Source organism: Pseudomonas donghuensis, assembly GCF_000259195.1.
GTDB lineage: Bacteria > Pseudomonadota > Gammaproteobacteria > Pseudomonadales > Pseudomonadaceae > Aquipseudomonas > Aquipseudomonas donghuensis.
In genome coordinates this window covers 71,090-116,939 of record NZ_JH650764.1, presented here as the reverse complement: position 1 = coordinate 116,939, position 45,850 = coordinate 71,090, and the positions used below count along the sequence as shown (strand labels likewise).

The window sequence follows — 45,850 nt, the reverse complement described above, 5'->3', positions numbered from 1 at the left end:
CCCGGCTCTCCCCGCCACTGGCCTTGATCAAGGCCATCCAGGCTCCAGTCGCCGATCCGTACGCGCACCAGGCGCAGGGTCGGCAAGCCGACGGCAGCGGTCATGCGCCGCACCTGACGGTTGCGCCCTTCCTTGATCACCAGCTCCAGCCAACTGGTCGGTATGCTCTTGCGAAAGCGTACTGGCGGGTTGCGTGGCCAAAGGTCGGGCTCGTCGAGCTGGCGGGCCTGGGCCGGCAAGGTCGGGCCGTCGTTGAGCTCAACACCCTCGCGCAGACGCTGCAACTGCTCCGCGCTCGGTTCCCCCTCCACTTGTACCCAATAGGTTTTCGCCAACTTGTGCTTGGGGTCGGCAATCCGCGCCTGTAATTGGCCATCGTTGGTCAGCAGCAGCAAGCCCTCGCTGTCACGGTCCAGGCGTCCGGCCGGGTAAATGCCGGGGATGGCGATGAAGTCCTTGAGGGTCGCGCGCCCTTCGCCGTCGCTGAACTGGGTCAGCACGTCAAAGGGCTTGTTGAACAGGATCAACCGCGGCTCGGCCGGCGGCGCCTTGGGCAGGCGACGCGGACCGGCGGGCTTGGCCGCGGGACGCCGCGGCTTGGTGCGTGGGGGTAACGGCATGGGGCCTCAGCGGAACGGCGGCTCGTCAAAACTGCGCAGTTTACGCGAGTGCAACGAGTTGAGCTCGGTACGCAGCAGGTCGAGGGCGGCGATACCGATGTTCAGGTGCTGGCTGACCGCCCGGTTGTAGAAGGCGTTGGCCGCCCCCGGCAGTTTGATCTCGCTGTGCAGCGGTTTGTCGGAAACGCACAGCAAGGTGCCGTACGGGACCCGCAAGCGATAGCCCTGGGCGGCGATGGTGCCGCTTTCCATGTCCACCGCCACTGCCCGCGACAGGTTGATCAACGGTCGTTCCTGGGCCCAGCGCAGCTCCCAGTTGCGGTCGTCGTAGGTCAGCACGGTGCCGGTACGCAGGCGCTTTTTCAGCTCGTCGCCGCGCTCGCCGGTAACCTGCGCCGCCGCCTCCTGCAACGCCAGTTGCACTTCGGCCAGGGCCGGAATCGGAATGTTCGGGGGGACCACCCGGTCGAGAATCCCATCGCGGCGCATATAGGCGTGGGCCAGCACGTAATCGCCAATGGTCTGCGATTGGCGCAGGCCACCGCAGTGGCCGATCATCAGCCAGCAGTGCGGGCGCAGCACCGCCAGGTGGTCGGTGATGTTCTTGGCGTTGGACGGGCCGACGCCGATGTTGACCAGGGTGATACCGTCGCCATCGGCGGCGATCAGGTGATAGGCCGGCATCTGGTAACGGTGCCAGACCACCCCGGCGACCAGGGCCTGGGCTTCGCCGTTGTCCATGGCCTTTTCGATGATCACATTGCCCGGCAAGACCATGCGCACGAAGCGCGGATCATTACGCAGTTGCTCAAGACCGTGGGTGATGAACTGGTCGACATAACGGTGATAGTTGGTCAGCAGGATCCACGGCTGCACATGGCGCCAGTCGCTGCCGGTGTAATGCACCAGGCGGCGCAGGGAGAAGTCCACCCGCGCGGCGTCGAACAGTGCCAGCGGCAGTGGGTCGACGTTGGCCCAGTCGTACAGGCCGTCGGCAATGCCGTCGGTGGCGGCGGACAGGTCGGTGCTGGGGAACACCCGCGCCAGCGCCGCGGCAGTGATGCCGGTACCGGCCAGCTCGTCGCCCTGCTCGACCACATAAGGGTAAGGAATGTTCTGCTGGCTGACGCCCACTTCGACCGTGACAGTGAAGTCACGCATCAGCGGCTTGAGCTGCTCGAGCAGGTAACCACGGAACGCCGCCGGCTGCGTCACGGTAACGCTGTAGGTGCCGGGTAGCTGAACCTTGGCGTAAGCGCGGGTAATCGCCGGCACTTCGCCATGGTATTGGTAGGTCAGGCGCAGTTCGGGGTAGCGGAACAGCGCCCGCTCCTCGGCATCCGGCTCGGTGCGGTCCTTGAGGTAGCGCTTGAGCGCCTGGCTCAAGGCCGCGGTGGCTTGTTCGTGCAGGGCCGCCAGGCGGTCGACGGCCTGCTCGGCGGTTTCTACGACAACGAAGGCTTCATCAGTACGGCTCACAATGTACTTCCTGTCTGACATGCATGCCCCCATCTTGCCTACATCCGTCGGCAAAGGCACGCACGTTAGAGCGGCCAATTCGGGGTCGAGCGTTGCACCAGCGCCGCGACATCAATGCCACGGGGCAGCACGCCGTATACCCGGCCGCTGCCACTCAGGCGGCTGGCGATAAAGGCATCGCTGACCACCGCGTTACCGGCTTCGAGCAGCAACTTGGCCTGCAGGCCGACGGCAATGTCTTCCGTGAGCTGGCGGGCGCGGTACTGGATGTCAGCGGTGTCGGCAAACGCCACCTTGAGGTTGCCGATATGTGCAGCCAGGCGCGGATCGCCATGGCCATCACCGAGCTCGGCAAACAGTGTGTCGAGTACGCCGGGCTCCTTGGACAAGGCGCGCAATACGTCCAGGCACTGGACGTTGCCCGAGCCTTCCCAGGTCGAGTTGACCGGTGCCTCGCGGTACAGCCGCGGCAGGATGCTGTCTTCGACATAACCGGCACCGCCCATGCATTCGGCCGCCTCATTGATCATCGCCGGTGCCCGTTTGCAGATCCAGTACTTGCCCACGGCGGTGATCAGCCGGGCAAAACGCGCCTGGTGCGGATCATCCGGCTGGTCGAGGGCATGGCCCATGCGCAGGCTCAAGGCCAGCGCCGCTTCGCTTTCCAGGGCCAGATCGGCCAGCACGTTCTGCATCAATGGCTGCTCGGCCAACAGCCGCCCACCGACCTGGCGATGGGCGCAGTGGTGAGCGGCCTGGGTCAGGGCCTGGCGCATCAGGGCACTGGAGCCGACCATGCAGTCGAAGCGGGTCATGGCGACCATTTCGATGATGGTCGGCACCCCACGGCCTTCCTCACCGATCATCCAGGCCAGGGCGCCACGGAACTCGACTTCGCTGGAAGCATTGGAGCAGTTGCCGAGCTTGTTCTTCAGGCGCTGGATATAGAACTGGTTGCGGCTGTCATCCGGGCGGTGACGCGGCAGCAGGAAACAGCTGAGGCCCTTGTCGGTCTGGGCCAGGGTCAGGAAGGCGTCGCACATCGGTGCCGAACAGAACCATTTATGCCCGACCAGCTCATAAGCCTGGCCCGGGCCGGGCGCACCGACCGGGTAAGCACGGGTTGTGTTGGCGCGTACATCGGTGCCGCCCTGCTTCTCGGTCATGGCCATGCCCAGAGTCACCCCGACCTTGTGGCGATCGCCAACGTTGCGCGGGTCGTATTCAGTGGCCAGCACTTTCGGCAGCCAGTACTCGGCCAGTTCCGGCTGCAGCTTGAGCGCCGGCACCGCGGCAAAGGTCATGGTCAGCGGGCAGCCACTGCCGGCTTCGGCCTGGCTGTGCAGGTAGGTCATCGATGCGCGGGCGACATGGGCGCCCTCCCGCGGGTCGGTCCAGGGCAAGGACGGCAGGCCATGCTCGATGGCCGTGCGCATCAGCTCGTGATAGGCCGGATGAAACTCCACCAGGTCGATGCGATGGCCGTAGCGATCATGGCTGCTGAATTGCGGCTTGTACTGGTTGGCCAGAAAGCCTGCGGCCATCAACGGCCCGCCGGCCAGGGCGCCGTACGCGTCGATGCGGTCCTGTGCCCAGCCTGCACCGTAGCGCCGCGACCATTCCTGCAGAGGCAGATCGATGCGGTACAGGTTGGCGCCATCCAGGGACGGCGGCTGGTTGGTGACCTCATGGGTTTCAGCGTACTGGTGCAGGTTCATCGAGGGGCCTCCTGGATCCTGGCGTGTCTGAAATTTCAGTGAATCACGCCCCGCCCCCCTGTCAAAGTGACAAAAACGCCTAACTAGCCGTGATTTAGCCCTGGCCGGGCCATGCCCAACTGCACCTGGGGCGGGCTCAAGGGCACGCTCAGGCTCAGCTCGAAACGGCTGCCCAGCCCCGGATTGGACTCGTGCTGCAGGCGCGCGCCGATCAGCTCGGCCAACTGCCGGCAAATCGCCAGGCCAATGCCCAGGCCGCCGTGAGCTCGAGTCATCGAGCCATCGACCTGGAAGAAGCGCTGATACAGCGTGGCTTCATCAAGGCAATCGAAACCGATGCCGCTGTCGCTGACACTGATGCTCAAGCGCAGTTGATCCGGGCCCAGGCGGGCACCGCGTACCTGCAACATGACCCCGCCCTGGTGAGTGAACTTGATGCCGTTATCCATCAAGTACCCCAGGCACATGGCCAGCTTGTGCCGGTCGCCGATCAGCACATCGGGCAGTTCCGCCGGGGTATCCAGGCTCAGGTACAAGCCCTTGGCCATGGCAGCAGCGGCATGTTCGGCGCGCACCTCCTGCAGCAGCGAGCGCAGGCTGAACGGGGCGTTCTGAGCACTCAGGCGGCCGGCCTGCAGCTCGGTGAGGATGAGGATGTCATCGACCATGCCCATCATGTCCTGGGCTGCGGAACTGGCGGTGTGCTGGTACTGGGCCAGCTCGCCGTCCAGCGGAATGGTCTGCATCAGCTCCAGCGAACCGATCACGCCATTCATCGGCGTGCGCAGCTCGTGGGTGACGGTGGCCAGGAACTGGTCTTTCAGGCGGTTACTGTTGGCCAACTGGATGTTGAGCTGCTCCAGGGTGCGGCCGGTTTCGCGCAGCGTCCGGGCCTGATCGTCACGCATGCTGTTGATGCGGTCGGCCAGCGCCAGGGACAACAGGCCGACCTCCAGCGCCGAACCGATCTGGCTGGCGTACATGGTCAGGAACACGTTCGGCAAATAGCCCAGCACCATCAGGGTATTGACCAGGCCGCCGAGCAAGAACGCCGACCAGGCAATGATGAAGTAGCGGGCCACGCGCAAACCGCGGTGCCAGGCGAAAATCCCGGCGGCGAAGATACACACGGTGAACAGCAGCGCCAACGCCGTGGCCAGGCGCAGGGCTACGCCGTAGCTACTGGTCAGCGACAGCAGCATCGCCAGCGCACCACAGCCCATCAGCACCTTGAGCACGGCGTCGAAGGCACGGCTGTGATTGCGTACCTGCAGGAAGCTGCGGGCAAACTGGCAACCGAACAGGCCCGCCGCACCAATGAACATCGGTGTGGCGGCGTTGGCCCACCAGGGGCTGTCCGGCCAGAAATAGGCCACGCCGGCGCCGTTGACGGAGACCTGGTACAGACCGAACGAGGCGATATAGAGGATGTAATACAGGTAACTGGTATCGCGCACGCTGAGGTAGATGAACAGGTTGTAGACCAGCATCCCCAGCAACACGCCGTAGATCAGGCCCAGCACATACAGGCGGGTCGGTTGCGCCTCCATGTAGGCCTGCGCCGACCACAGGGTCAACGGCGCCTGCACTGAGCCCTGGCTGTGCAAGCGTAGATAGGCCGTGGTCGTCTGGCCGGGGGCAAAGGGTAGTTCGAAGAGGTAGTTGTTCTGTTTGATTTGCCGACTGGCATAAGGCAGGGCGTCGCCGGTGCGTTGGGCCAGGCGAAAGGTACCGCTGGCGTCCGGCAGGTAGAGTTCAAGGTGATCGAGTGGCGGATAGGCCAGCTCCAGCAACCAGGCGCGGGGGGCTGCCGATGGCAAGGCGGTGTAGCGCAGCTGGATTTTCAGCCAGAACACCGAACTGGAATAGCCGGCGTTGAGGACTTCGGCCCGGTGCGGGCGAAAATGCTCGCTGAATGACGGCGCACTGACCTGCGCAATGCTGGCGTTGCCATCGCGGTCTTCGAACACTTGCATCACCTGCCCCAGCGGCAAGCTGCGGGTGGAGTCGTCGAAATCGACCGCCGTGGCCAGCAACGGCAGCCAGCCCAGCACAACAATCAGCAAATAGCGCATACAGCCCCAGCATGGTCTGTCCCGGTCGCGTCGCGTAGCCTCCTGTCCGTTTGAGGCGACGTGATCCGGCAGTAACCGTTATCGGTTTATTCGAGCACTCTAGCATAGCTTTCCGAGCCTGCCAGATGCCACTGAAAACTTTACGCCAAAGGCTCTAGAACGGCACTTTCAGCGATTCTTACAGGACCTTTCAAACGCCCGTTGAAAAATCCCCGGCGCCGGGGCGGACCCAGCAAAAGCGTTTGGTGATAAGCTCGCGCACCATGAATACCTACAGCTCCCGCCCCGTTGTCCTCTGTCTCTCCGGCCACGACCCCAGTGGCGGCGCCGGCTTGCAGGCAGATATCGAAGCCCTGATCGCGCAAGGCTGTCATGCCGCTCCGGCCGTGACCGCCCTGACCGTCCAGGATACCGTCAATGTCAGCGACTTCCGCGTCCTCGACCGCGAGTGGGTACTGGCCCAGGCCAATGCCGTGCTTGCCGATTCGACGGTAGCGGCCGTCAAGCTGGGCATGCTCGGCTCAATCGAAATGGTCGACACCGTGGTCGAACTGCTCAGTGCCCATTCGCATCTGCCGCTGGTCTGCGACCCGGTCCTGCGCGCTGGCGGCGGTGGCCGCCTGGGCAAGGATGAAGTCGGCTACGCCATGCGCGAGCGCCTGTTGCCACTGGCAACCATCGCTACCCCGAACCTTCCCGAAGCACGCATCCTGGCCGAACTGCCCGAAGGCAGCGCCGATGAATGCGCAGAAAAGCTCCTGCCGTTTGTCAGACACCTGCTGATCACCGGCGGTCACGGCGACGAACACGAAATCCACAACCGCCTGTACAGCCGCGACGGCCAGCGTCACACCTGGACCTGCCAGCGCCTGCCCGGCAGCTATCACGGCTCCGGCTGCACCCTGGCCAGTGCCCTGGCCGGCCGCCTGGCCCTGGGCGAGCAGCTGCAAAGCGCGGTGCGCTCGGCCCTGGATTACACCTGGCGCACCCTGCGCGATGCCGAGCAACTGGGCAAAGGCCAGTACGTGCCACGCCGCCTGCCACTGGATTTCTGTTCCTGATCTTCGCTTGAGGTCTACACCATGAAGTTACGCGGCCTGTATGCCATCACTGACAGCCAGTTGCTGGCCGGCAAGTTTCTACCCTATGTCGAAGCGGCCCTGGAAGGCGGCGTGACCTTGCTGCAATACCGCGACAAGAGCCAGGACGCGTCCCGCCGCCTACGCGAGGCCGAGAGCCTGGCCGAGCTGTGCGCACGCTACAAGACCCAGCTGATCATCAACGACGACGCCGAACTGGCTGCACGCCTGGGCGTCGGCGTCCACCTGGGCCAGACCGACGGGCCGTTGACCCCGGCCCGCACCCTGCTCGGGCGCAACGCCATCATCGGCTCAACGTGCCACGCCCAACTGGAGCTGGCCGAGCAGGCCGCCCGTGAAGGCGCCAGCTACGTCGCCTTCGGCCGCTTCTTCAATTCGGTCACCAAACCAGGCGCGCCCGCCGCCGATACCGCCCTGCTGGAACACGCGCGCAACCGTATCAAGCTGCCGATCTGCGCGATCGGCGGCATCACCCTCGACAACGCCGCCCCGCTGGTCGCCCACGGCGCCGACCTGCTGGCGGTGATTCACGGCCTGTTCGGCGCCGACAGCACGCAGGAAGTCACCCGCCGTGCCCGCGCCTTCAACGCCCTGTTCGCTTCTGCCTGATTGAGAGAGCCCATCATGTCTCGTTCCGAAACCCTGTTTGCCAACGCCCAGAAACACATCCCCGGTGGCGTCAACTCGCCGGTACGGGCGTTCAAGAGCGTTGGCGGCACGCCGCTGTTCTTCAAGCACGCCGCCGGTGCCTATGTCACTGACGAAGACGACAAGCGCTACGTGGACTACGTCGGTTCCTGGGGCCCGATGATCCTCGGCCACAGCCACCCGGATGTACTGGAGTCGGTGCGCAAGCAGCTGGAGCACGGCCTGTCCTATGGCGCGCCAACCGCCATGGAAACCGAAATGGCCGACCTGGTCTGCTCGATCGTGCCGTCGATGGAGATGGTGCGCATGGTCAGCTCCGGCACCGAAGCGACCATGAGCGCCATCCGCCTGGCCCGTGGCTACACCGGCCGCGACAGCATCATCAAATTCGAAGGCTGCTACCACGGCCACTCCGACAGCCTGCTGGTCAAAGCCGGCTCCGGCCTGCTGACGCAAGGCGTACCGAGCTCCGCCGGGGTGCCGGCAGCCTTTGCCAAACACACCCTGACCCTGCCGTTCAACGACATCGACGCGGTCGAGAAGATGCTCGCTGACGTCGGCCAGGACGTCGCCTGCATCATCGTCGAGCCGGTCGCCGGCAACATGAACTGCGTGCCGCCGGCGCCAGGCTTCCTCGAAGGCCTGCGCGCGTTGTGCGACAAGCATGGCGTGGTGTTGATCTTCGACGAAGTGATGACCGGTTTCCGCGTCGCCCTGGGCGGCGCCCAGGCTCATTACGGGGTGACCCCGGACCTCTCGACCTTCGGCAAGATCGTCGGTGGCGGCATGCCGGTGGGCTGCTTCGGTGGCAAGCGCAAGATCATGGAACAGATCGCGCCGCTGGGCCCGGTCTACCAGGCCGGCACCCTGTCGGGCAACCCGCTGGCCATGGCCGCTGGCCTGACCACCCTCAAACTGATCAGCCGCCCAGGCTTTCATGACGAACTGAGCGCCTTCACCAGCCGCCTGCTCGATGGCCTGCAACAGCGCGCCGATGCCGCCGGCATCCCGTTCGTCACCACCCAGGCCGGCGGCATGTTTGGCCTGTACTTCAGCGGTGCCGACGACATCGTCACCTTCGATGACGTCATGGCCAGCGATGCCGAGCGCTTCAAGCGCTTCTTCCACCTGATGCTCGAAGGCGGCGTGTACCTGGCGCCAAGCGCCTTCGAAGCGGGCTTTACCTCGATTGCCCACGGTGAAACCGAGCTGCAGATCACCCTGGATGCGGCTGAGCGAGCGTTCGCCAAGCTCTGATTTTTGCAGCCATCGCGGGGCAAGCCCGCTCCCACAGTGATCATTGTGGGAGCGGGCTTGCCCCGCGATGGTGCCTTGGAAGCAGAAAATCGAGTAAAGACTTTGTAAGGTAGGCGCTGCTTATCCCATAATGTGCCACCAGACACTTTGGCCGCAGCTTTGCAGAGGTAAGTCGATCCCCATGAACCGCACCGGCCGCGCCCTCGCCCTGGGCTGCCTGTTGCTTCTTCAGCCCCTGCTGGCCACAGCAGGCGGTAACTCGTTGCTGATTCCGGCGACGGGCCGCTGCACCCTCGATTCCCAGCCCGAAGACCTGCCGCAAGCGCTCGCTGCCTGCCAGGACGCGGCCAAGTCCGGGGATGCACAAGCCCAGTACGAGTTGGGTGAGTTCTACTACGAAGGCACCAACACCCCACGCGACCTCAACCAGGCCCTGAGCTACTTCGAGCAAGCCTCGCTGCAAGGCCACGCCGAGGCGCAATACCGTCTGGGCACCATGTTCTACAAGGGTGAAGGTGTGGCGGCCAACAATGTGCAGGCCTACATCCTGCTGAAGATGGCAGCGGTCAATGGTGCCGAGGATGCACTGGACATGGCTGACGAGGTGTCTGCCAAGATGCCGCGCGACGAGCTGGAAATCGCGACCCAGGTGCTGGGGCAGATCTTTCGCAAATACCTGCTGGAGCTACAGACCGTCGACGGTCGCACGCCCTTCTCGCCGCTGCCCTGAAACCCGTACTTACTTTTCCGGCATTGGCATCGGGAACGGCATTACATTGCCAGTACCGCGCGCCTCGCTGATCTTTGGCGTGCCCAGACGCTCGACCTCATCGATGCGCACGATCGAGTGCATCGGCACAAAGCTGCGCACCACGCCTTCGAACTGGGCCTTGAGCTTTTCTTCGCTCGGATCGACCACCACCTGGGTGCGCTCGCCAAAGACAAACTCTTCAACTTCAAGAAAGCCCCACAGATCGCTTTGATAGATCTGCTTGGCATACATCTCGTACACCTGGCCCTGGTTGAGAAAGATCACTTTGTAGATCGGAGCTTCGCGTTTGGTCATTTTGGGCGGGGACAATCACGGGTGGTAAAGAAGTCGCAAACTATAACATAGGCACCAGGCCGACAACGCTAGGATCCACGGCCCCGGGCCCTTATAATGTGCGGTTCTTCGAATTACCAGATGATCTCCCATGGCCAAGAAGCTTTACATCGAAACCCACGGTTGCCAGATGAACGAGTACGACAGCTCGCGCATGGTCGATCTGCTGGGTGAACATCAAGCCCTTGAAGTCACGGCCCGCGCCGAAGACGCCGACGTCATCCTGCTCAACACCTGCTCGATCCGCGAGCGCGCCCAGGACCGGGTGTATTCCCAGCTGGGCCGCTGGCGTGAACTCAAAGACCTGAACCCGGACATGGTCATCGCCGTCGGTGGCTGCGTGGCCAGCCAGGAAGGCGAGTCGATCCGCAAGCGCGCGCCTTACGTCGACGTGGTCTTCGGCCCGCAGACCCTGCACCGCCTGCCGGAAATGATCGACGCCGCGCGCACCACGCGCCTGCCCCAGGTCGACGTGTCGTTCCCGGAAATCGAAAAATTCGACCACCTGCCCGAGCCGCGCATCGATGGCCCCAGCGCCTATGTTTCGGTGATGGAAGGCTGCAGCAAGTACTGCACCTTCTGCGTGGTGCCCTACACCCGTGGCGAGGAAGTCAGCCGACCGTTCGACGATGTGCTGGCCGAAGTCATCCACCTGGCCGAGAACGGTGTACGTGAAATCACCCTGCTAGGTCAGAACGTCAACGGCTACCGTGGCCAGACCCACGACGGGCGCCTGGCGGACCTGGCCGAGCTGATCCGCGTGGTGGCGGCGGTGGATGGCATCGATCGCATTCGCTACACCACCTCGCACCCGCTGGAGTTTTCCGACAGCCTGATCCAGGCCCACGCCGAAGTGCCGGAGCTGGTCAAGCACCTGCACCTGCCGGTGCAATCGGGCTCCGACCGCGTGCTGGCGGCGATGAAGCGCAACCACACCATCCTCGAATACAAGTCCAAGCTGCGCAAACTCAAGGCCGCAGTGCCGGGCATCTGCATCAGTTCGGACTTCATCGTCGGCTTCCCCGGCGAAACCGAGAAAGACTTCGAGCAAACCATGAAGCTGGTGGCCGACGTCGGTTTCGACTTTTCCTACTCGTTCGTCTACAGCCAGCGCCCGGGCACCCCGGCCTCGGACCTGCCGGACGAAACCCCGGAAGAGCTGAAAAAGGAGCGCCTCAAGGCCCTGCAACATCGCCTCGACACCCAGGGCTTCGAGATCAGCCGACAAATGGTCGGTACCGTTCAGCGCATTCTCGTCACCGACTACTCGCGCCGCGACCCCGGCCAGTTGCAGGGGCGCACCGAGAATAACCGTATCGTCAACTTTCGCTGCGACAATCCGAAGCTGATCGGCCAGTTCGTCGACATCCATATCGACGATGCGCGCCCGCACTCGCTGTTCGGCTCGCTGGCCCATTGAGCTGACCTGCCGGGCCTTGTTACAGGCCCGGCGACCCTTGATCGTTTCAGCGCTTTCGCCCTGCAGCGGCTAGGGTTATCCTTGAGACCATATCCTTTGCCGTTGGGCGGCTGAAAAACGACCTTGAACGCACCTATCGAACCACATCGTTTCATCCTCGAGCCCTTCGAGGCCCACCGCTTCGCCAACCTGTGCGGGCAGTTCGACGAGCATCTGCGCCTGATCGAACAGCGCCTGGCCATCGAAATCCGCAACCGCGGCAATCAGTTCGAACTGATCGGCGAACCCAAACACACCTCCTCTGCCGAACAACTGCTGCGCCGCCTCTATCGCGAGGCCAAGGCCACCGAGCTGTCGCCGGAAATGGTCCACCTGTACCTGCAGGAATCGGCCGTCGAAGAGCTGGAAAACCCGGCTGTCAACGAAGTCAGTGTTTCCCTGCGCACGCGCAAGGGCATGATTCGTCCACGCGGGCTGAACCAGCAGCGCTATGTGAAGGAAATCCTCGGCAACGACATCAACTTCGGCATCGGCCCGGCCGGTACCGGCAAGACCTACCTGGCCGTGGCCTGCGCGGTTGACGCCCTGGAGCGTGAACAGGTGCGGCGCATCCTGCTGGTACGTCCGGCGGTCGAGGCGGGCGAAAAGCTCGGTTTCCTGCCCGGCGACCTGGCACAAAAGATCGACCCGTACCTGCGCCCGCTCTACGACGCCCTGTACGAGATGCTCGGCTTCGAGCACGTGGCCAAGCTGATCGAGCGCCAGGTGATCGAGATCGCCCCGCTGGCCTACATGCGTGGCCGCACCCTGAACAACAGCTTCATCATCCTCGATGAGAGCCAGAACACCACGGTCGAGCAGATGAAGATGTTCCTCACCCGTATCGGTTTTGGTTCCACCGCCGTGATCACCGGTGACATCACCCAGGTCGACCTGCCACGCGGCACCAAGTCGGGCCTGGCCCACGTTATCGAGGTGCTCAAGGGCGTGCCGGGCATCAGCTTCACGCACTTCCTGCCCAAGGACGTGGTCCGCCACCCGTTGGTGCAGCGCATTGTCGAGGCCTACGAGCGCTTCGACAGCCAGCAGCAGAACCCGACCGAAGGCAAACAACGCGATGCTTGAGCTCGATCTGCAACTGGCAAGCGATGCACCACACCCGACCGAGCAACAGTTCCGCCAATGGTGTGAGCTGGCTTTGCGCCAGCGCACGGCCGACTCGGAGCTGACCATTCGCCTGGTCGATGAAGCCGAAGGCCGCGAACTGAATCGCACCTGGCGGAGCAAAGACTACGCCACCAACGTGCTGTCCTTCCCGGCCGACGTGCCTGATGAACTGCTCGACATCCCGCTGTTGGGCGACCTGGTGATCTGCATCGCCGTGGTCGAGCGCGAAGCCGCCGAACAGGGCAAGGCGCTGGAGGCCCATTGGGCGCACCTGGTGATCCACGGCTGCCTGCACCTGCTGGGCTACGACCACATCGACGACGATGAGGCCGAGGAAATGGAAGCACTGGAACGAACGTTGCTTGCCGAACTGGGTCATCCGGACCCGTACGCCGACGACGAACACGACGACATTCAACACTGATATCTGCAAAGGATCACGAGTAACCGCCATGAGCGAAGATCGATCGAGCAACGGGCAAAAGTCCTGGCTGGGCAAACTGACCCAGGCTTTTGCCCACGAGCCGAAAAACCGTCAGGAGCTGCTTGAGCTGCTGCGCGAAGCCCATCAGAACAAGCTGCTCGACAGCGAGGCGCTGACCATTGTCGAGGGCGCCATCCAGGTCGCCGACCTGCAAGTGCGCGACATCATGGTGCCGCGCTCGCAGATGATGAGCATCAAGGCGACCCAGTCGCCGCGTGAGTTCCTGCCGGCGGTGATCGATGCCGCGCACTCGCGCTACCCGGTCGTTGGCGAAAGCCACGACGACGTGCTCGGCGTGCTGCTGGCCAAGGACCTGCTGCCGCTGATCCTCAAGGAGAACGGCGACAGTTTCAACATCAAGGACCTGCTGCGCCCGGCCACGTTCGTGCCCGAGTCCAAGCGCCTGAACGTGCTGCTGCGTGAATTTCGCGCCAACCACAACCACATGGCCATCGTCATTGACGAATACGGCGGCGTGGCGGGTCTGGTGACCATCGAAGACGTACTCGAGCAGATCGTCGGCGACATCGAAGACGAGCATGACGTCGAGGAAGACAGCTACATCAAGCCGCTGCCCAGTGGCGACTTCCTGATCAAGGCGCTGACGCCGATCGAGAACTTCAACGAGTTCTTCGACAGCCAGTTCTCCGACGACGAGTTCGACACTGTCGGCGGCCTGGTCATGAGTGCCTTCGGCCACCTGCCCAAGCGTAACGAGACCACCGAGATCGGCCCGTACCGTTTCCGCATCCTCAATGCCGACAGCCGCCGGATTCACCTGCTGCGTCTAACCCCTATCACCCGTTAAGGACACCCATGCGCTGGATCACCCGCCCCGGCTGGCCCGGTAACCTGCTGGCCGTGGCGGCCGGTGCAATCACCACCCTGGCCCTGGCGCCGTTCGACATCTGGCCGCTGGCCTTGCTCGCGGCCGGCCTGTTCTACCTCGGCCTGCGCGAGCTCAGCCCACGCCAGGCCCTGGGCCGCGGCTGGTGCTTCGGCTTTGGCCTGTACGCCGCCGGCACCAGCTGGATCTACGTCAGTATCAACACCTATGGCGGTGCCACGCCGTTGCTGGCTACCGGCTTGTTGCTGGCGTTCTTTGCCGCCATTGCCTGGTTCTTCGCCCTGCCCGCCTGGCTTTGGGCGCGCTGGTTGCGGCGCAACGAGGCGCCGCTGGCCGATGCCCTGTGCTTCGCAGCGTTGTGGGTCGGCCAGGAAGCCTTCCGCGGCTGGTTCCTCACCGGGTTTCCCTGGCTGTACTCCGGTTACAGCCAGCTTGACGGGCCGCTCTCGGGCCTGGCGCCGCTGGGTGGCATGTGGCTGATTTCGTTCTGCCTGGCCCTGTGCGCGGCACTGCTGTGCAACCTGCCGCGCTTGCGGGCACGCAAGTCGTTCCTGGCTGTGGCCGTCGTGCTGTTGCTGGCGCCCTGGGCGATCGGCCTGGCACTGAAGAACCACGCCTGGACCAGCCCTTCCGGCAAGCCGCTGAGCGTGGCCGCCCTGCAAGGCAACGTCGAGCAGGAGCTGAAATGGAACCCGGAACACGTCAACGCCCAGTTGGCCCTGTACCGCGACATGAGCTTCAGCTCCAAACCGGTCGACCTGCTGGTGTGGCCAGAAACCGCGGTACCGGTCCTCAAGGATCAGGCCCAGGGCTACCTGGACATGATGGGCAACTTCGCCGCCGAGCGTAATACGGCCTTGATCACCGGCGTGCCGGTGCGCGAAGTGGTGCACCAGCAACGCCGCTATTACAACGGCATCACCGTGACCGGCGAAGGTGATGGCACTTACCTGAAGCAGAAACTGGTGCCGTTTGGCGAGTACGTGCCATTGCAGGACATGCTCCGTGGCCTGATTGCCTTCTTCGACCTGCCGATGTCGGACTTTGCCCGCGGGCCGGCCGACCAGCCGCTGTTGCAGGCCAAGGGCTATCAGATCGCGCCGTACATCTGCTACGAAGTGGTCTATCCGGAATTTGCGGCGAGCCTGGCGGCGCGCAGCGACATTCTCCTGACCATCAGCAACGACACCTGGTTCGGTACCTCGATCGGCCCCCTGCAGCACCTGCAGATGGCGCAGATGCGCGCCCTGGAAGCCGGACGCTGGATGATCCGCGCCACCAACAACGGCGTCACCGGCCTGATCGACCCGTTCGGCCGCATCACTGCGCAGATCCCGCAGTTCGAACGCGGCATCCTCTACGGTGAGGTAGTGCCGATGCAGCAGCTCACCCCGTACCTGCAATGGCGCTCCTGGCCACTGCTGATCCTCTGCGCGCTGCTGCTGGGCTGGGCCCTGCTGGCCAGCCGGATGGCCAAGACCGTCTAGTAGAACACTTTGTAGCCGAGCAGGCCGACTGCCTCGTTGAGCAGTTGGCCGCTCTGCCACAGCGACTTGCCCTCCGGCAGCCAGCCACCGAATGGTCGGGCATGGTCACGACCAAGAAAGCCCACCGGCGCCGTCACTACGTCAAAACCCGCCTGCTCGAAGCTCCAGCGCGAGCGCTGCATGTGCCAGGCCTGGGTCACCACCACCACGCGCTTGATCCCCAGGGGCTGCAACAGCTCGGCGCTCATCTGCGCGTTTTCCCACGTGGTGCGGCTGCGCTCCTCTTTCCAGCGTACGCTCACGCCCAGGTCACGCTGGAGGGAATCGGCCATCAACTGCGCTTCGCTGGGCGGCGTACCGTAGTGCAGGCCGCCGCTGGTCAGTACCGGCAAGCCCGAAGCCTTGGCCAACTGCGCCGCGTAGCGCATGCGTTCCATGGCCACGCCCGTGGGTTGATCCTGCGAATCCCAGGCCGGATCACCGCGTTCGCGACCAGCGCCAAGAATGACAATGGCATCGGCATGCTCGGCCAGCCCTGCCCATTGGCTGGTGGCCAGCGCCGGCTCGGTTTCCAGTTGCCGGGCAGCCTGTTCCACCACGACCGGCAGGCTCATCAGCCACAACCCGCCCAAACCCAGGACGAAACACAGCCTCGACAAGCGCGGCCAGGATTTGCGCAGCCACCAGGCGCCCAGCAGCAGCAGAAACAGCACGCCAGGCGGCATGATCATTTGTTTGATGAGATAACGAATCGGCACGGGACACCTCCTTGGAGGTGCGCAGCCTAAGAGGATCGGCACCTGGCAACAATAGTCAGGTGCCGATCAGTGAAGTTTTTGACTCGGTGGCGCACTCCGCTTTGCGCCGGAAAAACCCGAACGGCTACTTGAATTGCAGCGTCCTGGACTTTGCTGTGGTAGCGGAGCGCTTATCCTTGAGCCAGACGATTCTGGCCGAAGTCGGCGTCTCCGGTTGTGGCAATGCGCCGACGCGTCCATGCCCGCCCTCCGGAAGGGATTCCAGATAGGCCTTGATCACTTCGAATTCAGCGCGGCTCAGACCACGCAACTCCAATTCAGCAGGCACTTCATCGCGTAATCGAACGGAGGTTCTAGCGACCTCGAGGGCCAGGCCCAGACGGTCGATCAGCCGTTCGTAAAGCTCCGGTTTCGTTGCTTGTTGCTGCGACTCTCCCATCCGTTCACCTCATTGAAGATAAATATATCTCCCCCCACACATGAGCTTAGCGTTACTCGCAAAAGCAGCCGGACGCCGCGACCAACGGCCCGCTGCGCCACAGGCGGTGCAATCAGGGTTTCCCTCGGTGGACAGGGGTCATGTATGCTAGGGCGTTCACCATACTTGACACCGGATTGCCGATGCAGCGGTTTGATCGCTGCCTGGATAAGGTCTCCCATTTCTCAGCGCAAAGTAGCCATGCACGAACTCTATCAGCCCCGCGAAATCGAAGCCGCCGCCCAGTCTTACTGGGATGAGCGAAAGTCTTTTGAAGTCAGTGAACAGCCAGGCAAGGACACGTACTACTGCCTATCGATGTTCCCGTACCCAAGCGGCAAGCTACATATGGGCCACGTGCGCAACTACACCATCGGTGACGTGATCGCCCGTTACCAGCGCATGCTCGGCAAGAACGTCCTGCAGCCAATGGGCTGGGACGCCTTTGGCATGCCGGCGGAAAACGCCGCGATGAAGAACAACGTCGCCCCGGCCAAGTGGACCTACGAAAACATCGAGTACATGAAGACCCAGCTCAAGAGCCTGGGCCTGGCGTTCGATTGGTCGCGTGAAGTCACCACCTGCAAGCCCGACTACTACCGCTGGGAACAGTGGCTGTTCACCCGCCTGTTCGAAAAAGGCGTGATCTACCGCAAAAACGGTACCGTGAACTGGGACCCGGCCGACCAGACCGTCCTTGCCAACGAGCAAGTCATCGACGGTCGCGGCTGGCGTTCGGGCGCGCTGATCGAGAAGCGCGAAATCCCGATGTACTACTTCAAGATCACCGACTACGCCGACGAGCTGCTGGAAAGCCTCGACGATCTGCCGGGCTGGCCTGAGCAGGTCAAGACCATGCAGCGCAACTGGATCGGCAAGTCCCGTGGCATGGAAGTGCAGTTCCCCTACGATCAGGCCAGCATCGGCCACGCCGGGGCCCTGAAAGTCTTCACCACCCGTCCGGACACCCTGATGGGCGCCACCTACGTGGCCGTTGCCGCCGAGCACCCACTGGCCACCCAGGCCGCCCAGGGCAACCCCGAGCTGCAAGCCTTCATCGATGAGTGCAAGAGCGGCAGCGTCGCCGAAGCCGACATCGCGACCCAGGAGAAAAAAGGCCTGGCCACCTCGCTGTTCGTCGAGCACCCGCTGACCGGCGAAAAACTGCCGGTGTGGGTCGCCAACTACGTGCTGATGCACTACGGCGACGGCGCGGTCATGGCTGTCCCGGCCCACGACGAGCGCGATTTCGAGTTCGCCCACAAGTACAACCTGCCGGTCAAGGCTGTGATCCGTACCAGCGCTGGCGATGAAGTCGGCAGCGAGTGGCTGGCCGCCTACGGCGAGCACGGCCAGCTGATCAACTCCGGTGAGTTCGACGGCCTGGACTTCCAGGGTGCCTTCGACGCCATCGAAGTGGCACTGATCAAGAAAGAGCTGGGTAAGTCCCGCACCCAGTTCCGCCTGCGCGACTGGGGCATCAGCCGTCAGCGCTACTGGGGTTGCCCGATCCCGATCATCCACTGCCCAGCTTGTGGCGATGTGCCGGTACCGGAAGACCAACTGCCGGTCACCTTGCCGGAAAACGTCGTACCCGATGGCGCCGGTTCGCCACTGGCACGCATGCCCGAGTTCTACGAATGCGAATGCCCGAAATGCGGCACGGCGGCCAAGCGCGAAACCGACACCATGGACACCTTCGTCGAGTCGTCCTGGTACTTCGCCCGCTACGCCTCGCCTAACTACGAAGGCGGCATGGTCGACCCGAAAGCGGCCAACCACTGGCTGCCGGTAGATCAGTACATCGGTGGTATCGAACACGCGATCCTGCACCTGCTGTACGCGCGTTTCTTCCACAAGCTGATGCGCGACGAAGGCCTGGTCACCTCCAACGAGCCGTTCAAGAACCTGCTGACCCAGGGCATGGTCGTCGCCGAAACCTACTACCGCGTTGCCAGCAACGGCGGCAAGGACTGGTTCAACCCGGCCGACGTCGAAATCGAGCGCGATGCCAAGGCCAAGATCATCGGCGCCACGCTGAAGACCGACGGCCTGCCGGTCGAGATCGGCGGCACCGAGAAGATGTCCAAGTCCAAGAACAACGGCGTCGACCCGCAGGCAATGATCGAAGCCTACGGCGCCGACACCTGCCGCCTGTTCATGATGTTCGCCTCGCCGCCCGACATGAGCCTGGAATGGTCCGACTCTGGTGTCGAAGGTGCCAACCGCTTCCTGCGCCGCGTCTGGCGCCTGGCTCAGGCCCACGTGGCCCAGGGCCTGCCGGGCAAGCTGGATGTCGCCAGCCTCGATGACGCACAGAAAGTGATCCGCCGCGCCATCCACGCTGCCATCAAGCAGGCCAGCACCGATGTCGGCCAGTACCACAAGTTCAACACCGCCATCGCCCAGGTGATGACCGTGATGAACGTACTGGAAAAAGCCCCGCAAGCCAGCGAACAGGACCGCGCCCTGCTGCACGAAGGCCTGGAAGCGGTCACCCTGCTGCTGGCGCCGATCACCCCGCACATCAGCCATGAGCTGTGGCAGCAACTGGGTCACCAGGGCGCCGTGATCGACGCACCTTGGCCGGTACTGGACGAAAGCGCCCTGGTCCAGGACAGCATCGTCCTGGTCATCCAGGTCAACGGCAAGCTGCGTGGCCAGATCGAAATGCCGGCCGCAGCCAGCCGCGAGGACGTCGAAGCCGCTGCGCGCAGCAACGAGAACGTGCTGCGCTTCACCGAAGGCCTGAGCATCCGCAAGGTCATCGTGGTACCGGGCAAGCTGGTCAACATCGTCGCCAACTGACAGGAAACGCCGGCCCGCCAATTATGCGGGCCGGCGCACAGAATCGGCCCACAAGGGAGCTACAACATGATCAAACGCAATCTGCTGGTAATGGGCCTGGCCGTGATGCTCAGCGCCTGCGGTTTCCAGCTGCGCGGTACCGGAACCAGTGAACTGGCGATCAAGGAACTGGACCTGAGTGCACGTAACGCCTACGGCGATACCGTGGTCCAACTGCGCCAGGCCCTGCAGAGCAGCGGCGTCAACGTCTACGCCGGCGCGCCTTACAAACTGGTTCTGACCAACGAAGCCGAAACCCAACGCGCAGCCACCTATGCTGGAGGTTCGGGTCGTTCGGCCGAGTATGAGCTGACCACCGTGCTGAGCTACAGCATTGAAGGCCACAACAACACCAACCTGCTCAACGACAAGCTCGAAGTGCGCAAGATCTATGTGCATGACGGCAACAACATCACCGGCTCGCAACAGGAAGCCACACAAGCTCGGAACGAAATGCGCCGCGACCTGGTGCAGAACATGCTGGTACGCCTGCAACTGCTGACCCCTGGCCAGCTTGAAGGCCTGCAGCAAAAGGCTGATGAACGTGCCCAGGCCGAAGCCGATGCCCTCGAAGCGGCCCGCCGCGCCCAGGACGAAACGCCTCAGCAGTCGCCGCTGCAACTGCCAGCCAACTGAGATTGAACGGGGCACTTCGGTGCCCCGTCTGCCATCATGAAACTCACTCCCGCCCAACTTAACAAGCACCTGCAAGGCAGCCTCGCACCGGTCTACGTGATCAGCGGCGATGACCCGCTGTTGTGCCAGGAAGCTGCCGACGCCATCCGCACGGCGGCACGCCAGCAAGGTTTCGACGAACGCCAGGTGTTCAGCGCCGACGCCAACTTCGACTGGGGCACCCTGCTCCAGGCCAGTGCCAGCCTGTCGCTGTTCGCCCAGCGGCGCTTGCTCGAACTGCGCCTGCCGTCCGGCAAGCCTGGCGACAAAGGCGCCGCGGCACTCATCGAATACTGCTCCAACCCCGCTGAAGACACCCTGCTGCTGATCAGCCTGCCCAAGCTCGACGGCAGTGCGCAGAAAACCAAGTGGGGCAAGGCGCTGATCGAAGGGCAACACACCCAGTTCGTGCAAATCTGGCCGGTGGACAGTCACCAGCTACCGCAATGGATCAGCCAGCGTCTGTCCCAGGCCGGGCTGAGCGCCCAGCGCGACGCCGTTGATCTGATTGCCGCGCGGGTGGAAGGCAACCTTTTGGCGGCAGCCCAGGAGATCGAGAAGCTCAAGCTACTGGCCGAAGGCAATCAGATCACTGTCGAAACCGTCCAGGCAGCGGTAGCCGACAGCGCCCGCTTTGATGTCTTCGGCCTGGTCGACGCCATCCTCAATGGCGAGGCCGCCCATGCCTTGCGCATGCTCGAAGGTTTGCGCGGCGAAGGCGTCGAACCGCCGGTGATTCTCTGGGCCCTGGCCCGGGAACTGCGCCTGCTGGCCGGACTGGCCCAGCAGTTCATCCAGGGCGTGCCGCTGGACAAGGCCTTCAGCCAGGCCCGGCCGCCGGTCTGGGACAAGCGCAAACCACTGATGAGCAAGGCCCTGCAACGCCATTCGGCGCAGCGCTGGAGCCAGTTGTTGCAGGATGCCCAGCGCATCGATGCGCAAATCAAGGGCCAGGCTCAGGGCTCGGCCTGGACCAGCCTGGCGCGCTTGTCGTTGCTGATGGCGGGGCAGCGTCTGGCGTTGCCGGCTGAGTGAAGCCGGGGCTGCTTGCCAGCAATGGCTTCAACGCCTATATTGCGCCCACACCCACCTGGCAGGACATCCTGTGATGAGCAAGAAACCCGCAAAACCCGGGCCCAACAAGGCCAAATCGATCATAGCCCAGCCATTGTTCCGCAGCCGCCAGGAACGCGCCGGCAAAGGCAAAGGCAGCTACCGCCGCGAAGCCTTCCAATCGAGAGATTGGGAGGCTTCTTACTTTTTGGCCGCATAAAAGCAAGAATCCGGCAGGCGTGGTATGGTCGGCACCTGACTTGAAATACCTGGACCTGTGCATGCCCTTTTGTCTTACCCGTCGCTGGCAACCTCGCCAGCTGATTGCCGCCTCCAGCCTCATCCTGCTTGTCGCCTGCGCGGAAAAGCCCACCGCCGCCGATGCGCTGCCGCTGGCTCCTGCCCAGCCTGCTCCGGTCGTGACACTGCCCAACCCCATCGTCGACACCAGCAGCGAAATCCAGCCGCTGCAAAGCTTTGCCCAATGGCAAGCGGGGTTCCGTCAGCAAGCCCTGCAAGCCGGTATCAATACCAACACCTTTGACCGAGCCTTCCTTGGCGTCATCCCCGACATGGACGTGATCAAGGCCGACCGCAGCCAGCCGGAGTTCACCCGGCCGGTATGGGAATACCTCGATGGCGCGCTGTCGCCGCTGCGTGTGCGCAATGGCAAGGGCCTGCTGGAAAAACACGCCGAACTGCTGAGCCAGATCGAACAACGCTATGGCGTCGACCGCAATGTGCTGGTTTCGGTCTGGGGCATGGAAAGCAACTTTGGCCAGTTCCAGGGCAACAAATCGGTCATCCGCTCCCTGGCGACCCTGGCCTATGAAGGCCGCCGCCCGGCCTTCGCCCAGGCGCAGCTGATTGCGGCCCTGCAGATCCTGCAGAACGGCGATATCCAGCCCGATGCGATGAAAGGCTCGTGGGCCGGCGCCATGGGCCAGACCCAGTTCATCCCCACCACCTACAACACCCACGCGGTGGATTTTGACGGCGATGGCCGCCGGGATATCTGGAACAGCTCGGCTGACGCCCTGGCGTCCACTGCCCACTACCTGCAGAGCTCCGGCTGGAAACGCGGCGAGCCCTGGGGTTTTGAGGTGCAGCTGACACCTGGCTTCGACTACTGGCTGGCGGATGGCAGCCAGCGCAAGACGGTGTCCGAATGGATGCAAATGGGCCTGAAACTGCCTGCCGGTGTGCGTTTGCCTGCCGGTAGCGAGCAGTTGTCCGCCGCCTTGCTGTTGCCGGCCGGTTACCGCGGCCCGGCCTTCCTGGTGCTGGACAACTTCCGCGCGATCCTCAAGTACAACAACTCGTCGTCCTACGCCATGGCCGTCGGCCTGCTTGGCCAACGGTTCGATGGCTCAGGTTACATCGCCGGATCCTGGCCCAAGGATGACCTGCCGCTGAGCCGCAGCGAGCGGGTCGAATTGCAGACCCTGCTCAGCGCCCGCAACTACGACGCCGGGGCCGCCGACGGCATTATCGGCGCCAACACCCGCAAGGCCATTCGCAGTGCTCAGCAGGCGCTGGGCTGGCCTGCCGACGGCTATCCGACGCACAAGCTGCTCGATAGCCTGCGTCAACGCTAAGCAATACAAAAACGCCCCTGTTCAGGGGCGTTTTTCATTCAGCGCCTGAACAAGTCCTGCTCCAGCCGCAAGCACTTGCGATCGGCATCCAGGTGCACTCTGGCCCCTAGCGGCAAGGTCAGATTCGGGTCGCAATGACCGCTGCGCCATCCGGCCAGCACCGGCACCTGCAACGGCGCGAAGAACTGCCGCATCAAGGGCGCCAGCGCCTCTAGCGTGATTCCGGCAAAATCCCCCACCAACACGCCACGAACCCCTTCGAGCTTGCCCGCCAGGCGCAACTGCGTCAGCAGGCGGTCAACCCGATACAGTGGCTCATTGACGTCTTCGACAAACAGAATGCCACCGCCGCAGTGGATTTCTGCAGGGGTGCCTAGGGTTGCGCACAATATCGACAGGTTACCGCCCTGCAAGGGCCCGCTGGCAGCGCCTGGCAGGATCGAGGTCAACGGCCAGGCATCGGGGTGTTCAAGGCGGTCGCCGGCGCCCAGGCGGCCGCTGAGCTGCTCGAACAGCGATGACAGGGTCGGCTCCTGCTTGTTGCCCAGCAATTCCGACTTGAGCATGGCGCCGTGGAACGACACGAACCCGGCATGACGGGCAATGGCCGTGTGCAGCGCGGTGATGTCGCTGTAGCCGACCAAAGGCTTGGGGTGACGGCGCAGCAGGTCGAAATCGATGTTTTCCAGCAGGCGCATGCTGCCGTAGCCACCACGCAGGCAGATGATGGCATCGACATCTTCGGCAGCGAAGGCGCTGTGCAGGTCTTGCAGGCGCTGCGCATCGCTACCAGCCAGATAGCCCTCGGCGGCAGTCACCCCCGGGTAGATCCGGCAGCGATAGCCGCGTGCCTCGAACCACTGGTTGACCTTGAGCGTATCGACCTGGGCGGGACCTGCCGGGGCAATGATCGCGATCAGCCCGCCAGCGGGCAAGGCCATGGGCAACGGCTGGGCATGGGACAGCACGCGGGCCTGATGCGTGAAGGGAAGGTTCATCCAGACGACTCCTTGTGTGGACAGATCCGCCCACAGTAAATCAACGATCCGTTCGACGGCGCAAGGAAGCCTTGCCGCAAACAAAAATGCCGATGCCGCAGGGTAGCGAGCATCGGCATTGAGGCACTGCGACGGCGATCAGAGCTTGATCTTGGCCTCGTGCGCCTGCTGGTCGGCATGGTACGAAGAACGCACCAGCGGGCCGGAGGCGACGTTCTTGAAGCCCATCTTGTAGCCTTCTTCGGCGAACCAGGCGAAGGTGTCCGGGTGCACGAAACGCTGCACCGGCAAGTGGCTGCGCGACGGCTGCAGGTACTGGCCGAGGGTCAGCATGTCGATGTTGTGCTCGCGCATGCGATGCATCACTTCGATCACTTCTTCGTCGGTTTCGCCCAGGCCCAGCATCAGGCCGGACTTGGTCGGTACGTGCGGCACCAATTCCTTGAACTTCTGCAGCAGGGTCAGCGACCACTGGTAGTCCGAACCCGGGCGCGCCGCCTTGTACAGGCGCGGCACGGTTTCCAGGTTGTGGTTGAACACATCCGGTGGCGTCTCGGCGGTGATCGCCAGGGCGACGTCCATGCGCCCGCGGTAGTCCGGCACCAGGGTTTCGAGCTGGACGCCCGGCGACAGCGCGCGAATCTCGCGGATGCAGTCGGCAAAGTGCTGGGCGCCGCCGTCACGCAGGTCGTCGCGGTCCACCGAGGTGATCACCACGTACTTCAGGCGCAGGTCGGCGATGGCCACGGCGAGGTTCTTCGGCTCGTCGACGTCCAGTGGCTTTGGCCGGCCATGGCCGACGTCGCAGAACGGGCAACGACGGGTGCAGATGTCACCCATGATCATGAAGGTGGCGGTACCGCCGGAGAAGCATTCGCCCAGGTTCGGGCAGGAAGCTTCTTCACAGACGCTGTGCAGCTTGTGCTTGCGCAGCAGTTGCTTGATGCGGTCGACTTCCGGCGAAACCGGGATACGCACGCGAATCCAGTCAGGCTTTTTTGGCAGCTCGTCGGTGGGGATGATCTTTACCGGGATACGCGCGACTTTTTCCGCGCCACGCAGTTTGACACCCGCCTCGACCTTGGGCCGTGGCGCTGGCGTCACGCTTTGCACTGGTTCTTGCACAACAGTAGTCATATTCAGAAGATTCCGCCCGTAAGGGTCGCCTGCTCAGCATAGTCGAGGTGCTTGACCAGCTGCCCGCGCAGCCTTGCCCTTACCTCAGAGAGTTCGATCGAGCCTGCCTGATCGCGCAGCTGGGTCATGGCCAGCCCCGCATACCCGCAGGGGTTAATCCGGCGGAATGGCGCAAGGTCCATGTCCACGTTCAGAGCAAGGCCGTGAAACGAACAGCCATTGCGAATCCGCAGGCCGAGCGAGGCGATCTTCGCCCCGTCGACATAGACGCCCGGCGCGTCGGCCTTGGCCGCCGCCTCGACGTTGTAACTGGCCAGCAACTCGATCAGGCAGCGTTCGATGCGGCTGACCAGATCGCGCACGCCAAACCCAAGGCGGCGCACATCCAGCAACAGATAGGCCACCAGCTGGCCCGGGCCGTGATAGGTCACCTGGCCACCGCGATCGGTCTGCACCACCGGGATGTCACCCGGCACCAGCAGATGCTCGGCCTTGCCGGCCTGGCCCTGGGTGAACACCGCCGGGTGTTCAACCAGCCATACCTCATCCGCCGTGCCCGGGCCGCGCTGGTCGGTAAACCGGCGCATGGCCTCGAGCACCGGCTCGTAGGGCAGCAGGCCAAGGTCGCGAAAGCCGAGGCAATCGGGCATCAGAGCACCATTTTCACGATACCGGTCGCGCGCAGGGCGCTGTTGATGTTGTGCAGTTGGTCTTCACTGGTCGCCACGATGTGCAGCTGCACCGTGGTGTACTTGCCTTCCTTGCTCTGACGCTCAGCCAGGGTCTTGAGATCGACCTCGGCGTACTTCTTGAGGATCTCGATCACCGTGTCCTTGAAATGGACCACGGTGTCACCGATGACCTTGATCGGGTAATCGGCGCAGGGGAATTCGATTTTGTGCGACTTGACGTCTTCGCTCATGGCAATAACGGCCTCGTAGCCGTGGCAACAACAACGCCCCCGCGTGAGTGGGCGGGGGCGTGGCAGGTCACGATATCAGTTGAACAACCCGTAGAAGAATAGCCGAATGCTATCCCACACACGACGGAAGAAACCACCTTCCTCAACGCCATCCAGCGCGATCAGGTCGGCACTGTGGACAACCTTGTCATCCAGTTTGACTTCCACTTTACCGATCACGTCACCTTTGTTGATCGGAGCGATCAATTGCGGGTTCATGGTCATGCTTGCGGCCAGCTTTTTCAATTGGCCTTTAGGCAAAGTCATGCTCAGGTCCTGGGCAAGACCGGCTTTGACCTGATTGGTCGCACCCTTCCATACCGGCGCCTGGGCCAGTTCCGTACCCTTCTGGTAGAAGGTCTGGGTTTCGAAGAAGCGGAAGCCATAGGTCAGCAGCTTCTGGGTTTCGGCCGCACGCGATTGCTCGCTGTTGGTACCGAAGACCACGGCGATCAGGCGCATGCCGTCACGGACCGCCGAAGACACCATGCAGTAGCCGGCTTCGTCGGTGTGGCCGGTTTTCAGGCCGTCGACAGTCTTGTCGCGCCACAGCAACAGGTTGCGGTTAGGCTGCTTGATGTTGTTCCAGAAGAACTCCTTCTGCGAGTAGATCGCATAGTGAGCCGGGTCTTCGTGGATAATCGCGCGTGCCAGTACCGCCATGTCGTGGGCCGACGAGTAGTGCTCGGGGTTCGGCAGGCCGGTCGGGTTCATGAAGTGACTGTTGCTCATGCCAAGATCGCTGGCAGTCTTGTTCATCATGTCGGCGAAAGCGTCTTCGCTGCCGGCGATGTGCTCGGCCAGGGCGACGCTGGCGTCGTTACCCGACTGGATGATGATGCCGTGCAGCAGGTCGCTGACGCTGACCTGGGTACCGACCTTGATGAACATCCGCGAACCACCGGTGCGCCAGGCGTTTTCGCTGACGGTGACCGGATCGTTCTCGCCGATCTGCCCACGACGGATATCCAGGGTCGCGATGTAGGCGGTCATCAGCTTGGTCAGGCTCGCCGGAGGCAGACGCTGGTCACCATTGTTCTCGACCAGGATGTTGCCACTGGAGGCTTCCATGAGCACGTAGGACTTGGCAGCCAGTTGCGGCGGCGACGGCATCATCTGCTCTGCCGCGAAGGCGGCAGGGGCAATCATCAGCGGTACAAGCAGGCAAAGGCGTTTGGCAAAGCTGGTTATGTTCATCCGTCTCTCGAAATGGCTAATGGGCTCATGCCCTCATGGGCAAAACGTTTACAGGCACATGGCCTGACGGGCAAAACCGCCATTGTACATGGCGGCTGCGCCCGGCTGCATGACAAACCGATCAGTCCCCCCGATCAGTCTGCCGTGACGACTTTGGGCTGCCCCAGGTTGGCCAGACGCACGCTGTCCTGCATCTGCTGGGCTTCGCCCTGGCTGTTGATCGGCCCCAGGCGGACCCGGTGCAGGGTCTGCTGGTTACGCACGATCGAACTGATGAAGACCGGCGCGCTGACCATGCTGCTGAGCTTGGAGCGCAGCAGTTCGGCGGCGTCCGGGTTGGCAAAGGCGCCGACCTGCAAGTAAAGACCATTGCCGGCCATGCTGTTGTTGCTGGCAACCTGCAGCGGCACGACCGCGGCGGCATGCTGCTGCGGTGGCGGCGTCCATTGTTCGACCGTGCCGGTGCTGGCCGGCATGGCCTGGGTCTGGGCCACTTGCGGCTGGTCGAGAACCATCGGCGCCGGCTGGCCACGCTGGGCCCACCATTGTTTCGGGTCGATACCCTCGACGCGCACCCGCGCGGTACCGGTTTCGGCATAGCCGAGCTTCTTCGCCGCCGCGTACGACAGGTCGATGATACGGTCGGAATAGAACGGCCCGCGGTCGTTGACCCGCAGGATCACGCTGCGCTGGTTGTCGAGGTTGGTGACCTTGACGTAGGCCGGCAGCGGCAGGGTCTTGTGCGCCGCGCTCATGCCGTAGAGGTCATAGACCTCGCCGTTGGCGGTGTTCTGGCCATGGAACTTGGTGCCATACCACGACGCCGTGCCCTCGGCGCGGTAGTTGCGCGAGTCGGGGATCGGGAAGTAGGTCTTGCCCAGCACGGTGTAGGGGTTGGCCTTGTAGTTACCGGTGTGCACGGTCGGGGTCGCGTCCGGGATCTTCGAGACGTCGACATCCCACCAGGGTGCACCATCCTTGTGGGCCCGGTTGATGTCCAGGCCAGGCTTGGCCCGCACCACATTGGTATTGCCCTGGGTAGAAGTGCTTGGGCGGCTGCTCGAACAGCTCACCAGCACCAGGCCCAGGGCCGCGCAACCGAGCAGTTTCAGCGATGTAGCGGAGAACATTACGCGCATTACTTGGCGCCCCGTGCTTGAACCAGCAGGTCCGAGAGCTGATGCACTGCCATGGCATACATCACGCTGCGGTTATAGCGAGTGATCGCGTAGAAGTTTTTCAGGCCCAGCCAGTATTCCGGGCCATTGTCGCCTTCGAGCCGGAAGGCGGTGACCGGCAGATCATCGCGCAGCGCATCATGACTCGACCAGCCCAGTGCCCGCAACTCCCCGACCGTCTTGACCGCGTCGATGCCCGGGCTCAGGCCCTCGTCGACGCGCTCGCCACGCACCGTGGCACGGCTGACCACCTGCTCGCCGGCCACCCAGCCGTGGCGCTTGAAGTAGCTGGCCACGCTGCCGATGGCATCGTCCGGGTTGTTCCAGATATTGATGTGGCCGTCGCCGTCAAAGTCCACGGCGTAAGCGCGAAAACTGCTCGGCATGAACTGCGGCAGGCCCATGGCCCCGGCGTAGGAACCTTTGAGGGTCAGCGGGTCGACCTGCTCTTCGCGGGCCAGCAACAGGTACTCGCGCAGCTCCTTGCGGAAGAACTCGGCGCGCGGCGGGTAGTCGAAGCCCAGGGTCGACAGCGCGTCGATCACCCGGTAGTTGCCGGTGTTGCGGCCAAAGAAGGTCTCGACGCCGATGATCGAAACGATCACCTGGGCTGGCACGCCGTATTCCTGCTCGGCACGGGCCAGGGTGGCCTCGTGCTGGCGCCAGAAGTCGACGCCGCGGGCGACCCGGGCGTCCGTGAGGAACATCGGGCGATAGTCTTTCCAGGGTTTTACCCGCTCGGCCGGGCGCGAGATCGCGTCAAGGATCGACTGCTTGCGCTGAACCTCGCGAAACACTCCCATCAGCTGCTCACCGGCAAAACCGTAGTCGCGGGTCATTTCGCCGACGAACTCGGCCACCTGGGGCGAGCCATCGTAGTCGCCGGCACAAGCGCCTTGCGCTGCGCCGAACAAACCCAGAAAGCCGACCCAAGGCGCACAGCGAGCCGCCCAGCCACGCATTGCTTGCATGTAATTCTTCACCTTATTCAAACCTGCGCAATCCATTTGCGATGCGTATGGATCGACATTAAAACCCCAAACGCTGACAGCAGCGTCACCAACGAAGTTCCGCCATAGCTAATGAAGGGCAGCGGCACACCTACTACCGGCAACAAGCCGCTGACCATACCGATATTGACGAACACATAAACAAAGAAGGTCATGGTCAGGCTGCCAGCCAGCAGCTTGCCGTAGAGCGTCTGGGCCTGGGCGGTAATCACCAGGCCGCGGCCGATCAGCAGCAGGTAGATCAGCAACAGTGCGCAAATGCCGACCAGGCCGAACTCCTCGCCGAGCACGGCGATGATGAAGTCGGTGTGGCTTTCCGGGAGAAAATCCAGGTGCGACTGGGTGCCCAGCAGCCAGCCCTTGCCGAACACGCCGCCCGAACCGATCGCCGCTTTCGACTGGATGATGTTCCAGCCGGTGCCCAGCGGGTCACTTTCCGGGTCGAGGAAGGTCAGTACCCGCTGCTTCTGGTAGTCGTGCATGACGAAGAACCACATGGCCACCGCCACCGGCACCGCCGCCGCCACCACGCTGAGGATCCAACGCCAGCGCAGGCCGCCCATGAACAGCACGAAGGCGCCGGAGGCCAGGATCAACAAGGCGGTGCCCAGGTCCGGCTGACGCACGATAAGGATGAACGGCACGCCAATCAGGATCAGGCTGATCATCACGTGCTTGAGGTGCGGCGGCAGCGAGCGCTTGGCCAGGTACCAGGCGATGGTCGCCGGCATGATGATCTTCATGAACTCCGAGGGCTGGAAGCGGATCACCCCGGGGATGTTGATCCAGCGAGTGGCCCCCATGGCGTTGTGGCCCATGACGTCAACCACCACCAGCAGGATCACCCCGACCACATAGGCCAGAGGCACCCAGCGGGCCATGAAGCGCGGCTCGAGCTGGGCAATCACGAACATCGACACCAGGCCGATGCCGAAGGAGCTGGCCTGCTTGAGCAACAGGTCCCAGTTTTTGCCGCTGGCCGAATAGAGGACGAACAGGCTGCCGGCCGCCAGGGTCAGCAGCAGGATCAGCAACGGCCCGTCGATATGGATGCGCTGCAGGAAACTGGCGCGGCGCCGCATCACATCCTCGCTGGAGAGCATGCGATCGAAGTTACTCATCACGGGGCAGGCTCCTGGGCAACGGTGGGGTTGGCGAATTCAGGCTTGAGGCGGCCGTCCGGGCCAAGCAGCCAGGCGTCCATCACCTGGCGCACCACCGGCGCGGCGACGCCGGAGCCGGACTCGCCGTTCTCGACCATCACCGAGACCACGATCTTCGGGTTGTCGGCCGGCGCGAAGCCAACGAACAGGGCGTGGTCGCGGTGGCGCTCTTGCAGCTTGTTGCGGTCGTACTTCTCACCCTGCTTGATCGCTACCACCTGAGCGGTACCACTCTTGCCGGCAATCCGGTACTGAGCGCCGACCGAGGCCTTGCGCGCGGTACCCCGGGCACCGTGCATCACCTGCTCCATGCCGTGGGTGACCTTGTTCCAGTCCGACTTGTCGCGCAGGACGATGTCGTCCATGGGGTTTTCGTCCACCGGCGGCAGGCCCTCGATGGTCTTGGCCAGGTGCGGGCGGTTCCACTTGCCCTTGCTGGCGATCAGCGCGGTGGCCTGGGCCAGCTGCAACGGCGTGGTCTGCATGTAGCCCTGGCCGATCCCGAGAATCAGGGTTTCCCCCGGGAACCAGGCCTGCTTGCGGGTGGCACGCTTCCATTCCCGCGACGGCATCAGCCCCGGCGACTCTTCGAACATGTCCAGCGAGACCTTCTGGCCGATGCCGAAGCGGTTCATGTAGGACGACAGTTTGTCGATGCCCATCTTGTGCGCCAGGTCGTAGAAGTAGGTGTCGTTGGAACGCATGATCGCCGTGTCCAGGTCCACCCAGCCATCACCGCTGCGGTTCCAGTTGCGGTACTTGTGATCGTAATTGGGCAGTTGGTAATAGCCCGGATCGAACACCCGGCTCGATGCGGTGACCACGCCACTGTCCAGGCCGGCAATCGCCACCGCCGGCTTGATCGTCGAGCCTGGCGGATACAAGCCGCGCAACACGCGGTTGAACAGCGGCCGGTCGATCGAGTCGCGCAGCTCGGCGTAGGCCTTGAAGCTGATGCCGGTGACGAACAGGTTGGGGTCGAAGCTCGGCTGGCTGACCATCGCCAGCACTTCGCCGGTGTTCGGATCGAGGGCGACAATGGCGCCGCGACGCCCGCCCAAAGCAGCCTCGGCGGCCTCTTGCAGCTTGATGTCGAGGCTCAGGACGATGTCCTTGCCGGGGATCGGGTCCGTACGCTTGAGCACCCGCAACACGCGGCCCCGGGCGTTGGTCTCGACCTCTTCGTACCCCACCTGGCCGTGCAGTTCCGGCTCGTAGAAGCGCTCGATGCCGGTCTTGCCGATATGGTGGGTGCCGCTGTAGTTGACCGGGTCGAGGGTTTTCAGCTCTTTCTCGTTGATCCGCCCGACATAGCCGACCGAATGCGCGAAGTGCGCACCCTGCGGGTAATGGCGCACCAACTGGGCAACCACTTCCACACCCGGCAGCCGGAACTGGTTCACCGCGATACGGGCGATCTGCTCCTCGGTCAGCTCGAACAGGATCGGCACCGGCTCGAACGGCCTACGCCCCTGGCGCATGCGCTTTTCGAACAGGGTGCGGTCATCCGGGGTCAGTTCCAGCACCTCGACGATCACGTCGAGCACCTGCTGCCAGTTGCCGGAGCGCTCGCGGGTCATGCTCAGGCTGAAACTTGGCCGGTTGTCGGCGACGATCACCCCGTTACGGTCGAAAATCAGCCCGCGAGTCGGCGGAATCGGCTGCACATGCACCCGGTTGTTTTCCGACAGGGTCGAGTGATAGTCGTACTGGATCACCTGCAGGTAATACAGGCGGGCAATCAACACGCAGATCAGCAGGACGATCGCCACTGCACCGACCACGACGCGGCTACGCACCAGGCGGGCGTCTTTCTCGTGATCCTTGAGGCGAATCGGCTGCGACATTGAAAGGGCTTAAGGCTTATTTATGGTAGGGATGCCCGGACAATACGGTCCAGGCGCGGTACAGCTGTTCGCCGATCAGTATCCTTACCAACGGGTGGGGCAGTGTCAGCGGCGACAGCGACCAGCGCTGCTCGGCCCGCGCACAGACTTCCGGCGCCAGCCCTTCGGGGCCGCCAACCATGAAGTTGACCGTACGCGAGTCCAGGCGCCAGCGGTCCAGCTCGACCGCCAGTTGCTCGGTACTCCAGGGCTTGCCATGGACCTCCAGGGTGACAATCCGTTCCCCTGGCTGGACCTTGGCGAGCATGGCCTCACCCTCCTGACGAATCAGACGGGCGACGTCGGCATTCTTGCCCCGGGTATTGAGCGGTATTTCCACCAGCTCCAGCGACAGCTCCGAGGGCAGGCGCTTGGCATATTCATGCCAACCGTCCTCGACCCACTTGGGCATGCGCGAGCCGACCGCGATCAGACGCAGACGCACGAGCTTTCCTTATTCCCGGTCTTTGAGCTTGTCTGAAAAGTCGTGGGTGTTTTCCGGGCTGTGGTGCTTGCCATCGGCAGCGCGGCTCTGCTCGGCGCCCAGCCACAGACGTTCGAGGTCGTAGAACTGACGGGCAGCGGCGGTCATCATGTGGACGATGACGTCGTTGAGGTCGAGCAGCACCCAGTCGCTGTCGCCCTTGCCTTCTTCGCCCAGAGGCTGCACGCCCTTGGCCTTGACCTGTTCGCGAACCTTTTCCAGCATCGCACTGATCTGGCGGTTGGAAGTACCGGTGGCGATGATCATGTAATCGGTCAGGCTGTGCTTTTCGCGCACGTCGATGACCTGGATGTCCTGGGCCTTGACGTCTTCCAGGGCGGACTTGGTCAGTTCGACCAGTTCTTCGGCGCTGACGGCGTTGTGTTTTTGCTTGGTCATATAAAACTCATTCAACTCAATAATGTAAGGCGCTTCTCAGCACCCTCAGTTCGGCGCACGGTAAAGGTTGTGCGCATCGATGTAGGCCAGTACTGCGTCCGGCACCAGAAACCGCACCGACTTGCCGCTGGCCAGCAGCTGTCGGATCTGCGTGGCAGACACCGCAAGCGGTGTCTGCCAGACGAATGCAATATTCCCGGCAGGCCCTTCCAGGGCCTGCGGATCACTGACCGAACGCGCTGCCAGCAAGTTGCGCAAGGCATCCGGCGGCTCGACGTCGGCATCCGGGCGTTGCAGCACCAGGATGTGACAGTGTTGCAGCAATTCTTCCCAACGGTGCCAACTGGGCAGGCCGCAGAACGCGTCCCAGCCCAGCAGCAGAAACAGTTGCTCCGAGGCGGCCATTTCGGCGCGCATCAGTTCCAGCGTTTCAATGGTGTACGACGGCTTGTCGCGGGCAAGCTCGCGGGCATCGACCGACAGCGTTGGCACGCCCTGAACAGCGCACTGGACCATCGCCAGACGGTCCTGTGCCGACACCTGCGGCGTGTCGCGGTGCGGCGGGCGGGCATTGGGCATCAGCCGCAGCTCGTCCAGCGCCAGCACTTCGGCCACCTCCAGCGCACTGCGCAGGTGACCGATATGCACCGGGTCGAATGTCCCGCCGAGCACACCGATGCGCCGGGCGGGCGACATCGTCATGAGGCGGGCGGGCGGCTTGCGCTCGGCCAAGTCAGAGCGACTCCTGTCCGCGCAACTGACCGTCGCCGATCACCACGTATTTCTCACAGGTCAGGCCTTCCAGGCCGACCGGGCCGCGGGCGTGCAGCTTGTCGGTGGAAATCCCGATCTCCGCGCCCAGGCCATACTCGAAACCGTCGGCAAAGCAGGTCGGTGTATTGATCATCACCGAGGACGAATCGACCTCGGCCATGAACTGGCGAGCCTGTGCCTGATGTTCGGTCACGATGGAATCGGTATGGTGCGAGCCATACCGGTTAATGTGTTCAATCGCCTGGTCCAGGCCGTCCACCACACGGATCGACAGAATGGCCGCGAGGTATTCGGTGCTCCAGTCCTGTTCCGTCGCCGGCACCGCCTCGATGATTTTCAGGGTACGCTCGCAACCGCGCAGTTCGACGCCTTTTTCCCGAAATTGGCGGGCCATTTCCGGCAAGAACTCCGCAGCTACCGACTGATCGACCAGCAGGGTTTCCATCGCCCCGCAGATGCCGTAACGGTAGGTCTTGGCGTTGAAGGCGATGCGCCGGGCCTTGTCCAGATCGGCATGCTCGGCCACGTAAACGTGGCAGATACCGTCCAGGTGCTTGATCACCGGCACCCGTGCGTCGCGGCTGATGCGCTCGATCAGACCCTTGCCACCACGAGGCACGATGACATCAACGAATTCCGGCATGCTGATCAGCGCGCCGACCGCTTCGCGATCAGTGGTTTCCACCACTTGCACCACCGCTGCCGGCAAGCCGGCCTCGGCCAGGCCGCGCTGGATGCAGGCGGCAATGGCGCGGTTGGAGTGGATGGCCTCGGAGCCGCCACGCAGGATGGTGGCGTTGCCCGACTTCAGGCACAGGCTGGCGGCGTCGATGGTCACGTTCGGCCGCGACTCGTAGATGATGCCGATCACCCCCAGCGGTACACGCATCTTGCCGACCTGGATACCCGACGGCCGGTAGCTCATGTCGCGGATCGCACCGACCGGGTCCGGCAGGCTGGCCACCTGACGCAGGCCGACGATCATGCTGTCGATGCGCGCCGGGGTCAGCGCCAGACGCTCGAGCATGGCCGGTTCCAGGCCATTGGCACGGCCAGCGGCCAGGTCCAGCTCATTGGCGGCGGTCAGCTCGGCGCGGGCAGCATCCAGGGCGTTGGCGGCAGCTTGCAGGGCGCGGTTCTTCTGCGCAGTGCTGGCACGGCCGATCACGCGGGAAGCCGCGCGGGCAGCGCGCCCCAGGCGGGTCATGTAGTCAAGAACGGACTCAGTCATGGGCTCAGTGGTCTTGGCGAAGGGGAAAATCGGATGATTATAGCTGTCGTGCGGCCCCACGCCCAGCGGTGACAGGCGGATGGTCGAAAAGAGTGCCGCGCCCACAGGATTGACGGTGCTCTCAGGGTTGTTGCAAGACGTGTGGGAGCTGGCTTGCCAGCGCTGAAGCCGCCCACAGACAGTTGCTCCAACAGTGCACTTCGGCCATTCAGGGTTGGTTAAGACAGAAATTGCTATCATCGCCCACCTGTCCACCCGCGAACCCGCCAACATGCCCGACTCCGCCCCCTGCCCGCTCCAGGCCCTGCCCGACAGTTTCTTCGATCGCGACGCCGAAGAACTGGCCAAGGCCCTGCTGGGCAAGGTCATCCGTCATCGCCACGGCCCGTACTGGCTGGCGGCACGGATCATCGAGACCGAGGCCTACTACCTCACCGACAAGGGCAGCCACGCCTCCCTCGGCTACACGGAAAAGCGCCGGGCGCTGTTCCTCGATGGCGGGCACATCTACATGTACTACGCCCGCGGCGGCGACTCGCTGAACTTCAGCGCCCACGGCCCGGGCAATGCGGTGCTGATCAAGTCGGCCTACCCCTTCGTCGACGCCCTTTCGGACGACAACAGCCTGGCGCAAATGCAACGCAACAACCCCGACGCCAACGGCCAGGCGCGCCCGCCCGAACGCTTGTGCGCCGGCCAGACCCTGCTGTGCAAAGCCCTGGGCCTGAAAGTGCCGCACTGGGACGGCAAACGCTTCGATGCCGAACAGCTGTTTGTCGAAGACTGCGGTATCAACGTGAAACAGATTATCCAGACCACCCGCTTGGGAATTCCCCACGGCCGCGATGAACACCTGCCCTACCGTTTCGTCGATGCCAGCTTCGCCCGCCATTGCACACGGAACCCGCTGCGCCGGGGCCAAGTCGAAGGCCGGGACTACTTTTTACTGACACAAGGAAACTGACACGATGGGCCCATGGCTCGACAGCCTGACCACCTGGCTCAGCGCCAACCCGCAGTGGCTGGGTTTGGCCATTTTTCTGGTGGCCTGCGTGGAATGCCTGGCAATTGCCGGGATTATTGTCCCCGGCACCATCCTGCTGTTCGCCGTCGCCGTACTGGCCGGCAGCGGCGCCCTGAGCCTGGGCGAAACCCTGCTGCTGGGCTTTGCCGGCGGCCTGCTGGGTGATGCGATCTCCTACACCCTGGGCCGACGCTTTCACCAGAACATCCGCCGCTTGCCCCTGCTACGCCATCATCCGGAATGGATCGGCAGCGCCGAGACCTACTTCCAGCGCTACGGCATCGCCAGCCTGCTGGTGGGGCGCTTCATCGGCCCGCTGCGGCCGATGCTGCCCATGGTCGCCGGCATGTTCGACATGCCGCTGCCGCGCTTTATTGCGGTAAGCCTGATTGCCGGTGCCGGCTGGGCAGTGGCTTACCTGCTACCAGGCTGGGCTACTGGCGCGGCCATGCGCCTGCCATTGCCGGAAGGGTTCTGGCCGCAAGCCGGGGTTGTCGGCGGCGGCCTGGCAGTGTTGATCGGCCTGAGCATCAACAGCAGCCTGCGCAGCATGCGCCGCGGCACCCGGCTGATTGCCGGGATGAGCCTGCTGGCCCTGACCGGGCTGTTTTTCGGCTGGCCGTACCTGACCCAGTTCGACCAGGGCCTGATGACCCTGATCCAGGAAAACCGCAGTCGCGCCATCGACGGTACGGTGGTGCTGATCACCCGCCTCGGCGATTTCCGTACCCAGTTCTTCCTCGGCGGCCTGCTCACTGGCCTGTTGCTGCTGGCCCGCCAGTGGCGCCCGGCGATTTTCGCCGGCAGCACCCTGATCGGCACGGCCCTGGCCAACGGCAGCCTCAAATGGCTGTTTGCTCGGGCGCGCCCGCAAGTACTGACCGATCCGCTGACCACCTACAGCATGCCCAGCGGCCACAGCTCGGCGTCGTTTGCGTTCTTTCTGGTGCTGGCGGTACTGGCCGGACGCGGACAACCGCCGCGCATGCGCCTGACCTGGATTCTGCTGGGTTGCATCCCGGCGCTGTCGATCGCGCTGTCGCGGGTGTACCTGGGGGCGCACTGGCCGACCGACATCCTCGCCGGCGCCATGCTCGCCTGCTGCGTGTGCGCCACCAGCCTGACCCTGACCCAGAATCGCCAGCCGCTCACGGCCTTGCCGCTACGGGTGTGGTGGCTGATCCTGCCGGCCTGCGTCGCCCTGCTGGCGTTTTTCGCCTTGCACTCGCTGCCTCACGCCCTGCTGCGCTACCAGTACTGAGACTCAGGCAAACAGCTCGCCCTGCAGCCGATCGAGCAGCGCCTGGATAGCCTCCAGGCGCTTGCGCGGTGAGTCGAGGGCCAGCAAGTCGAGCTTGTCTTCTTCGACGAAAGGCAGCAAGTAGGCCAACTGATTGGCCAGCGCCTGCTGGCCGGTCACCGCTACCGGCATGCCCAAGGCCTCGACCATCGGGTGCTCACCCAGCGCCTGCAGCAGCGCCAGCAAGTCGTGATGGTCATCTTCCAGCGGCTCATCGGCAAGCTCCGGCAACCAGGACACATCGGCGACCAGCAACTGGTCTTTCTGCACCTCGAACGGCCCGACGCGAAAGCGCCGGGTGCCCTCGACACGAATCCCGAGCAGGCCGTTGTCCTGCTGCTGAAAGTCGCGAATCAGTGCCTCGCAGCCAATCTGCGAGAAGCCTGTTGGCGCAGCGCCGACCTGCTCGCCTTCAAGGAGGCATACCACGCCAAAACCACCGCCCTGCTTCATGATGCGGCCGATCATGTCCAGGTAGCGCGCCTCGAAGATCTGCAAATCGAGAAAGCAGCCAGGAAACAGCACGGTATTGAGCGGAAACAGGGGTAACGTCATTGCAATTCCTCAAGCAACCAGGCTGACCGCCAGGGGCAGGAACACCGCTGTGGCAACCCCCATCAGGCTCATCGCCAGGGCCGCGAAGGCCCCGCATTCTTCACTTTCCTGCAGCGCCACCGAGGTACCCACCGCATGCGCGGTGACGCCCAGGGCCATGCCACGCGCCTCCGGGCTGTGAACACCGCAACGCGAGAGCAGCGCGGGGCCGAAAATCGCCCCGATCACCCCGGTGATCAACACGAACACCGCCGCCAGCGCCGCCACGCCGCCAATCTGTTCAGCCACCAGCATGGCAATTGGCGAGGTCACCGACTTGGGCGCCATGGTCATCAGGATCATGTGTTCGGCGCCGAACCACCCGCCCAGCAACAGGCAGGCACCCGTGGCGAATACCCCTCCGATTACCAGCGTAGTAAAGGTCGGCCAGAACAGCTGGCGAATGCGCCGCAGATTAAGGTAGAGCGGCACCGCCAACGCCACGGTCGCCGGGCCCAGGAGGATATTCATGATCTCGGTGCTTTTACGGTACTCGCTGTAGGTCAGGCCACAAGTGAGCAGTACGCCAATCACCACCAGCATCGACACCAGCACCGGCTGCAGGAAGATCCAGCGGGTTTTCTCGTAGGCCGCCAGCACCAGTTGATAGGCACCCAGGGTAATGCCGATGCCGAACAGCGGATGGTGTATCACGGCATCGACAGCACCACTCCAGTCCAGGCTCATGGCTGTTCCTCCTGGTTGTCTTGACGGGCCATCAGCTTGTGCATCAACACGCCGACAAACACCAGGGTGAGCAGCGCCGACAGCACCAGCGCGCCGACGATGGCCCAGAAGTCCGCGGCAATGTCCGCGGCATAGACCATCACCCCCACCGCCGGCGGCACCAGCAACAGTGGCAGGTAACGCAGCAGGCTGTTGGCCGCCTCGCTCAGGGGCGCACCGACTTCACCTCGCAGCATCAGGTACACCAGCAGCAACAGCAGGCCGATAATCGGCCCCGGAAGGATCGGCACGAACAGGTGGTTGATCGCCGTCCCGAGCAACTGGAACAACACCAGCCAGGTCAAACCACGCAACAGCATAAGCATCTCCTTGAAGCCTGGCGGCCATTATAAGCACGCTAACGACCGGGCTATAAGCCGATCTTGGCCGACTTGACCATACCCGGCAGGCGTGCTGATCTTAGACTTTCGAATCTGCCGAAGTGATAAGAAAACCAAAGACAATCTGGAGAGTCACAATGCCCTATGTACCTGTTGCAGAGCTTTCGCAGTACGTTGGAAAGGAACTGGGATGTTCCGAATGGCTGACCATCGATCAACAGCGCATCAACCTCTTCGCCGAGGCAACCGGCGACTTTCAGTTCATCCATGTCGACCCGATCAAGGCGGCAAAAACGCCATTTGGCAGCACCATCGCTCACGGTTTTCTCACCCTGTCGCTGATCCCCAAGTTGATGGAGAACATCCTGGTCTTGCCTGAAGGCCTGAAGATGGTCGTCAACTATGGCCTGGACAGCGTGCGCTTCATCCAGCCGGTGAAGGTCGACAGCAAGGTGCGGCTCAAGGTCGACCTGGCCGACGCCACCGAGAAAAAACCCGGGCAATGGCTGCTCAAGGTCACCGCCACCCTGGAAATCGAAGGCCAGGAAAAACCCGCCTACATTGCCGAACCGCTGTCGCTCTGCTTCGTCTGAGCCTGGCACTGGGTGAAACCGTCCTCGCGACTGTTTCACCCGCCGCATTCTGCGGCATACTCGGGGCCTCACTCGTCCGGACCCCGCCATGCGCCCACTCGTTCCTCTTGCCCTGACCCTGCTACTGGCCGCTTGCGGTGACGGCGAACCGTTGTCGCCCCCTGATGCGCGCCTGCCCGATGGCGGCCGCTATCGTGGCGAAGTGGTCGACGGTCTGCTGCAAGGCGCCGGGCGCATCGACTACCCCAATGGCAGCTGGTACCAAGGCAACTTCCTCAACGGCCAGTGGCATGGCCAGGGTGAATGGCACGGTAGCAATGGCGAGGTTTACCGTGGCCAGTTCCAGCAGGGCCTGTTCCACGGCCTGGGCACCCTGAAGACGCCAGGCAGCAGCTACACCGGCGGCTTCAAGCTCGGCCGCCGCGACGGCGAAGGCACGCTGAAAGAGCCCGGCCTGCTTTACCGTGGCCAGTTCAAGGACGACCAGTACAACGGTGCCGGCCATCTCGAACTGGCTGACGGCAGCCAGTACCAGGGCCTGTTCGCCCGCGGCAAACCCAATGGCGAAGGCATCCGCAGCGATGCCAGCGGTAACCAGTTCAGCGGCCATTTCGTCAATGGCCAGCTCGAAGGCAGCGGCACCTTCAACAGCGCTGACGGCGATCAGTACATCGGCGCTTTTCATGACAATCGCCTGGAAGGCCGTGGCCGCTACGAAAACGCCGACGGTGACGTATGGATCGGCCAGTTCAAAGATGGCTCGCTCAGCGGCAAAGGCGAGCTGATCGGCAGCGACGACAGCCACTACAAGGGCAATTTTCGCGACTGGCGCTTTTCCGGTAACGGGCGCCTGCGACTGGCGGACGGCAGCGTGTATGTCGGCGGCTTCGAGAACGATACCTACCAGGGCAATGGCCGCCTGACCCTGGTCGATGGGCGCAGTGAAAGCGGCCTGTGGCTCAACGGCCAACGCGTGCGCGATGAGCATGGCAAGCTGCTGCCCGACCCACTGGAGCTGGCGCTGCTGAACCAGGGCAGCCTGCTCGACCAGGCCCTGGCGAAAGTACCGGCCTCGACCCCAGAAATCGAACTGTACAGCCTGGCCCTCGGCGGCGATGGCAAGCAAAGCGTGTTCCTGCGCGAGGCCGACTACGTCAGCAACATGCTCAAGAGCCGCTTTGGCGCGATCGGCCAGGTCAGCCTGGTCAACCACCGCGACCACCTCGCTGACCGGCCCATGGCCACCCGCGAGAATCTCGCCCGCGCCGTGCGCACCCTGGCAGAACGCAGCGGGCCGGAAGACCTTGTGTTCATCTACCTGACCAGCCACGGCAGCCACGAACACGAGCTGGTACTCGACCAGCCGCGTCTGCAACTGGCCGACCTGCCCGCCGACGCCCTGGCCGCAACCCTGGCGCCGCTGAAAGACCGCGACAAGATCATTGTCATCTCGGCCTGTTACTCGGGTGGGTATATTGCCCCGCTGAAGGACGAAAAAACCCTGATCATGACCGCCTCGCGCGCCGACCGCGTGTCGTTCGGCTGCTCGGAAGAGGCCGATTTCACGTATTTCGGTGACGCCCTGTTCGCCCAGGCCCTGAATCAGACCGATGATCTGCAGCAGGCCTTTGACCGGGCCAGGACCGCCGTTTCGGAACGCGAGTCGATCGAAGGCTTTGATGCCTCCGAGCCGCAGATCTGGGCCCCCAAGGCAGTCCTTGAACACTGGCAGCGACTGCGCCAGCAGCAAGCTCGCAAGGCGTTGCAAAGTGACGCGGGCATATCAGGCGAGCATGCAAAAAATGCGAGCAACCACTAAGCTGACTGTATCAAGGGAGAGACATCATGTACTTGACGCCTCAGCACATCCTGCTTGCCGGAGCCACCGGTCTTACCGGTGAACATTTACTTGATCGGCTGCTCAACGAGCCTACCGTCAGCCGCGTACTAGCCCCAACCCGTCGCCCTCTGGCCGAACACCCGCACCTGGAGAACCCGGTGGGTGATCCGGCGGTGTTCCTCCCTCAACTGGCGGGTCGCGTCGACATCGCCTTCTGCTGCCTGGGTACCACCATCAAGCAGGCCGGATCGGAACAGGCCTTTCGTGCGGTCGACCTGGACATGGTCGTCGCCTTCGGCAAACGCGCCCGGGAGATGGGCGCGCGGCATTTGCTGGTGGTCAGCGCCCTGGGCGCCGACCGCAGATCGCCGATCTTCTACAACCGGGTCAAAGGCGAAATGGAGGCCGCATTGAAGGCGCAGGACTGGCCGCAGTTGACCATTGCCCGACCGTCGCTGCTGCTGGGCGATCGCATCGAACCGCGCCTGTCAGAAAGGTTGGCCGGGCCGCTGTCGAAGCTGATTCCAGGCAAGTACCGGGGCATCGAGGCCTGCCAACTGGCCAGGGCGCTGTGGCGTTTGGCGCTGGAAGAGCAGGACGGGATTCGGATTGTCGAGTCGGATGAATTGCGCCGGTTGGGCAAGTAGCAATCGCGGGGCAAGCCCGCTCCCACAGTTGATCGCTGTAGGAGCGGGCTTGACCCGCGATGAGACCAGAGGCTACAACCCGCCCGTCGCCTGAAAGCCAATTCCCAGCGCGGTCAACACCGACAGCGGCAGCAGCAAGGTATCGAGCAAGGCGCTGCCCGGCAGATCCAGCCCTGGGTACTTCGGCGCTTCGGCGCCAAAGCGGTCCATGGCGCAACAGCCACCCTTCAGGGCGTACAAGTCCAGGCGCGTTCCGGCATAAACCACCGGCGCTCCCGGCTTGGCCGCATCCAGGGTACGCACACTGGCGCAACCATTAGCCATCAAGCACAGCAGCACCACGCCAAGCTGACGCTTCATTCATCCGCGCCAAAATGATGCTCACCCCAACGCGGCAGCATGTCCTGGGGAATGTTCAGCACGTTGAGGATCCGTGCGACGACAAAGTCGATCAGGTCATCGATGGTCTGTGGCTGATGATAAAAGCCCGGTGCCGCCGGCAGGATCACTGCGCCCATGTTCGACAGCTTGAGCATGTTCTCCAGGTGGATGGTCGAGAATGGAGCCTCGCGCGGCACCAGGACCAACTGACGACGCTCCTTCAAGGTGACATCCGCAGCCCGCTCGATCAGGTTGTTGCAGGCGCCGGTGGCGATCGCCGACAGGGTGCCGGTAGAACACGGCACCACCACCATCGCCGCTGGCGCGCCGGAGCCCGAGGCTACCGGGGACATCCAGTCTTCCTTGCCATACACGCGGATCTGCCCGGCGGCAGCGCCGGTGTACTCGGTGAGGAAGGCTTGCATGGCTTGCGGCTTGGCCGGCAACAACACATCAGTCTCGGTGGCCATGACCAGTTGCGCGGCCTTGGAGATCAGAAAATGCACCTCGCGGTCTTCGCGCACCAGGCAATCGAGCAGGCGCAGCCCATACTGCGCCCCCGAAGCCCCGGTCATGGCCAGCGTGATGCGTTCCGGCCCGCTCATTTCAGCGCCTCGGCCAGCTTGCCGTGCAGGCCGCCAAAGCCGCCGTTGCTCATGATCACCACCTGGGTGCCGGGCTTGGCCTGGCTCTTGACCCGTTCGATGATCGCCTCAAGGCTGTCGGCGACCACGGCCGGCACCTTGCATTCGGCAGCGGTGGCGGCCAGGTCCCACCCCAGGTTCGGCGGTGCATACCAGATCACCTGGTCGGCATCGTTGACGCTTTCCGGCAAGCCATCGCGGTGGGCACCGAGCTTCATCGAGTTGGAGCGCGGTTCGATCACGGCGATCAGCGGCGCATCGCCGATGCGCTTGCGCAGGCCGTCGAGGGTGGTGGCGATAGCCGTTGGGTGGTGGGCGAAATCGTCATAGATGGTCACGCCCTGCACTTCAGCGACCTTTTCCATCCGGCGTTTAACGCTTTTGAACGCACTCAGCGCGGCAATACCCATGGCCGGCACCACGCCGACATGGCGAGCAGCGGCCAGGGTGGCCAGCGCGTTGGCGACGTTGTGCTGACCGGTCAGCTCCCACTCGACCACGCCTTGAGTTTCGCCCTCGAAGCTGACTTCGAAACGCGAACCATCGGCGCTGAGCAGTTTGACCTGCCACTGCCCGCCTTCACCGGTGGTTTGTACCGGGGTCCAGCAGCCCATCTTGATCACCCGCTCCAGTGCCGGCTCGGTGGTGGGATGAATCACCAGGCCTTCGCTCGGTATGGTGCGCACCAAATGGTGGAACTGCCGCTCGATGGCTGCCAGGTCGGGGAAGATGTCCGCGTGATCGAACTCAAGGTTATTGAGGATTGCAGTGCGCGGACGGTAATGAACGAACTTGGAGCGCTTGTCGAAAAAGGCGCTGTCGTACTCATCGGCCTCGACCACGAAGAACGGCGTACCGCCCAGACGTGCCGACACCGAGAAGTTCTGCGGCACGCCGCCGATCAAGAAACCCGGGCTCATGCCGGCATGCTCCAGCACCCAGGCGAGCATGCTGCTGGTGGTGGTCTTGCCATGGGTACCGGCAACCGCCAGCACCCAGCGGCCTTGCAGCACATGGTCAGCCAGCCACTGTGGCCCCGACACATAGGGCAGGCCTTTGTTCAGTACGTATTCCACTGCCGGGTTGCCCCTCGACAGGGCATTGCCGATCACCACCAGATCCGGCGCCGGGTCCAGCTGGGCGGCGTCATAGCCCTGGGTCAGTTCGATTCCCTGGGCTTGGAGCTGAGTGCTCATCGGTGGGTAGACGTTGGCATCGGAGCCGGTGACCCGATGGCCCAGCTCCTTGGCCAGCACGGCCAGCGAACCCATGAAAGTGCCGCAAATACCGAGAATATGAATGTGCATGATCGACCTCGCAAAACGTCGAGGCAGGGTAGCCTAGGGCGCGACAAATCGCATCCTGTGTTTCGCTCAAGCGTCTCGGGCGATGCCGTGTTTGCGAAGTTTTCGATACAAGGTATTGCGGCTGACCCCCAACTGCGCCGCGACATGGGTCATGTGCCAGCGGTGTTTTTCGAGCGTGACCAGCAAGGCGCTGCGTTCGGCGTCCTCCAAAGGAGACTCGCCTTCCCCCTGCCGGAGCGGGCTTGCACCGCAAAGGGGTGGCTCAGACAGACCGCTATTGCGGGGCACGTCGGGTAACCGCACCGCCGCTCCTACAATAGTGGCTGGCAGCTCGGATTGGCGGATACAGCCGTCATCACACAGCGCCACCAGGGTACGCAAGACGTTGCGCAACTGGCGCACGTTGCCCGGCCAGGCGAAGTCGAGCAACGCCCTGCGCGCCGCAGGTTCCAGGCTCACCGATTGCTCGCCGGCCTCTTCAGCCAGGATGAAGTCCAGCAGTTGCGACTTGTCACTGCGCTCGCGCAAGGCCGGCAGCTCGATCTCAAGCCCGTTGAGCCGGTAATAAAGGTCCTCGCGAAAGCTGCCATCCTCGACCCGCTCCAGCAGGTTGCGGTGGGTGGCGCTGATGATGCGCACGTTGACCGCCTGCGGCTCGCCGCCGATCGGCACCACCATGCGGTCTTCCAGGACACGCAGCAAGCGGGTTTGCAGGGCCAGGGGCATGTCGCCGATCTCGTCCAGCAACAACGTGCCACCATCGGCTTGCTGCAACTTGCCGCGCATGCCTTCCTTGCGCGCCCCGGTAAAACTGCCACCACGATAGCCGAACAGCTCGCTCTCGATCAGGCTCTCAGGGATCGATGCGCAGTTAAGGGCGACAAACGCCTTGCCGCTGCGCTGGCTGGCCAAGTGCACGGCCTTGGCGAAAGCTTCCTTGCCGCAGCCGGTCTCGCCATTGAGCAGCAGCGGCACATCGCGCTCGAACACCCGTACCGCACGGCGAAAATCGTTCTGCAGGGCCGGGTCGACCAGGCAGATACCCGCGGCTTTCTCGGTTTTGACTGGCGTCGCAAGCGGCGCCAGCGCAGGCAGCATCGACCGCACCTGGCCACGCAAACTGGCGAACAGCAAGCGCCCATCGCGGGTGCGCAGCGGCCAGCTGGTGCTGGCCTGGGCGGTGGCACGGCTGAGCAGCTCGCTCTGGGAGCAATCGAAG

General features: G+C 63.5%; 46 protein-coding genes. 19 read left to right on the top strand and 27 right to left on the bottom strand.

Annotated elements, in window-relative coordinates:
- From UW3_RS26940 to UW3_RS0112990, 4 genes are all read right to left on the bottom strand, one after another.
- Positions 1-557 (bottom strand): pseudouridine synthase (locus UW3_RS26940; protein ID WP_162471129.1); only part of this gene is annotated, 557 nt, incomplete at its 3' end.
- A 69-nt stretch (positions 558-626) separates the two neighbouring features.
- On the bottom strand, positions 627-2,132 hold the full coding sequence (gene amn, locus UW3_RS0113000; RefSeq protein WP_374045233.1) for an AMP nucleosidase: 1,506 nt from the start codon (positions 2,130-2,132) through the stop codon (positions 627-629).
- Positions 2,133-2,164: 32 nt separating this feature from the next.
- Entirely contained in the window at positions 2,165-3,817 is a 1,653-nt protein-coding gene (locus tag UW3_RS0112995; protein ID WP_010222923.1) for an acyl-CoA dehydrogenase family protein, read from the bottom strand.
- Between the two features lie 83 nt (positions 3,818-3,900).
- Positions 3,901-5,892, bottom strand: coding sequence for a sensor histidine kinase (locus UW3_RS0112990; protein ID WP_010222922.1), 1,992 nt, complete (start codon positions 5,890-5,892; stop codon positions 3,901-3,903).
- A gap of 263 nt (positions 5,893-6,155) precedes the next feature.
- Here UW3_RS0112990 and UW3_RS0112985 point away from each other — a divergent pair, with 263 nt between their 5' ends.
- The 4 genes from UW3_RS0112985 to UW3_RS0112970 all read left to right on the top strand — a co-directional run bounded on the left by UW3_RS0112985 (position 6,156) and on the right by UW3_RS0112970 (position 9,627).
- Positions 6,156-6,953 carry a hydroxymethylpyrimidine/phosphomethylpyrimidine kinase gene (locus UW3_RS0112985; RefSeq protein ID WP_010222921.1) on the top strand — a complete coding sequence of 266 codons (798 nt, stop codon included), beginning with the start codon at positions 6,156-6,158 and terminating at the stop codon, positions 6,951-6,953.
- Between the two features lie 21 nt (positions 6,954-6,974).
- Positions 6,975-7,601: a thiamine phosphate synthase gene (gene thiE / locus UW3_RS0112980; RefSeq protein ID WP_010222920.1), complete on the top strand. Its 627-nt coding sequence runs from the start codon at positions 6,975-6,977 to the stop codon at positions 7,599-7,601.
- Between the two features lie 15 nt (positions 7,602-7,616).
- Positions 7,617-8,897, top strand: a complete 1,281-nt coding sequence (gene hemL, locus UW3_RS0112975; protein ID WP_010222919.1) for a glutamate-1-semialdehyde 2,1-aminomutase — start codon at positions 7,617-7,619, stop codon at positions 8,895-8,897.
- 181 nt (positions 8,898-9,078) lie between these two features.
- The gene (locus UW3_RS0112970) at positions 9,079-9,627 is read left to right on the top strand and encodes a tetratricopeptide repeat protein (RefSeq protein WP_010222918.1); all 549 of its coding nucleotides are present in this window, start codon (positions 9,079-9,081) and stop codon (positions 9,625-9,627) included.
- A gap of 9 nt (positions 9,628-9,636) precedes the next feature.
- Here UW3_RS0112970 and UW3_RS0112965 read toward each other — a convergent pair whose 3' ends face one another.
- Positions 9,637-9,963, bottom strand: coding sequence for a DUF1820 family protein (locus UW3_RS0112965; RefSeq protein WP_010222917.1), 327 nt, complete (start codon positions 9,961-9,963; stop codon positions 9,637-9,639).
- A gap of 130 nt (positions 9,964-10,093) precedes the next feature.
- On the opposite strand from UW3_RS0112965, the gene miaB reads away from it, so the two are divergent.
- The 5 genes from miaB (at position 10,094) to lnt (ending at position 15,407) form a co-directional block, all read left to right on the top strand.
- Positions 10,094-11,422, top strand: coding sequence for a tRNA (N6-isopentenyl adenosine(37)-C2)-methylthiotransferase MiaB (gene miaB, locus UW3_RS0112960; RefSeq protein WP_010222916.1), 1,329 nt, complete (start codon positions 10,094-10,096; stop codon positions 11,420-11,422).
- A 123-nt stretch (positions 11,423-11,545) separates the two neighbouring features.
- Positions 11,546-12,547 (top strand): PhoH family protein, encoded by a 1,002-nt coding sequence (locus UW3_RS0112955; RefSeq protein ID WP_010222915.1) that lies wholly within the window; start codon positions 11,546-11,548, stop codon positions 12,545-12,547.
- Positions 12,540-13,013, top strand: a complete 474-nt coding sequence (ybeY, locus tag UW3_RS0112950; RefSeq protein WP_010222914.1) for an rRNA maturation RNase YbeY — start codon at positions 12,540-12,542, stop codon at positions 13,011-13,013. The genes UW3_RS0112955 and ybeY overlap by 8 nt, the downstream gene beginning before the upstream one ends.
- Positions 13,014-13,041: 28 nt before the next feature.
- The gene (locus UW3_RS0112945; RefSeq protein WP_010222913.1) at positions 13,042-13,881 is read left to right on the top strand and encodes an HlyC/CorC family transporter; all 840 of its coding nucleotides are present in this window, start codon (positions 13,042-13,044) and stop codon (positions 13,879-13,881) included.
- Between the two features lie 8 nt (positions 13,882-13,889).
- A complete protein-coding gene (gene lnt / locus UW3_RS0112940) occupies positions 13,890-15,407 on the top strand; it encodes an apolipoprotein N-acyltransferase (protein WP_010222912.1) in 1,518 nt (505 codons plus the stop codon).
- Here the strand turns inward: lnt and UW3_RS0112935 are convergent.
- A complete protein-coding gene (locus UW3_RS0112935; RefSeq protein WP_010222911.1) occupies positions 15,404-16,165 on the bottom strand; it encodes a YdcF family protein in 762 nt (253 codons plus the stop codon). The two genes, lnt and UW3_RS0112935, sit on opposite strands and share 4 nt — an antisense overlap.
- 124 nt (positions 16,166-16,289) lie before the next feature.
- Positions 16,290-16,604: a hypothetical protein gene (locus tag UW3_RS0112930; RefSeq protein WP_010222910.1), complete on the bottom strand. Its 315-nt coding sequence runs from the start codon at positions 16,602-16,604 to the stop codon at positions 16,290-16,292.
- Positions 16,605-16,844: 240 nt separating this feature from the next.
- On the opposite strand from UW3_RS0112930, the gene leuS reads away from it, so the two are divergent.
- The 5 genes from leuS to UW3_RS0112905 all read left to right on the top strand — a co-directional run bounded on the left by leuS (position 16,845) and on the right by UW3_RS0112905 (position 22,816).
- On the top strand, positions 16,845-19,451 hold the full coding sequence (leuS, locus tag UW3_RS0112925; protein ID WP_010222909.1) for a leucine--tRNA ligase: 2,607 nt from the start codon (positions 16,845-16,847) through the stop codon (positions 19,449-19,451).
- Between the two features lie 66 nt (positions 19,452-19,517).
- On the top strand, positions 19,518-20,126 hold the full coding sequence (locus tag UW3_RS0112920) for an LPS-assembly lipoprotein LptE (RefSeq protein WP_010222908.1): 609 nt from the start codon (positions 19,518-19,520) through the stop codon (positions 20,124-20,126).
- A gap of 36 nt (positions 20,127-20,162) precedes the next feature.
- Entirely contained in the window at positions 20,163-21,200 is a 1,038-nt protein-coding gene (holA, locus tag UW3_RS0112915; protein ID WP_010222907.1) for a DNA polymerase III subunit delta, read from the top strand.
- Positions 21,201-21,273: 73 nt separating this feature from the next.
- On the top strand, positions 21,274-21,438 hold the full coding sequence (arfA, locus tag UW3_RS0112910; protein ID WP_010222906.1) for an alternative ribosome rescue factor ArfA: 165 nt from the start codon (positions 21,274-21,276) through the stop codon (positions 21,436-21,438).
- Positions 21,439-21,499: 61 nt separating this feature from the next.
- Positions 21,500-22,816 (top strand): lytic murein transglycosylase, encoded by a 1,317-nt coding sequence (locus tag UW3_RS0112905; protein WP_010222905.1) that lies wholly within the window; start codon positions 21,500-21,502, stop codon positions 22,814-22,816.
- A 38-nt stretch (positions 22,817-22,854) separates the two neighbouring features.
- Here the strand turns inward: UW3_RS0112905 and UW3_RS0112900 are convergent, their stop codons facing one another.
- The 13 genes from UW3_RS0112900 to UW3_RS0112840 form a co-directional block, all read right to left on the bottom strand.
- Positions 22,855-23,814 (bottom strand): S66 peptidase family protein, encoded by a 960-nt coding sequence (locus UW3_RS0112900; RefSeq protein WP_010222904.1) that lies wholly within the window; start codon positions 23,812-23,814, stop codon positions 22,855-22,857.
- A gap of 138 nt (positions 23,815-23,952) precedes the next feature.
- A complete protein-coding gene (gene lipA / locus UW3_RS0112895) occupies positions 23,953-24,951 on the bottom strand; it encodes a lipoyl synthase (RefSeq protein ID WP_010222903.1) in 999 nt (332 codons plus the stop codon).
- A gap of 2 nt (positions 24,952-24,953) precedes the next feature.
- A complete protein-coding gene (lipB, locus tag UW3_RS0112890; protein ID WP_010222902.1) occupies positions 24,954-25,601 on the bottom strand; it encodes a lipoyl(octanoyl) transferase LipB in 648 nt (215 codons plus the stop codon).
- Positions 25,601-25,873, bottom strand: a complete 273-nt coding sequence (locus UW3_RS0112885) for a DUF493 domain-containing protein (RefSeq protein ID WP_010222901.1) — start codon at positions 25,871-25,873, stop codon at positions 25,601-25,603. Before UW3_RS0112885 ends, lipB begins: the two co-directional genes overlap by 1 nt.
- A 75-nt stretch (positions 25,874-25,948) precedes the next feature.
- On the bottom strand, positions 25,949-27,109 hold the full coding sequence (locus UW3_RS0112880) for a D-alanyl-D-alanine carboxypeptidase family protein (RefSeq protein ID WP_010222900.1): 1,161 nt from the start codon (positions 27,107-27,109) through the stop codon (positions 25,949-25,951).
- Between the two features lie 134 nt (positions 27,110-27,243).
- On the bottom strand, positions 27,244-28,248 hold the full coding sequence (locus tag UW3_RS0112875; RefSeq protein ID WP_010222899.1) for a septal ring lytic transglycosylase RlpA family protein: 1,005 nt from the start codon (positions 28,246-28,248) through the stop codon (positions 27,244-27,246).
- Positions 28,248-29,258: a lytic murein transglycosylase B gene (mltB, locus tag UW3_RS0112870; RefSeq protein ID WP_010222898.1), complete on the bottom strand. Its 1,011-nt coding sequence runs from the start codon at positions 29,256-29,258 to the stop codon at positions 28,248-28,250. The genes UW3_RS0112875 and mltB overlap by 1 nt, the downstream gene beginning before the upstream one ends.
- A 17-nt stretch (positions 29,259-29,275) precedes the next feature.
- Positions 29,276-30,379, bottom strand: coding sequence for a rod shape-determining protein RodA (gene rodA, locus UW3_RS0112865; RefSeq protein WP_010222897.1), 1,104 nt, complete (start codon positions 30,377-30,379; stop codon positions 29,276-29,278).
- A 38-nt stretch (positions 30,380-30,417) separates the two neighbouring features.
- Positions 30,418-32,307 (bottom strand): penicillin-binding protein 2, encoded by a 1,890-nt coding sequence (mrdA, locus tag UW3_RS0112860; protein ID WP_010222896.1) that lies wholly within the window; start codon positions 32,305-32,307, stop codon positions 30,418-30,420.
- Between the two features lie 16 nt (positions 32,308-32,323).
- Positions 32,324-32,791: a 23S rRNA (pseudouridine(1915)-N(3))-methyltransferase RlmH gene (rlmH, locus tag UW3_RS0112855; RefSeq protein ID WP_010222895.1), complete on the bottom strand. Its 468-nt coding sequence runs from the start codon at positions 32,789-32,791 to the stop codon at positions 32,324-32,326.
- A gap of 9 nt (positions 32,792-32,800) precedes the next feature.
- The gene (gene rsfS, locus UW3_RS0112850) at positions 32,801-33,229 is read right to left on the bottom strand and encodes a ribosome silencing factor (RefSeq protein WP_010222894.1); all 429 of its coding nucleotides are present in this window, start codon (positions 33,227-33,229) and stop codon (positions 32,801-32,803) included.
- Positions 33,230-33,274: 45 nt separating this feature from the next.
- Entirely contained in the window at positions 33,275-33,931 is a 657-nt protein-coding gene (gene nadD, locus UW3_RS0112845; protein WP_026001306.1) for a nicotinate-nucleotide adenylyltransferase, read from the bottom strand.
- Positions 33,932-33,962: 31 nt separating this feature from the next.
- Positions 33,963-35,234 carry a glutamate-5-semialdehyde dehydrogenase gene (locus tag UW3_RS0112840; protein WP_010222892.1) on the bottom strand — a complete coding sequence of 424 codons (1,272 nt, stop codon included), beginning with the start codon at positions 35,232-35,234 and terminating at the stop codon, positions 33,963-33,965.
- A 271-nt stretch (positions 35,235-35,505) separates the two neighbouring features.
- Here UW3_RS0112840 and UW3_RS0112835 point away from each other — a divergent pair, with 271 nt between their 5' ends.
- Both UW3_RS0112835 and UW3_RS0112830 read left to right on the top strand, forming a co-directional pair.
- A complete protein-coding gene (locus UW3_RS0112835; protein WP_026001305.1) occupies positions 35,506-36,198 on the top strand; it encodes a DNA-3-methyladenine glycosylase in 693 nt (230 codons plus the stop codon).
- Between the two features lie 4 nt (positions 36,199-36,202).
- A complete protein-coding gene (locus UW3_RS0112830; RefSeq protein WP_010222890.1) occupies positions 36,203-37,519 on the top strand; it encodes a bifunctional DedA family/phosphatase PAP2 family protein in 1,317 nt (438 codons plus the stop codon).
- A 3-nt stretch (positions 37,520-37,522) separates the two neighbouring features.
- On the opposite strand, the gene UW3_RS0112825 is transcribed toward UW3_RS0112830, so the two are convergent.
- From UW3_RS0112825 to UW3_RS0112815, 3 genes are read right to left on the bottom strand one after another with little or no spacing between them, the layout of a single operon-like run.
- Positions 37,523-38,113, bottom strand: a complete 591-nt coding sequence (locus UW3_RS0112825; protein ID WP_010222889.1) for an LON peptidase substrate-binding domain-containing protein — start codon at positions 38,111-38,113, stop codon at positions 37,523-37,525.
- Between the two features lie 9 nt (positions 38,114-38,122).
- A complete protein-coding gene (locus tag UW3_RS0112820) occupies positions 38,123-38,839 on the bottom strand; it encodes an LrgB family protein (RefSeq protein ID WP_010222888.1) in 717 nt (238 codons plus the stop codon).
- Positions 38,836-39,198: a CidA/LrgA family protein gene (locus UW3_RS0112815; RefSeq protein ID WP_010222887.1), complete on the bottom strand. Its 363-nt coding sequence runs from the start codon at positions 39,196-39,198 to the stop codon at positions 38,836-38,838. Before UW3_RS0112815 ends, UW3_RS0112820 begins: the two co-directional genes overlap by 4 nt.
- Before the next feature lie 158 nt (positions 39,199-39,356).
- Here UW3_RS0112815 and UW3_RS0112810 point away from each other — a divergent pair, with 158 nt between their 5' ends.
- The 3 genes from UW3_RS0112810 (at position 39,357) to UW3_RS0112800 (ending at position 42,299) form a co-directional block, all read left to right on the top strand.
- Positions 39,357-39,812: a MaoC family dehydratase gene (locus UW3_RS0112810; RefSeq protein WP_010222886.1), complete on the top strand. Its 456-nt coding sequence runs from the start codon at positions 39,357-39,359 to the stop codon at positions 39,810-39,812.
- 88 nt (positions 39,813-39,900) lie between these two features.
- A complete protein-coding gene (locus tag UW3_RS0112805; protein WP_010222885.1) occupies positions 39,901-41,631 on the top strand; it encodes a C13 family peptidase in 1,731 nt (576 codons plus the stop codon).
- Between the two features lie 26 nt (positions 41,632-41,657).
- Positions 41,658-42,299: an oxidoreductase gene (locus UW3_RS0112800; protein WP_010222884.1), complete on the top strand. Its 642-nt coding sequence runs from the start codon at positions 41,658-41,660 to the stop codon at positions 42,297-42,299.
- Positions 42,300-42,371: 72 nt separating this feature from the next.
- On the opposite strand, the gene UW3_RS0112795 is transcribed toward UW3_RS0112800, so the two are convergent.
- From UW3_RS0112795 to UW3_RS29515, 4 genes are all read right to left on the bottom strand, one after another.
- A complete protein-coding gene (locus UW3_RS0112795; RefSeq protein WP_010222883.1) occupies positions 42,372-42,659 on the bottom strand; it encodes a YceK/YidQ family lipoprotein in 288 nt (95 codons plus the stop codon).
- Positions 42,656-43,285 carry a flavin prenyltransferase UbiX gene (ubiX, locus tag UW3_RS0112790; protein WP_010222882.1) on the bottom strand — a complete coding sequence of 210 codons (630 nt, stop codon included), beginning with the start codon at positions 43,283-43,285 and terminating at the stop codon, positions 42,656-42,658. Before ubiX ends, UW3_RS0112795 begins: the two co-directional genes overlap by 4 nt.
- A complete protein-coding gene (mpl, locus tag UW3_RS0112785; RefSeq protein ID WP_010222881.1) occupies positions 43,282-44,631 on the bottom strand; it encodes a UDP-N-acetylmuramate:L-alanyl-gamma-D-glutamyl-meso-diaminopimelate ligase in 1,350 nt (449 codons plus the stop codon). The genes ubiX and mpl overlap by 4 nt, the downstream gene beginning before the upstream one ends.
- Before the next feature lie 66 nt (positions 44,632-44,697).
- Positions 44,698-45,850, bottom strand: a 1,153-nt coding sequence (locus UW3_RS29515) for a sigma-54-dependent Fis family transcriptional regulator (protein WP_010222880.1), incomplete at its 5' end; no start/stop codon positions are given.

What these genes read in the sequence shown, in the direction of transcription:
- amn (WP_374045233.1), bottom strand. Translation starts at nt 2,132, where the DNA reads ATGGGGGCATGCATGTCAGACAGGAAGTACATTGTGAGCCGTACTGAT.
- UW3_RS0112995 (WP_010222923.1), bottom strand. Translation starts at nt 3,817, where the DNA reads ATGAACCTGCACCAGTACGCTGAAACCCATGAGGTCACCAACCAGCCG.
- UW3_RS0112990 (WP_010222922.1), bottom strand. Translation starts at nt 5,892, where the DNA reads ATGCGCTATTTGCTGATTGTTGTGCTGGGCTGGCTGCCGTTGCTGGCC.
- UW3_RS0112985 (WP_010222921.1), top strand. Translation starts at nt 6,156, where the DNA reads ATGAATACCTACAGCTCCCGCCCCGTTGTCCTCTGTCTCTCCGGCCAC.
- thiE (WP_010222920.1), top strand. Translation starts at nt 6,975, where the DNA reads ATGAAGTTACGCGGCCTGTATGCCATCACTGACAGCCAGTTGCTGGCC.
- hemL (WP_010222919.1), top strand. Translation starts at nt 7,617, where the DNA reads ATGTCTCGTTCCGAAACCCTGTTTGCCAACGCCCAGAAACACATCCCC.
- UW3_RS0112970 (WP_010222918.1), top strand. Translation starts at nt 9,079, where the DNA reads ATGAACCGCACCGGCCGCGCCCTCGCCCTGGGCTGCCTGTTGCTTCTT.
- UW3_RS0112965 (WP_010222917.1), bottom strand. Translation starts at nt 9,963, where the DNA reads ATGACCAAACGCGAAGCTCCGATCTACAAAGTGATCTTTCTCAACCAG.
- miaB (WP_010222916.1), top strand. Translation starts at nt 10,094, where the DNA reads ATGGCCAAGAAGCTTTACATCGAAACCCACGGTTGCCAGATGAACGAG.
- ybeY (WP_010222914.1), top strand. Translation starts at nt 12,540, where the DNA reads ATGCTTGAGCTCGATCTGCAACTGGCAAGCGATGCACCACACCCGACC.
- UW3_RS0112945 (WP_010222913.1), top strand. Translation starts at nt 13,042, where the DNA reads ATGAGCGAAGATCGATCGAGCAACGGGCAAAAGTCCTGGCTGGGCAAA.
- lnt (WP_010222912.1), top strand. Translation starts at nt 13,890, where the DNA reads ATGCGCTGGATCACCCGCCCCGGCTGGCCCGGTAACCTGCTGGCCGTG.
- UW3_RS0112930 (WP_010222910.1), bottom strand. Translation starts at nt 16,604, where the DNA reads ATGGGAGAGTCGCAGCAACAAGCAACGAAACCGGAGCTTTACGAACGG.
- leuS (WP_010222909.1), top strand. Translation starts at nt 16,845, where the DNA reads ATGCACGAACTCTATCAGCCCCGCGAAATCGAAGCCGCCGCCCAGTCT.
- UW3_RS0112920 (WP_010222908.1), top strand. Translation starts at nt 19,518, where the DNA reads ATGATCAAACGCAATCTGCTGGTAATGGGCCTGGCCGTGATGCTCAGC.
- holA (WP_010222907.1), top strand. Translation starts at nt 20,163, where the DNA reads ATGAAACTCACTCCCGCCCAACTTAACAAGCACCTGCAAGGCAGCCTC.
- arfA (WP_010222906.1), top strand. Translation starts at nt 21,274, where the DNA reads ATGAGCAAGAAACCCGCAAAACCCGGGCCCAACAAGGCCAAATCGATC.
- UW3_RS0112905 (WP_010222905.1), top strand. Translation starts at nt 21,500, where the DNA reads ATGCCCTTTTGTCTTACCCGTCGCTGGCAACCTCGCCAGCTGATTGCC.
- UW3_RS0112900 (WP_010222904.1), bottom strand. Translation starts at nt 23,814, where the DNA reads ATGAACCTTCCCTTCACGCATCAGGCCCGCGTGCTGTCCCATGCCCAG.
- lipA (WP_010222903.1), bottom strand. Translation starts at nt 24,951, where the DNA reads ATGACTACTGTTGTGCAAGAACCAGTGCAAAGCGTGACGCCAGCGCCA.
- lipB (WP_010222902.1), bottom strand. Translation starts at nt 25,601, where the DNA reads ATGCCCGATTGCCTCGGCTTTCGCGACCTTGGCCTGCTGCCCTACGAG.
- UW3_RS0112885 (WP_010222901.1), bottom strand. Translation starts at nt 25,873, where the DNA reads ATGAGCGAAGACGTCAAGTCGCACAAAATCGAATTCCCCTGCGCCGAT.
- UW3_RS0112880 (WP_010222900.1), bottom strand. Translation starts at nt 27,109, where the DNA reads ATGAACATAACCAGCTTTGCCAAACGCCTTTGCCTGCTTGTACCGCTG.
- UW3_RS0112875 (WP_010222899.1), bottom strand. Translation starts at nt 28,248, where the DNA reads ATGCGCGTAATGTTCTCCGCTACATCGCTGAAACTGCTCGGTTGCGCG.
- mltB (WP_010222898.1), bottom strand. Translation starts at nt 29,258, where the DNA reads ATGCAAGCAATGCGTGGCTGGGCGGCTCGCTGTGCGCCTTGGGTCGGC.
- rodA (WP_010222897.1), bottom strand. Translation starts at nt 30,379, where the DNA reads ATGCGGCGCCGCGCCAGTTTCCTGCAGCGCATCCATATCGACGGGCCG.
- mrdA (WP_010222896.1), bottom strand. Translation starts at nt 32,307, where the DNA reads ATGTCGCAGCCGATTCGCCTCAAGGATCACGAGAAAGACGCCCGCCTG.
- rsfS (WP_010222894.1), bottom strand. Translation starts at nt 33,229, where the DNA reads ATGACCAAGCAAAAACACAACGCCGTCAGCGCCGAAGAACTGGTCGAA.
- nadD (WP_026001306.1), bottom strand. Translation starts at nt 33,931, where the DNA reads ATGACGATGTCGCCCGCCCGGCGCATCGGTGTGCTCGGCGGGACATTC.
- UW3_RS0112840 (WP_010222892.1), bottom strand. Translation starts at nt 35,234, where the DNA reads ATGACTGAGTCCGTTCTTGACTACATGACCCGCCTGGGGCGCGCTGCC.
- UW3_RS0112835 (WP_026001305.1), top strand. Translation starts at nt 35,506, where the DNA reads ATGCCCGACTCCGCCCCCTGCCCGCTCCAGGCCCTGCCCGACAGTTTC.
- UW3_RS0112830 (WP_010222890.1), top strand. Translation starts at nt 36,203, where the DNA reads ATGGGCCCATGGCTCGACAGCCTGACCACCTGGCTCAGCGCCAACCCG.
- UW3_RS0112825 (WP_010222889.1), bottom strand. Translation starts at nt 38,113, where the DNA reads ATGACGTTACCCCTGTTTCCGCTCAATACCGTGCTGTTTCCTGGCTGC.
- UW3_RS0112820 (WP_010222888.1), bottom strand. Translation starts at nt 38,839, where the DNA reads ATGAGCCTGGACTGGAGTGGTGCTGTCGATGCCGTGATACACCATCCG.
- UW3_RS0112815 (WP_010222887.1), bottom strand. Translation starts at nt 39,198, where the DNA reads ATGCTGTTGCGTGGTTTGACCTGGCTGGTGTTGTTCCAGTTGCTCGGG.
- UW3_RS0112810 (WP_010222886.1), top strand. Translation starts at nt 39,357, where the DNA reads ATGCCCTATGTACCTGTTGCAGAGCTTTCGCAGTACGTTGGAAAGGAA.
- UW3_RS0112805 (WP_010222885.1), top strand. Translation starts at nt 39,901, where the DNA reads ATGCGCCCACTCGTTCCTCTTGCCCTGACCCTGCTACTGGCCGCTTGC.
- UW3_RS0112800 (WP_010222884.1), top strand. Translation starts at nt 41,658, where the DNA reads ATGTACTTGACGCCTCAGCACATCCTGCTTGCCGGAGCCACCGGTCTT.
- UW3_RS0112795 (WP_010222883.1), bottom strand. Translation starts at nt 42,659, where the DNA reads ATGAAGCGTCAGCTTGGCGTGGTGCTGCTGTGCTTGATGGCTAATGGT.
- ubiX (WP_010222882.1), bottom strand. Translation starts at nt 43,285, where the DNA reads ATGAGCGGGCCGGAACGCATCACGCTGGCCATGACCGGGGCTTCGGGG.
- mpl (WP_010222881.1), bottom strand. Translation starts at nt 44,631, where the DNA reads ATGCACATTCATATTCTCGGTATTTGCGGCACTTTCATGGGTTCGCTG.